This is a genomic window from Rhizobium sp. TRM96647, from assembly GCF_025780115.1.
Taxonomy (GTDB): Bacteria; Pseudomonadota; Alphaproteobacteria; order Rhizobiales; family Rhizobiaceae; genus Mycoplana.
The window spans coordinates 115,344-171,604 of the sequence record NZ_JAOXHF010000010.1; the positions used below are offsets into that span (position 1 = coordinate 115,344).

The window sequence follows — 56,261 nt, forward strand, 5'->3', positions numbered from 1 at the left end:
ATCCAGGCCCGCCACAGCGCCAAGTGGCTGACGATCGTCGTCGACGACGACGGCCCCGGCATCCCCGAGCGTTCGCGCGACGACGTGTTCAAGCCGTTCTTCCGCCTCGACGAGGCCCGCAACCTCGATTCCTCCGGCACGGGCCTCGGCCTTGCGATCGCCCGCGATATCGCCCGCAGCCACGGCGGCAACGTCACCCTCTCCGACAGCCCGCTCGGCGGCCTCAGGGCGACGGTGCGGATCCCGGCATAGAAATATCCTAGCGTATCGTTAAAACTCTACGAGTTCGACTTATATCTATATGAATATTAGGATAGAATCGCAATTCAGCGATCGAGAATGCATCAACAGTTCTACAGGAAATACATTTCATGGACGACACTTACTACCTAAATGGAGCATTCAAGCCAACCATGAAAAGGTTTGCCGACTTAAGCGGACCTGATTTCTTTCCAACACCAGCTTGGGCGACCGCCGCCCTTTTAGATAATGAAGTATTTGAAGGAAGCATCTGGGAATGCGCATGCGGCGACGGCGCCATGTCAAAGGTCTTGGAGACCCGATATTCAAATGTATACAGCTCAGACTTATATGATAGAGGTTACGGAGAAACTGGAATTGATTTCACTATCCAAGATAGAAATTTCGATAACATTATCACAAACCCACCGTACAATAGTGCAGAGAAGTTTATTCATAAAGGAACAAAGCTAGCCAAGAAGAAATTCGCTCTTTTGCTTAGATTGGCATTTCTGGAAGGCGTAAATCGGGCTAATACAATATTCTCATCAATCCCCCCTAGTCGTGTTTGGATTTTCAGCGAACGCATTACCTTTTACCCTGCGGGAGTTACCGTCAAGGGAAACGGCACCACCGCGTATGCGTGGTTTGTATGGGACGTTAACGCTCCCGCTCGCTCTGAAATTAAATGGCTTAGACCCGGATACAAGGCAGTACATTTCTAGTGTCGGCTTAGCACTCTACGACGACCTGCTTCAGTAATCTGAAGACCACCATTAACCTTGATCAGATATCCTTCAGATATAAAATTGCCTTCAGCACGCCGATGCGAAGAAATGTTTCGAACCCTCTGCTCCCAAATATACTCATTAGGTCGAGTCGGAGACAGAACCTGATCTGCATTGGTCAATCTCAGTTGGCCGGGAATTGCACGTATCAACTGACGAAAAGTTGCTCTTCCGCTGGGGAGACCTTCTAGAATTTTCAGGACAGCTTCAGAAATTTCAAGTTCAGTAGTTCGACCTTGCGCGTCAGGCATGCATGACTCCCGTACATCTCTCTAAATCAACGTATACGGGAATTAATCACGCTTCAACTACCACGTCACGTTCAGCAGAGCCTTGCCCCGTTCGGCACCGGGCGCTCGGCGGCGGCGAGCACGATGGCGCCGGCCTCGTCGGCAAAGCCCAGCGTCAGCACTTCCGAGCGGACCGGGCCGATCTGCCGCGGCGGGAAGTTGACGACACCCAGCACCTGCCGCCCGACCAGGCTCTCCGGCGCGTAGTGGACGGTGATCTGCGCCGAGGACTTCTTCAGCCCGATCTCCGGTCCGAAATCGATCGTCAGCTTGTAGGCCGGCTTGCGGGCCTCCGGAAACTCGGCGGCCTCGACGATCGTGCCGACGCGAATATCGACCCGTTCGAAATCGGCAAAGGAAATCGTCTCGGACATGGGATGCTCCGTGAATGCAAGAGGCAAGACGCCAAGGCTGTCCCGGCAGGGACAACCACGAGGTTGTCGTCAAGGGTTAGCGCATGTCGCGCAAAAGTGTGAAGCGGTTTTGCGACGACGACATGGGCAAAATGAAAGGGCTGAAGCGCGATCGGCCTTTGCGCATGGAAACCGGGCGGTAGCCCCGCCCGCCCGCGCAGTCGTCAGCCGGCGAGGTCCTCGGCGCGCTTGCGGGCGGCCGCGATCGCCCGGTCGAACAGCGGCTGCATGCCGTCCTTGTCCATCAGGACGGCGAGTGCGGCTGCCGTGGTGCCGCCCGGCGAGGTGACGTTCTGGCGCAGTTTCGAGGCGTCGTCGGGGGACTGGTGAAGAAGTTCGCCAGCCCCCGAGACGGTTTCCCGCGCAAGACGCATGGCGAGGTCCGCCTGCAGGCCGGCTTTGCGGCCTGCCTCCGCCATGCACTCCACGAGATAGAAGACATAGGCCGGGCCGCTTCCCGAAAGGGCGGTGACCGCATCGATGTCGGCTTCGCTGTCGACCCATTCGACCGGGCCGCTAACCTTGAGCAGGGCATGGACCTGCTCGCGCTGGTCCGCGCTGACGCGGCCGTTCGCAAAGGCGCCGGTAACGCCCCGGCCGATCATCGCCGGCGTGTTCGGCATCGCCCGGACCATGGCCGCCTGCCCGAGGTGGGCTTCGAGATTGCCGAGGGTCTTTCCGGCGGCGACCGAAACCACCACCGTTTCCGGCCCGACCAGCCCCTTCAGCGGCGGCAGCACGATATCCATGACCTGCGGCTTGACCGCGACGAAGAGGACTCCCGCCACCATGCCGACCGGTGCCGCCGTCACGTGGCGCACGCCGTTGTCGGCAATCAGCTTCTGCATGGCCGGCGCCGGACCGGGATCGATCACCAGCACCGAGGCGCCGGGCACGCCGCTCTTGAGCCAGCCCGCGAGCATGGCCCCGCCCATGTTGCCGGCACCGACAAGAACGACTGGACCCGCTGCCTGACCGCTCATTTCTTAAGCCACCCCGACCGTCTCGAACATCACCGCATCGACTGCGGCCTGCGCTTCCATTCCCGACCAGACGACGAACTGGAAGGCCTGGAAATAGGCCTCGCAGGTCTCCAGCGCGCTCGACAGCAGCACCTCGACCTGACGGTTCGTCGGCTCGGCCCCGCCGGCAAGCAGCAGCGACTGGCGGAAGATCACCACGTCCTCATGCCGCCACAGGTCGAAATGGCCCATCAGCACCTGGCCGTTGATGTGCGACAGCAGCCTGATGACCTCGTTAACACGGCTTTCGGGCACCTTGATGTCGAAGGCGCAGGCAAGGTGCAGCGCCTCGAACTCTTCCATCCAGGAAAAGGAAACGTGGTAATCGCTCCACTTGCCCTCGACCGTCATCGCGATCTCGTCTTCGCCGGAACGCTCGAACGACCAGTCGTTGTTTGCAGCGACGAATTCGATCATGTCGACCGGATTCTGCTCCCGTACGAATTCCAATTCCATCAGGCTCATGCGTCACCCTTTTGACCGGAAGGCATGCGCTATCGCGACCACGCACCACAAGAACGCGGATACCCACTCCGGAAGAAAACCGAATGATTTCGCTGCGCTGCCAGAGTCTGACTTACTAACCCTGCCCCAAGCTGGCGTTGCCGTCTCGAATCATCATTTAAAATCAGTGTATAACGGCAGAGTCCCGAGACCAGCCCCCACGCCCCTTTTTGTCGTCGCCGTTGTGGACAGTGGCTGCCAAAGAGATTCAGCCCGGCACCTCAAGTGACTCTGCGATAAGGATTTTTTAACGCTATCCACAGGGCCAAAATTTCTTCAAAAAGAAGAAGGCCGGCGCGGGGTTCCCGCGGCCGCCCTTCCCTAACGTGAGCCGGAGGCTCCGCCCGGCTATTTTTTCGCAGTCGCGATCTTCGCCTCGAGCGCTTCGATGCGCTGCTGCAGCGCGTCGTTTTCCTCGCGCGCCTTCGCCGCCATCTCCCGCACCGCCTCGAATTCTTCGCGCTTGACCAGGTCCATGCCGTTCAGGAAACGGTCGGCCTGCGCGCGGAAGACCGTTTCCATTTCCTTGCGCACACCCTGTGCCGCGCCGGCGGCGTCGGTCATCAGCTTGGCGAAGTCATCGAGAATTCGACTGGTTCCGGTGGTCATGGTCGGCCTCCTCGGCTTTAAACGTGTCGCGGCCCAGCGCCGCCTCCTTTCCTGAGGTAGGATGTGCCACCGGGCGATGCAAGCGGAATCGCTTGGGGACGAGCCGGCCGGAGGCCCCGTGCGACCGATGGACCCGGCAGTATCCGCTTGACCATCCCATGGCCGGACGCCATCTTCCGCCCGAACCAACCGGACCAGAGAGCCCTTGATCCCAGCAGCAGAACTTTTCGCCGTCATCGCCTTCCCGAACATCGACCCGGTGGCGTTCTCGATCGGCCCCGTCGCCGTCCACTGGTACGGGCTCGCCTATGTGGTCGGCATCATGCTCGGCTGGTTCTACGCCCGCAGGCTGATCTCCCGTGCCAATCTCTGGCCGAAGGACACGCCGCCGATGACGCTGGCGCAACTCGACGATTTCCTCGTCTGGGCGGCCCTCGGCGTCATCCTCGGCGGGCGGATCGGCTATATCCTGTTCTACGACTTCGCCGCGATCGTCGACGATCCGCTGCGCGCCTTCCAGATCTGGAACGGCGGCATGTCGTTCCATGGCGGCTTCACCGGTACCACCATCGCCATGATCCTCTTTGCCCGCCGGCACGGCATCCGCATCTGGAGCCTGTTCGATATCGTCGCCGCCGTCGTGCCGATCGGCCTGTTCTTCGGCCGCATCGCCAATTTCGTCAACGGCGAGCTGTGGGGCAAGCTCTCCGGCGCGCCCTGGGCCTTCGTCTTCCCCAATGCCGGCCCCTTCGCCCGCCATCCGAGCCAGCTCTACGAGGCGGCTCTGGAGGGCATCGTCCTGCTCTCTCTGCTGGCGATCGCGATCTACGCCTTCAAGGCGCTGAAGCGGCCGGGCCTCGTCACCGGCATGTTCGTGGCCGGCTATGCGCTCTGCCGCATCTTCGTGGAGTTCTTCCGCGAGCCCGACGCCCAGCTCGGCTATCTCTTCGGCGGATGGCTGACGATGGGCATGCTGCTGTCGCTGCCGATGCTGGCGCTCGGCATCTGGGCGATGCTGCGTGCCCGGCCTGCCGCCGTCTGAGAGACCGAGGCTGCCATGTCGACACCCCTTGCCAGCAAGATCGGTGCCCTGATCCGCACCAACGGCCCGATCAGCGTCACCGACTATTTCTCGCTCTGCCTCGCCGATCCCGAGCACGGCTACTACAAAACCCGCGAACCCTTCGGAACCGAAGGCGACTTCGTCACCGCCCCCGAGATCAGCCAGCTCTTCGGCGAGATGCTCGGAGTCTTCATGGTCAACGCCTGGCAAAAGCACGGCGCCCCGGCCACCGTCCGCTTCGTCGAGATCGGCCCGGGCCGCGGCACCATGATGGCCGACATGATGCGCGTCGTCGCCCGGCTGGCCCCGCAGCTCCATGACGGCGCGACCTTCCATCTCGTGGAAACGAGCCCGCGGCTGAAGGACGTGCAGCGGCAGACACTCGGTGCGCACGCTGCGCGGATCGCCTGGCACGACAGCTTCGACGAGGTGCCGGACGGCTTCACGCTGCTGGCCGCCAACGAGCTCTTCGACGCGATCCCGATCCGGCAGTTCGTCCGCACCCCGACCGGCTTTCGCGAGCGCATGGTCGGCCTTGATGCCGAGGGCGAACTGACCTTTGCCGCAGGCGTCGCCGGCATCGATCCCGACCTTCTGCCGGAGGGGCACAGGTCCCAGCCGAACGGCGCGATCTTCGAGATCGCCCCGGCCCGCGAGGCGGTGATGGCGGCGATCTGCGAGCGGCTGCGACGGAGCGGCGGGACGGCTCTCGTGATCGACTACGGCCATGTCGTCACCGGCTTCGGCGACACGCTGCAGGCGGTTCTGCGCCACGCCTTCGATCCGCCGCTCGCCCATCCGGGCGAGGCCGACCTTACAAGTCACGTCGATTTCGAACGGCTCGCGACCGTCGCCCGCGACAGTGGGCTGCGCACGCATGGCCCGCTGCACCAGGGCGACTTCCTGATGGGGCTCGGGCTCGCCGACCGGGCCGCAGCACTCGGCCGCGGCCGCGACGAGGACCTGCAGCGCCAGATCGTGGCCGACGTCGAACGGCTGGCCGGCTCCGGCGCCGGAAACATGGGCGACCTGTTCAAGGTGCTGGCCGTGTCCCGCGGCGAGGTGACGCTCGCGCCGTTCCGCCCCGCGGATTGACAGCCCGATCACCGGCGATCAACATCGCCCCCGTTTTGAATCGGACGCCGCATCGTCCGCATGCCCGCCACGGTTTCCGGTCTCCGGGCGCCGCAACGAAGCGACGAAGGATGATGCCCGTGCTTTCCCCCGTTCAGTCCCCGCTGGTTTCGCGCGCTGCCGGAAATGCCGTCCGCCACGGCTATTTCACCCGCGCTGGCGGCGTCTCGGAAGGCATCTATGCCGGCCTCAACGTCGGCCTCGGCTCGAACGACGAGCGCGCCCGGGTGGTGGAGAACCGCGCCCGCGTCTGCAACTGGTTCGCCGTCGACCCCGGGCGCCTGGCGACCGTCCACCAGATCCATTCCCCCGACGTCGCGGCCGTCGACGACGGCTATGACGGGCAGCGCCCGCAGGCCGATGCGCTCGTCACCGCCACGCCGGGCCTCGTGCTCGGCGTGCTGAGCGCCGATTGCGGGCCGATCCTGTTCGCCGATCCGAAGGCCGCCGTCGTCGGCGCCGCCCATGCCGGCTGGAAGGGCGCGCTGACGGGTGTGCTGGAAAACACCATTGCCGCCATGGAGACGCTCGGCGCCGCGCGGAAGGACATCGTCGCCTGCCTCGGCCCCTCGATCAGCCGGCGCAACTATGAGGTCGGCCCAGAATTCGTCGAGCGCTTCGTCGGAACAGACGCTTCTTACGGCGCGTTCTTCTCCCCATCAGAGCGGCCCGGCCACGCCATGTTCGACCTGCCGGCGCTGACCCTGAAGCGGCTGGCGGAGGCCGGCATCGAGGCGGAGAACCTCGACATCTGCACCTATCCGCAGGACACGAACTGCTTTTCCTACCGCCGTTCGGTCCATCGCAAGGAGCCGGATTACGGCCGCCAGATCTCGGCGATCATGATCAGCGGCTGACGAACAGACAAGAAACGATACCGACAAGAAACAACAAGGGAGCGAGGCATGGCCCTTCATTTCGAAACCGAGGAATATGCCAACCGGCTGCGACGGCTGACGTCGAAGATGCGCGAAGAGAAACTCGACGCCATGCTGCTCTTCGCCCAGGAGAGCATGTACTGGCTGACCGGCTACGACACCTTCGGCTACTGCTTCTTCCAGACGCTGGTGGTGCGGGCCGACGGCGAGATGGTGCTTCTGACGCGCTCCGCGGACTTGCGCCAGGCGCGCCGGACCTCGACGATCGAGAAGATCGAGATCTGGGTCGACCGGGCGAACGCCGATCCGGCGATGGACCTGAAGAACCTGCTGTCGGAGATGGACCTGCTCGGCTGCCGCATCGGCGTCGAATACGACACCCACGGCCTGACCGGCAAGAATGCCAAGCTGCTCGACAACCAGCTCCAGAGCTTCGGCGAACTCGTCGACGCCTCGCATCTCGTCGGCCGCCTGCGGCTGATCAAGAGCGCCGCCGAGATCACCCATGTCGAGCGGGCGGCCGCCCTTGCCGACGACGCGCTGGACGCGGCCCTGCCGCTGATCGGCCCCGGCGGCGACGAGGCGGCGATCCTCGCCGCCATGCAAGGGGCGGTCCTGGCCGGCGGCGGCGACTACCCGGCCAACGAGTTCATCATCGGCTCCGGCGAGGACGCGCTCCTCTGCCGCTACAAGTCCGGCCGGCGCCGCCTGGACGCGCAGGACCAGCTCACGCTCGAATGGGCGGGCGTCAGCGCGCACTATCACGCCGCGATGATGCGCACCGTCGTCATCGGCACCCCGACCGACCGCCACCGCGAACTCTACAGCGCCTGCCGCGAGACCATGCAGGCGATCGAGATGGTGCTGCGGCCGGGCAATACCTTCGGCACGGTGTTCGACACCCACGCGCGGATCATGGACGAGCGCGGCCTGGCGCGGCACCGGCTGAACGCCTGCGGCTATTCGCTCGGCGCGCGCTTTTCGCCCTCCTGGATGGAGCAGCAGATGTTCCACATCGGCAATCCACAGGAAATCCTGCCCGACATGTCGCTGTTCATCCACATGATCATCATGGACTCCGACACCGGAACCGCGATGACGCTGGGCCAGACCTACCTGACCACGACTGACGAACCGAAGGCATTGTCGCGCTACGGGCTGGATTTCATCGAGGCCTGATCCCGCCGATCGGCCCGCTGGAAAATCCGGGAATTGACACGCAGCGACGCGGCACCGCATAAATCCCCCGTGAATGGAGGGATGATGCGACTTTCCGGACAGCGGACGTGAGACGGATGCGCGAACTGAGGCAACGGCTGGCCCTGATCGGTCTTCTTTTCCTGGGAGGCTGCAACAGCACGGATGCGCTGACGCCCCCCATGGACGTGGGCGGCGCGGCCGCCCAGTCGCCGCCGGTGACCCAGCGCGACCTCGACCAGATGAGTGCCGACAGCCGCCCCGTCGGCAATGCGCAGGCGCGCGCGATGGGCGCGCCGCCTCAACAGGGCTCGTCCGGCAGCCTCGAATCACAGGCCGCAGCGCTTTCGAACGGCAATGCCAACCCGGTGGCGAGCGGCGAAGGCGGCACCGTCATCGACGACCCCTCGCCCGGCAACGCCGCGCCGGCGACCGGGCAGCCGCCCCGCCAGCCCGCAGAACCCCAGCCGCAGCAAGCCGCAACGCAAACACAGCAGCCCGCCGCGCCGCAGACCCAGACCGCGGCCGTAAACCCCGCCGCCGGCGAGAGCATCCGCTTCCTGCCGATCATCGGCGCGCCGGTGGAAGCGGTGACGCCGCTCTCGCGCCAGCTCGGCGCGCAAGCGCGGGCGCGCGGCCTGACGATCAAGAGCTCTTCCGACAACTCCAGCCGGCATATCCTCAAGGGCTATTTCTCGGCCATGGCCAACGGCAACGGCACCACCGTCACCTATGTCTGGGACGTGCTCGACAGCTCCGGCGCGCGCCTGCACCGCATCCAGGGCGCAGACAGCGTACAGGCGACGGCAAAGGATCCCTGGGCGGCCGTGCCCGCCGGCACGATGGAGGCGATCGCCAGCCGCACGATCCAGGAATACATGAGCTGGAAGCAGCAGAGCGGCGGCTGAGGCGACGCCGAGAGATCACGGCCGGCTGGCGCCGGCCGCAGAGCCCCCCGACGGATCAGGCGAACAGGAAGTCGTCGGCGGCCAGGTTCGCCACGCCGGCAACCGTGATGTCGTTGTCGGCGTCGAAGCGGATGACGCTGTCGTCGCCCACGAGATCGATGTCGAGATCGGCGAAGCCATGGATCCCGCTTCCCGCATACCCCTTCAGGTCGATCCTGTCGGCGCCCTTTTCGAACACGACCGTATCGTGGCCGTTCTGCGGGGCGAACACGAAGCGGTCGGCATCCGCGCCGCCGTCCATGTGATCGCTGCCGGCGCCGCTGGCCAGCGTGTCCCTGCCGACCCCTCCGTAGAGTTCGTTGTCCGTCCCATCGATCACGATGAGCCTGTCGTTGCCCGAGCCGCCCTTCAGGATGCTCGCCCCGACCGACCCGGCAGCGACGGTCGCAATGAGCGTGTCGTCACGCGCGCCGCCGTCGAGGCGGTTCTGCGCAAGCGAGCTGGCGTTCTCCGCCGCGTTGTCGAGAGAGACTTCGAGATAGGCCTCGAGGCGATCGTTGCCGTCTCCGCCCTTCAGCACGTTGGCGATGTCGAACAGGCCGGCACCTCCGCGCGCATGCACGCTCATCCGGGCCTCCAGCATGTCCCAGCCGTCGCCGCCGTCGAGATGCTGCAAGGCCGTAGCCGTGCTCCCGACCGAGGTCGAAATCATCTCCGCCTTCAGGTCGTCGCCTCCGCTCCCGCCATAGAGGCGGCTGGTGATATCGACGAACCAGTTGCCGTTGTCTTCGTGCCGGACGTCCAGCGTGTCGTTGCCGCTGCCGCCCCAGAGCTCGTTGAGGCCGACCGGCGACGACGAGTTCGAATTGGTGTAGCCGAAGGCGCGCAGGGTGTCGTTGCCCTCCTCGCCACTCAGCGAATTCCGCACCAACTCGGTTCCGTTCGCGCGGCCGATCGCCGAGGCGTCCAGGATATCGTCGCCGGAGCCCCCCTTGAGCACGTTGATCGCGGTTGCGACCATTGCGTGGTGCTCGGTCTCGGCCCGGGCGGTGATCTCGTCCTTGCCGCTGCCGCCATCGACGCAATTCTTGGCGAGATTGTCCCTTATCGCGCCGCGCGCATCAGCCAGAACGTCGATCGCGTCGTTGCCGCTTCCGCCGAGAACATGGTTCTTCAAGGTGACGTTGCCGAAAATCGTGGCGGCGACATTGGCCACGGCCTTGATCGTGTCGGCATCGCTGCCGCCGGAGAGAAGGTTCTCCGCACTGAATTGCTGGCTCGAATCCGGGGGGCCGTCACTCTGCAGCGTGACCGTCGAATCCAGCTTATCCCTGCCCTTGCCGCCGTACTGGATGGCGAGCCCCTCGACGGGATCACTGGACGATGCCAGGACCAGAATGTCCGTGGTGAGCCGGTCATGGCCCTTGCCGCCGACAAGCCCGGTGCGGTTGAAGCCGGTGCTGAGCGCGTCGTTGCCGTCCATCCCGAAGACGGCGTCCCGCTCGGCTGCCGCAGCGAGGACGTCGGCGTATCGCGTGCCGACGATCGTGCTGTTGATGGGGTTGATGCGTGCGAGCCACTTGAACGCGGCCAGATTTACATTCGCCATCTTCGCCTCCCGCCAATCGGCAAGTACTTCCAAGGAGATTTCATAGCCATGCACTGACGTTGCTTGGACCAGCAAAACAACTCAGGAATGTTCCAGGATGGACTATCGTGTTCTGCGATGTGCCGTTTGTCCACGTAGACAAATTCATGCAGGCGGCTTTCGAAACATTCCCCCGAAAGACTTACCCCTGGGCCTTGCGGATCATCGCGGGTACGGGCACCGCCTCTTCGACCTGCAATCGGACGTGACGCGGCAGGGGGGAATACACCCGGCATGCTTCGGATGCGGGAGAGAGCGCACATGGACGCTTCGTGCCGGCGACAGCCGTCACCCTGCGCAAAACCCGACACGAGCCGGTTCGGACGCCGCCGTCTGCCTGCACGTCTGGCGGGGCGCACGAGCCGCCAGGACCACCCTCGCGCGCATTCGGCGAGGGAAAGTGCGGAAATCCCATCGGCACGGGACTTGCATTCACGCCGGGGAACGCTAAAAGGCAGCCCATCAGCATTCTCCTAGGCCATCAGACAGGCGGACCATAGATGAAGGTTTTCGCGGGCAACTCGAACCGGCTGCTGGCCGAAGCGATCTGCAACTATCTCAATGTCCCCCTAGGCCGCGCCAGCGTGCGCCGCTTCGCAGACCAGGAGATCTTCGTCGAAATCCAGGAGAACGTGCGCGGTGAGGACGTCTTCGTCGTCCAGTCGACCTCGTTTCCGACGAACGACCACCTGATGGAACTCCTGATAATGATCGATGCGATGCGGCGCTCCTCCGCCCGCCGCATCACCGCAGTCCTTCCCTATTTCGGCTATGCCCGACAGGACCGCAAACCCGGCCCGCGCACGCCGATCTCCGCCAAGCTCGTCGCCAACCTGATCACCCATGCCGGCGCCGACCGCGTCCTGACGCTGGACCTGCATGCCGGCCAGATCCAGGGCTTCTTCGACATCCCGACCGACAACCTCTACGCCATCCCGATCCTGGCCCGCGACGTGAAGGAAAACTACGACCTGAAGAACGTCATGGTCGTCTCGCCCGACGTCGGCGGCGTGGTGCGCGCCCGCGCGCTCGCCAAGCGGCTGGACTGTCTGCTGGCGATCGTCGACAAGCGCCGCGACCGGCCAGGCGAATCCGAGGTCATGAACGTCATCGGCGAAGTGGCCGGCAAGGATTGCCTGCTGATCGACGACATCGTCGATTCCGGCGGAACGCTCTGCAACGCCGCCGAGGCGCTCTTGAAGAACGGCGCCACCAGCGTCACCGCCTACATCACCCACGGCGTTCTCTCCGGCGGCGCCGTGGCTCGCGTCACCTCGTCGAAGCTGAAGGAATTGGTGATCACCGACTCGATCCAGCCGACGACGGCCGTCCAGTCGGCGCACAACATCCGCGTGATCACGACCGCCGGCCTGCTGGGCGAAGCGATCAACCGCACCGCCGCCGAAGAATCCGTATCCAGCCTGTTCGATTGACGGCCGCCGGCACCCGAAGCCGGTCATCTCTGCAAATCCAGAAGCCCCCTGCTGGCGCGCGCCGAACACGACGCGGTCGGTGAACGACGGTTGCCGGTCCCGGTTGCGGATCAGCCGGGACAGCCATTTTGCAACTTGCAAGTATAAAAATTGCGCGCCCCGATTGCGCAACGTTGAATTGTGGCCTAGTTTGCCGACCGGGGACGAGAGTAGCAAGGCCATCAGTGAGGCGAACGGACCGACGCGCATGCCGACAGGCAGGCGCGAGGGATTTCACGTGGCTGCAACTCGCCCCAAACAGGGGATTGAGCCATGAGCCATGCAACCGGAACGATAATACACCTCGATCAATCTGTGCCGCCGAGGAGGGCGGCAACGGCCGGTGACGGCCATGGACGCTACATCATCGTCCATCCGGACGACGGCGCAACCATCGCAATCCACAGCTACACGGCCGACGGGCAAGCCCAGACCTTCACGCTCGACGCCGGCATCGGCGTCATGCAACTCTGGCTGGTGCCGCGCTCGGACGACCCTGACGCGGGTTTCATTCTGGTCTGGCACGGCTTGATGAACCCCACCCTCTACCGGCAGTTTCTCGACGCGAACGGCGCACCGATCGGCGACGAACCCGAGATCCTCGCCTGGGAAGAGTGGGCCAATGTCGAGACTGTGGCCGTCGGAACGCTCGCAGGCGGCGGGAGCGTCGTGGCGTGGATGGACTGGCGGGGCTTCAACGTGCAGGCCTACGACGCACAAGGTGCGCCGTCCGGCGAACGGACGATCTATCCCGACTATTTCTACGAGCCTTGCATCGTCCCGGACGCGGAAGGCGGCTTCAGCCTCATTGGAATCATGTATGGCGGCTACAGCAGCAATTCGATCCTCGGGCTGCGGCTCGACCCCGAACTCCGCTATCAGGAGTTGACGGAGATCACAGTTACGCCTGCGCCTCCGGCGATGGCGACGCTACCCGACGGCGGGATGATCGCCGGCTGGATCTCCAACGGCCGCCTCGGCATCGTCTTCATTGATGCACTGGCGCTGGAAGAGACCGGCACCGTGACGTTCGAAATGTCCTCGTCGGCGATCTACAGTTCGCTCGCGCTGGCGCAAATGTCAGATGGCGACTTCGTCGCGACATGGACGCAGCGGGGCGCAGACGGGGAACCGCCGGTGCTCGCGGGCCTGCGCATCAATGCCGATGGAACCCTCGATGGAGGGATATTCGAGATCGACAGCCGCCCCGGCATCGTCGAACACCAGCCCGCCACCATCACGGCGGTGGCAGGCGGGGATTTCTTCGTCACCGTCCATGCGAGCGAGGGTGGCATCACCACCGTCCACCACATCGAGGTGAACTATGCAAGTGACGCGCCGGAGGGCGTGGACCGGACCGTGGCCCTCACCGAGGATGGCACCTATCGGTTTGGCCGCGACGACTTCGCGCTTCTGGACGCCAACAACGATGATCTGACGGCCATCGAGATCACGAGCCTGCCGGATCGCGGAACGCTCGACCTTGAAGGAGTGGCGGTTACCGTCGGCATGCGCATCGAGGCGGCCGATCTCGTCCGCCTCGTCTATCGGCCCGCTCCCGACGGCAACGGAACCGCCTATGCCGCCCTGGGCTTCCGCGTGATCGACAGCGGTGCCAGTGGCGCCGGCGGATCGAGCAACGTCGCCGCCCTGCCGAACGTCATCACCTTCGACGTCGCCGCCACGGCCGATGCGCCCTCGGGCAAGAACCGGACGATCGCGATCCTCGAGGACGGCGCGCACAAATTCCAGGTCGCCGATTTCGGCTTCCACGATGCCGATGGCGACGCGTTCTCGATGCTCCAGGTAACGAGCCTTCCGGCCGGTACGCTTCTGCTCGACGGGAAGAAGGTCGTGGCCGGCCAGAAAATCGACGCCAGCCAGTTGTCCACCCTCGTCTACAGTCCCCCGGCGAACGCCACCGGTTCGGCCAGCTTCACGTTTCAGGTGATCGACGACAGCGGCGGGATCGATGCGGCACCGAAGACCGTGCGCTTCGACATCCTCGCAGTGAACGACGCGCCATCCGGCACGAACAGGACGATTTCCCTGCTCGAGGACGGCCGCCATCCCTTCAAAACCGCCGATTTCGGCTTCTCGGACAAGGCAGACGGCCATGCCCTGCAGGCGATACGGATCGCCGGTTCGCCCTCCTCCGGCACGCTGACCCTCGACGGCAAGGCAGTGAAGGCCGGACAGACGGTTGCAGCAGCGGACATTGCGAAACTCACCTACACACCGCTCGCCAACATGAACGGCACGGCTTCCTTCACCTTCCAGGTCATCGACAATGGCGGCACGGCCAACGGCGGCAGGAACATCGACCCGACGCCGAACCAGTTGAGCTTCCGGGTCACCCCCGTCAACGACGCGCCGTCCGGCACGAACAGGAGCATTGCCCTGCTGGAAGACGGTCGACACGTCTTCAAGGCAGCAGATTTCGGCTTCTCGGACAAGGCAGACGGCCATGCCCTGCAGGCGGTCAAGTTTGCCGGCCTGCCCTCATCCGGCGCGCTGACGCTCGCCGGCAAGGCAGTGAAGGCCGGACAGACGGTTGCAGCAGCGGACATTGCGAAACTCGCCTACACGCCGCTCGCCAACATGAGCGGCACCGCGTCCCTCACCTTCCAGGTCGTCGACAATGGCGGCACGGCCAACGGCGGAAGGAACATCGACCCGACGCCGAACAGGCTCCGCTTCGACATTGCCGAGGTCAACGATGCCCCTTCGGGTGCCAGCAGGACGATCAGGATCGTCGAGGACAAACGCTACGGCTTCAAGCTCGGCGATTTCGGCTTTTCCGACAAGGTCGACGGCGACGCATTCCACGCCGTCAAGATCGCATCCCTTGCCGCCGGCAAACTGACGCTCGCCGGCAAGGCGGTCAAGGCCGGCCAGGTGGTCGGTGTGGCGGATATCGGCAAGCTCGCATTCACGCCCCGGGCGGATGATTTCGGCAAGGGTTTCGCCGCGCTGAAGTTCCAGGTAATCGACGACGGCAAGACGGCAAACGGCGGCCGGAACATCGACCCCAGCCCGAACACCATCAAGTTCGATGCCGCCGACGTCACCGACGTCTTCCGGGGGACAGCCAAGGCCGACAAACTGAAGGGCACCAAGGGCCACGACATCCTCGACGGCCGCGCCGGCAAGGATATGCTGACGGGAGCAGCCGGTCCCGATACCTTCATCTTCAAGAGTGGCTACGGCCGGGACACGATCCGGGATTTCGACCCTTCCGGCAGCGACCGGGACAGGCTCGATCTCTCGGACCTTCGATCAGTCAAGGGCTTTTCCGACCTCAAGCAGAACCACATGCACGTCCATGGCAAGGACGTGTGGATCGACGGAGGCCATGGCGACGTGGTCATCCTCAAGGGTGTAAAGATCGCCGACCTGAGCAAGTCGGACTTCCTGTTCTGATGCAACCGGTCGGCCGCCTGCCCTCACGCTGTGCGGCCGGCCGGGTTCGTCACTCGGCCGGACGACGGCGCGGCGACGGTCGGCTGAATTTGGCCGACCAGGTATCGAGCCATTTCTGCGCAGCCGGAAAGCGGCCGCTGGCGGCAAGCGCCTCGACATCCCGGCGAACGCGCGCCCAGTAGGATCGCTCCTGCCCCTTGGTCAGGACGCGCCCGGCAGTCCGGCGCGAGTTATGGATCCGGACGTCCGCAGGATCCTCCAGTTCCAGGCCGACGAACGCCTGCACCCTGCGCGCCGTGCCCACGGGGTCCTGGCAGAGATCGTCGAAATCGAGCAACAGCAGCGAATCCGAAAACCCAGCGGCATCGAACCGCTGGATATGGCTCCAGTAGCGGGACGTGCACCGATGATGATAACCGTCTTGAAACCTTCTTGCCGCTGCCGCTAACATAGGGGCTTCCGCGTCGAGTATATTTTGGGACTTTGGGAGGTCGTGCATGCCGGATAGACGAGGTTTCATCGCCAGCCGCGCGCGTCGTCTCTGCATCTCCCTGAGCCTCCTTCCGCTCCTCGCCGCCTGCACGGTCGAGACGTCTCCCGGCCATGGAGGCGGACCGTCTCCTCGGCCACCTGTCGCCTGCACCATGGAGTATGCGCCCGTCTGCGGCGAGCGCGGCGTACGCCGCCAGACCTTCCCCAATGCCTGCGAGGCCCGCAGCCGCGGCTTCGACATCGCCCATCGCGGCCAATGCCGCAGCGAGCCTCCGGTCCGCGCCTGCACGCGCGAATACGCCCCGGTCTGCGCAGAGCGCGGCGGACGCCGGCAGACCTTCTCCAATGCCTGCCTGGCGCAGAGCGACGGCTTCCGCGTCGTCGCCCGCGGCGAATGCCGCCGGACGCCGCCACCCCCGCGGCCTGATCGTCCCGACAGGCCCGGCCGCCCCGACCGCGAACCCGAGCGCATGTGCACGATGGAATATGCCCCCGTCTGCGCCGAACGGGGCGGCAGGCTGCGCACGTTCCCGAACGCCTGCTCGGCCGGCAATGACGGCTACCGCGTCGTCCGGCCGGGAGAATGCCGCGGCTGACCGTCCCGCCCCCCGGGCATGACTGCGACGGGCGGTTCGCTAGCATCAGCCGTGCCGCAAATACGGAAATGCAATCATGGCTCGCATGTCGGCAGGCCATTCGCATCCTTCGCAAGCTGTGCTAACGAACCTCCATCCGCCAACCCTGGTCATAGTCCCGCATGCTCCGCGACTTTTCCCCACAAGCGCTCTTCATGGGCCTGCTGACCGCCTTTGTCGGTTTCGCCTCCTCCTTTGCCGTCGTGCTGCACGGACTGACCGGCGTGGGCGCCAGCGAGGCGCAGGCCGCCTCGGGGCTGATGGCCCTGTCGGTGTCCATGGGACTTTGCGCGATCGTGCTCAGCGCCTGGACCAGGCTCCCGGTCTCCATCGCCTGGTCGACCCCCGGTGCCGCGCTGCTCGCAAGTTCCGGCGCGGTAGAAGGCGGCTTCGGCGCGGCCGTGGGCGGCTTTCTGATCTGCGCCGCGCTGATCGTGCTCGCCGGGCTGTGGAAACCGCTCGGGCGCATGGTCGCCGCCATTCCTGCCACGCTCGCAAATGCCATGCTGGCCGGCGTGCTGATCGGCCTCTGCTTCGCACCGGTCAAGGCGATCGCCTTCGCCCCGGTGCTGGGCCTTGCGATCGTCGGTGCCTGGGGGCTCGTCGGCGCGGTCAACCGGCTCTTCGCCGTTCCGGCAGCGCTGTGCGCCTTTGCGCTGGTGCTCGCCTTCGGCATCGACATCCCGGAAGGCGCCTTCTCGGCCATCGCCGGCCAGTTCCTGCCGCGGCTGGAGATCATCGAGCCGGTCTTCAATCTCTCCGGCGTCGTCAGCATTGCGCTGCCACTGTTCATCGTCACGATGGCCTCGCAGAACATTCCCGGCATCGCGGTCCTCAAGGTAAACCACTACGAGCCGAACCCGGGACCGCTCTTTGCCGTCACCGGCCTGTTCTCGCTGCTCAGCGCGCCCTTCGGCGGCCATGCCGTCAACCTCGCCGCCATCACGGCTGCGATGTGCGCCGGCGAGGATGCCCATCCCGATCCGCGCCGCCGCTACTGGGCGGCGATCGTCGCGGGCGTCTTCTACGTGATCTTCGGCCTCCTGGCCGGCGCCGTCACCGCCTTCGTCACCCTTGCCCCGCCGATCCTGATCCAGGCGGTCGCGGGCCTTGCCTTGATCAGCGCCTTCGCCGGCTCCGCCATGAACGCCTTCAAGGAGACCGAGACGCGCGAGGCGGCGGCACTGACCTTCCTGACCACGGCTTCGGGCGTCAGTTTCGGCGGCATCTCCGGCGCCTTCTGGGGGCTCGTCGCCGGCGGCCTGATGATGGCCCTCGGCCGTCTTGCCGCCAACCGAAAGGCCAGGAAGGCGTAACATCCCCGAAGAAACGGGCCGCCCTTGCATTTTCCGGCGTTCTCGGCTATGCGACCGGCGTCCGCGCAGACACCCTTGGAGGCAAACGCGGATGAGGCTTTCACGAAATCCTCAAGTTTCGGACGGACGCGGCCATTGCCGCGCCCGGCGAAGCTCTCCAGTAACACTTGAAAGGTCCATGCTATGAGCCACTCATCCTACGAGCTCAAGGCCGAGACGCGCGAACGGGTTGGTAAGGGGTCCTCCCGCGAACTTCGCCGCAACGGTCTTATCCCGGCTGTCATCTATGGTGACAAGAAGGCCCCGCTTTCGATCGCCCTGTCGACCAAGGAAGTCACCCAGCGCATCCACGCCGGCGGCTTCATGACGACGGTTGCCACGATCGACGTCAACGGCGAGAAGATCTCGGTCCTGCCGAAGGACTACCAGCTCGATCCCGTCCGCGACTTCACCATGCACGTCGACTTCCTGCGCGTCTCGGCCTCCAGCCGCGTCACCGTCCAGGTTCCGGTCCACTTCGTCAACGAAGAGAAGTCCCCGGGCCTCAAGATGGGCGGCATGCTGAACATCGTCCGCCACGAAGTCGAGCTGCACTGCCCGGCAAACGACATTCCGGAAGCCATCACCTTCGACCTCGACGGCCTGAAGATCGGCGACAGCATCCACATCTCGCACACCAAGCTGCCGAAGAACGCGAGCCCGGTCATCACCGACCGCGACTTCACTGTTGCGACCATCGTCGGCACCGCTGCCGCGAAGGAAGAAGAAGCCGAGGCCGAGACGAGCGAAGAATAAGCTTCTTCAAGCCTGCTTCATTTCGATCGAACCCGCCTTCGGAAACGGAGGCGGGTTTTCTTATGCCCGAAGGTTTTGACTTCAATAACATTTAAGAAATTCACGAAATACTCACAGGCGGGTTTGAGACCAAACGAGAAAAAGACAGGCCGGCGGCTGGTGCCGGCACGAACAGGGGGATGGCATGAAAATCCATTCTGTCGAAAGCCGCTTCATCGCGATCGTCTTCGGCGCCTTCCTGCTTTTCGTCGCCCCGCTCTTTGCCCTCTTCCTCGCCCTCTCTTCCGAACGCGTCACCCGCGAGAGACTGAACGACGCGGAGATCCTCCTCCAGGCCAACGTGCAGGCGCTGGGCAAGCCGCTGTGGGACCTGGATGCGGACAGCACCGGGACGATCGCTACAGCTCTCGGGTCCGGCGCCAACGTCATCTATGTCCGCGTCCGCGACACCTCCGGCACGATCGACATCCGGATGCCCCCCTCCCCGCCGGATCCCGACGCCGTGCAGTCGACCGTCGTCTCCGACATCCTCTACGAGACGAGCGATGGTACGCGGAAGGTCGGAAGGGCGGAGATCTGGGTGGCCGAAGCCGGCCCGATCTCGCGGCTGACCAGGGACGAGGCCGCCGTCTTCCTCATCTTCCTCTTCGCCGTCGGCACGATCTTCGTCGCGGCGATCATCGGCAACCGCGTCACGATCATCCGGCCGCTGATGCGGCTGACGGCGGCGATCGAGGCGACCCGCCGACTCGGCTCGCGCCACCAGGTCGACTGGACCTCGAACGACGAGATGGGCTACCTCGCCCGCAACTTCAACGAGATGCAGAGCCGGCTCGAGCGCGAGGAAAACGAGCTGAAGCTGGCCCATGCCCGCACCACCGAGATCTACAACAGAACCCCCGCCATGCTGTTCACGATCGATGCGGACAATTGCATCGCAGCCGTCAGCGACTACTGGCTGGTCGCCACCGGCTACAGCCGCGACGCCGTGATCGGCAGGGGGTTCACCGAATTCGTCGACGCCGCCGACCACCTGATCTACCGCGACCGCCATGAAAAGGGCATCAACGGCGAAGGGATCTGCGAGGTCACCGTCCGCTTTCATCGGGCCGATGCATCGGTGATGGACGTGCTCGTCCACGAAGTGGCCATGGATTCAGACGGCGGGCAGCGCGGGCCGACGCTTTCGGTCATGACCGACGTCTCCGGCCTGAAGGAAGCGGAAAACCGCAACCACCGCCAGGCCATCACCGACCACCTGACCGGGCTCCTGAACCGCCAGGGCTTCGAATCGGTGCTGGGCGAACTCATCGCCAAGGCGGAGGAGGAAAAGCAGCAACTGGCCTGCCTGTTCCTGGACCTCGACCGCTTCAAGTGGATCAACGACAATCTCGGCCATGCCGTGGGCGACCAGGTCCTCTGCGAGGTCGCGGTCCGCCTGCGCAACCAGTTGCGCTTCAACGACATGGTCGCCCGGCTGGGCGGCGACGAGTTTGCGATCCTCTTGATCTCGCCGGATGCCGTGCAGGTGGCGATGGACATCGGCGACCGGCTGTGCCGGGCGCTGAAGGAACCGGTGATGATCAACGGCAGCCGGCTCAACGTCAGCGCCAGCATCGGCGTCGCCGTCTACCCGGATCATGCCGCAAGCGCCGGCGATCTCCTGCAGAAGTCCGACATGGCCATGTATGCCCGCAAGCGCAACGGCAAGAACGGCACGCGGCTGTTCGACGACGAGATCGTCGACATCGCCCGCAGGCGCCTCGAGATCGAGCAGTGCATCGAGCAGGCGCTGCGTGAGGACTGGTTCGAGGCCTATCTGCAGCCGATCGTCGAGCTCGGCACCGGCCGTGTTGCCGGCTTCGAGGCACTGATGCGCCTGCACCACCCGGAAAAGGGCGTTCTCGTCCCCGACGAGATCGTCGGCGTGGCGGAGGAGAACGGTGCGATCGGCAAGGTCGGCGACGTGATCTTCGAGAAGGCGATCCGCAGCCTTGCCGCGGTTTCGCAGATCAGCGGCTTGGGCGACTGCTACCTCGCGGTCAACTTCTCCCCGCTGCAATTCGACGCCGCCCTGCCGAGCCGGCTCGCCGCCATCCTGCTCGAACACGGCGTCACCGCCTCGCGCATCGTCGTGGAGATCACCGAGGCCGTGCTGATGCTCGACAGTCCCGCCGTGCGCCACGTGCTGGACGCGCTCGGCGAGCTCGGCTGCCGGATCGCGCTGGACGATTTCGGCACCGGCTATTCCTCGCTCAGCTATCTCAACCGCTTCCCGGTCGACATCGTCAAGGTGGACCAGTCCTTCGTCCGCTCCATCGACCCGCAGGAGGTGGAAATCAGCCGCAAGAGCCGTACGCTGATCGAAGGCATCACGATGATTTCGCACCAGATGGGATGCATCGTCGTCGCCGAAGGGATCGAGACGGAACATCAGTTGCAGGTCCTGACCGAGATCGGGCTGGATTTCGGACAGGGCTATCTCTTCAGCGAGCCGCTGCCCCTGTCCGGCCTGATGGCGAGGCTGCCGCACATCGCCGCCCGACCGCACGGCCATGACCGCACGGCCGCGGGCAGCCGGCTCTGAAAGGGAGGCAAATGCGAGCATGATGCCGACGAAGACCGTCCTTGGCGCCCTGGCCGTTCTGGCGCTCTGCACAAGCCCCGTCCGCCCTGCCCTTGCAGCCGACATCACCTTCGTGACGGAGGAGTATGCCCCCTTCAACTATTCCGAAGACGGCACCATCCGGGGCATCGCGGTGGAACAGGTCCGCAGGATTGCCGATACAGCCGGCGTCTCCTATCGCATGGAGATCATGCCCTGGGCACGCGCCCTGATGCTGGCCGAGCGGGAGGCGGACCACTGCGTCTTCACCACCGCCCACACCTCCGAGCGGCACGACAGGTTCAATTGGGTCGAGCCCCTGCTCCGCGACCAGATGGTCATGGTCAGGCGCAAGGGAAGCCCGGTCCACGCGGCCACGCTCGACGAAGCCCGCGCCTTCCGGATCGGCTCGCAGCGCGGCGACATCGGCTACGATGTCCTGACGCAAATGGGCTTTACCGGCATCGACCTCGCCACCGACATCGCGATCACGCTCGGCAAGCTCAGGAGCGGCCGGATCGACCTGATGCCGACCTCCGTGAAAACCTACGACGCGCTGATCGCCGAAGGCGAACCGATCGAGCGGGCCATGCTCATGGAGGGGCAGGTCTACGGCATCGCCTGCAACAGGAACGTGCCGAAGACGACGATCGATGCCCTGCAGAAGGCGCTCGACGCGCTTGTCACCGGCGGCGACCAGGACGCCATCTTCGCCCGCTACGGCCTGCCTCCGAACACCCGCACGGCGCAGCGATAGTTCGTTCTCCCCTCAGAAATCGGTTGACATCGCTCCCAATTGGCGGTGGGACAGCGGCAGAGAGACGGTCCTTTCGACACTAGGCGAGCGCGTTTCATGCTGATCATCGCAGGCCTCGGCAATCCCGGCCCCAAATATGCCGACAACCGGCACAATATCGGCTTCATGGCCGTGGACGCCATCCACCGCAAGAACCCGTTCTCGCCGTGGTCGAGGAAGTTCAAGGGTGAGATCGCCGAGGGCGAGCTTGCCGGCGAGAAAGTGCTGCTGATCAAGCCGCAGACCTTCATGAACCTGTCCGGCGAGGCCGTCGGCGAGGCGATGCGCTTCTACAAGCTCGCGCCGAAGGAAATCGTCGCGATCTATGACGAGCTCGACCTTGCGCCCGGCAAGGCGCGCATCAAGACCGGCGGCGGCCATGGCGGCCATAACGGCGTGAAATCGCTCGACGCCCATTGCGGCCGCGACTATCGCCGCCTGCGGCTCGGCATCGGCCACCCGGGCGTCAAGGAACTGGTGCACAACCACGTGCTCGGCGATTTCGCCAAGGCCGACCACGCCTGGCTCGATCCCCTGCTCGACGAACTGGCGATCAATGCCGACATGCTGGTGCGGGGCGAGGATTCGCAGCTGATGAACAAGCTCGCGCTTGCCATAGGCGCCACGCCGGAGGAGAAGCCGAAGCCTGCCGCCCAGCCGAAGCCCGCCGGCGGCCAGTCGCATATCCGCCAGGCGCGCAACCACAACCAGCCCAAGATTCTGCCGGCGACCGGCCCGATGGCGGAGATGCTGAAGAAGCTGCTCGGCAACAAGGGCGACTGAGCCCCGGCGCTGCAGGCGGTCGCGCGAGCGACCATGCCCGCTATTCTTCCGGCTCGGTCCGGAACATCAGCGGAAAGCCGGCCTCCTTGGCAAGGTCCGTCGCCTCGGTCGCCTTGGTCTCGGCGATGTCGCGGGCGCAGACCACGACCACGCAGGTCCCGAGCTTGTGCGCCGTCATCATCACCCGGTAGCCCGCATCCTCGCTCATGCGGAAGACGGCGCGCAGCACGAGGATGACGAACTCGCGCGGCGTGTAGTCGTCGTTGACGAGGATCACCTTGTAGAGTTTCGGACGCTCCAGCTTCGGCTTGGTGACGGTCTTCGGCCGGACCGCCGTATCCTTGCTGCTCATCGGAAGGACGTCTCCTGAGTGAGGATCGGGGCAGCCTTTGGCGGCTATGGCCTCGCCATTGTGCAACGCCATCCGCGGCGTCGCAAGGGCAAGGGCGGTTTCCGACCCGGAGAGAGCCTTCCGGCAGCGTCCGTCGCGTCACGGACCGGGGGCAGGCTGCGGCCGCACCGTCAGCCCTGCTGCGGGCTGCGGACGACCTTTCCTTCTTCGGCCTTGTAGAAATACTGGCTGGCGACCAGCCACCCCTTCAACGGCCTGAGCGGCGGGATGCAGGTGGCCAGCAGGAACGGCCCGGTGACGAAGAGCTGCGTCCAGAACGAGGCGCTGAAGGCGACCTCCAGCCAGACCGCCAGCAGGACGCTGGGCACGCAGGCGAAACAGATCACGAAGAAGGCCGGGCCATCGGCAGGATCGGCAAAGGAATAGTCGAGCCCGCAGGCCTCGCATTTCGGCTTCAGCGTCAGGAAACCGTCGAACAGATGTCCCTGGCCGCAGCGCGGACAGCGTCCCCGGATGCCCGTCTCCATCGGCGGCAGTGCTGGGTAGTCCTCGACCATGATGCGGATCCTTCCGAACAACCATTCAATATCGTCATTGAATGCAGTCATACAGATACAATCATCATCAATTCCTGTCGAGACGTCAGAGTGACGCAGCCTGATCTCCAGAGAATTGCAGGCGCTTCTGGCGTCTTTGAATGAAATTGACTGCATATTGTATTGATTCAGTTCCGCGACCACCCGCCTTGCCTTCGGCTGCCGCCGACAGGCTGTCCCCGCGGCCAGTCGGGCCACGTCCGCCCCGCGCAAGCCTGCCCTGCCCCGTATTCACGGCGCTGCGGACTTGACCTCCCCCGGCCCTTCCCCCATAGCGAGGGCAAGGATCCTTAAGACACGGACGGACCATTTCCATGGGTTTCAAATGCGGTATCGTCGGGCTGCCGAATGTCGGCAAGTCCACCCTCTTCAACGCGCTGACCAAGACGGCCGCCGCGCAGGCCGCCAACTATCCCTTCTGCACGATCGAGCCGAACACCGGCGAGGTCGCCGTTCCCGATCCGCGCATGCAGCAGCTCGCCGCGATCGCCGGATCGAAGGAGATCATCCCGACGCGCATCTCCTTCGTCGACATCGCCGGCCTCGTGCGCGGCGCCTCCAAGGGTGAAGGCCTCGGCAACAAGTTCCTCGCCAATATCCGCGAGGTCGACGCCGTCGTGCACGTGCTGCGCTGCTTCGAGGACGACGACATCACCCATGTCGAGGGCCGCATCAATCCGGTCGGCGATGCTGATACAATCGAGACCGAGCTGATGCTCGCCGACCTGGAAAGCCTGGAGCGCCGCGTCGAGCAGACGCGCAAGCGCGCCACCGGCAAGGACAAGGAAGCAACCGCGCAGCTGCCGGTTATGGAAGCGGTGATCAAGCTCCTGAACGAGGGCAAGCCGGCCCGCCTTCTGCTGAAGACGCTGGCGCCGGAGGAGATCGAGGTCCTCAGGGGCCTCAATCTTCTGACCTCGCATCCCGTGCTCTACGTCTGCAACGTCGCCGAGGCCGACGCCTCGACCGGCAACGAGCACACCGCAGCCGTCGCCGCCATGGCGAAGGAACAGGGCGCCGAATGCGTGATCATCTCGGCGGCGATCGAATCCGAGGTCGCCCAGTTGCCGGAAGAGGAAGCCAACGAGTTTCTGTCCGCCCTCGGCCTCGAGGAGGCCGGCCTCGACCGGCTGATCCGCGCCGGCTACCACCTGCTCGACCTGATCACCTATTTCACCGTCGGCCCCAAGGAGACGCGCGCCTGGACGATCGTGCGCGGCACCAAGGCGCCGGCCGCGGCCGGCGTGATCCATACGGACTTCGAACGCGGCTTCATCCGCGCCTTCACCATCTCCTATGACGACTACCTCGCCTACAAGGGCGAAGTCGGCGCCAAGGAAGCCGGCAAGGGCCGCGACGAAGGCAAGGAATACGTCGTCCAGGACGGCGACGTCATCCATTTCCGCTTCAACACCTGATTACGGCCATCGGCATGCCGGCGCGGGTATCGCGCGCCGGCTGCGCCCACGCTCAGTGAACCGCGTGCAGCCTCGAGGCGATGCCCTCGGGCATGAAGCCCATCACCAGGCGCCGCAGCGCCGGCCAGAAGATGCCCACGCCAAGCACGACGACACCCACCGCCAGGATCGCCACATAGACATAGCTCGACGCCTCGAAGGCGTTCTGGCGAAGCAGCGTCCAGATCGCGGCACCGAGCGACACCAGCCCCGAGGTCACGAAGGCGCGCCGGTCGATCACGAGCCCGACGAGCATGAAGCCCGAGACGATGGCGATGACGACCGCCGCCTGGGCAAGGGACGCCTGCCCGCCCGGCCACTGCCCCGAGAAACGATCAAGGAAGACGAAGGCGAGCAGCGCATAGAGCAGGAAGGGGGCAGCGCCGAGATGCAGCCAGAAGGCGATGTCGGAGCGGCGCGTCTGCCGTTGCGGATCGGACAGGTCGTAGCGCATGGCGATTGCAAACAGGCCGAGCGCGGCCAGCAGGAAGACCAATGCCGAAGCGAGGCTGTGCTCGGCGACGAACTGATCGGTGCCGGCAATCCGGCCGAGCAGGACGAGGACCAGGAGAACCGCCAGCGCAAAGGCCGAGATCAGCGTCAGCGCCAGCGACAGCGGCACCCGGTAGCGCCAGTAATAGAGGCCGAGCAGGACGGGAAAGCCCGCCAGGAACGCGCAGGCATAGGTGACGGTGTTCCATCCCTCCGCGACCGCCCCGATCGTCGCCCCGATCAGGTAGCTCGCCCCTTGCACGAAGGCGATCGTCAGCACCACGGCCGGCAGCGCCAGCCTCTGCCGGCGCACCAGCACTTCGCTCAGCAGGATGACGGCCGGAAGAAGCGCAAGCACGCTGGCAAGCCCGGACAGCCCGACGAGCGCCACGACGATGCCGATGGTGATCAGCACGTCATGGAACCCACGCACGAAGCGCGGCGCTTCCGTGTCGGCGATGTCGCGCGGCGGATCGGCGATCCCCTCAGCGGCGGCAGGGGCAGGCGCTGCCGGGATATAGCGGCCGTGTGCCGCGAGGAAGGCTGCAAGCCCCGCGACCTGACCGTCGCCGACGATCCCCTGCCTGGCCGCCTGCCTGAGCGTTTTCTCGAGTTCCCTCGTCACGTCTTTTCCGTCCTGTTTCCGGCGCGATGCGCTCATTGATTGCAAGACCGGTGGTATCGTTTTCTGCTATGCAATGCCAGCCGCATCTGTCCGGCCAAGGAGGTTTACACTTGCTCTGTTTCGAAGATTTTCCGGTCGGCCGGCGGTTCGATTTCCCGCACCGGGTGATGACGGCCGAAGAGATCGTGGCTTTTGCGACCGAGTTCGACCCGCAGCCGATGCATATCGACGAGGCGGCCGGCAAAGCCAGCGTGCTCGGCGGGCTCGCCGCCTCCGGCTGGCACACCTGCGCCGTCATGATGCGGATGCTGTGCGAGAGCTACATCGACAGGACCGCCGGCGAAGGCTCGCCCGGCGTGCAAAGCATGGAATGGAAGCGGCCGGTCCTTGCCGGCGACACGCTCTCCGGCCATTGCCGCGTGGTCGAGGCGCGCGTCTCGCGCTCCCGGCCCGAGATCGGCATCGTGCGCTTCGTCGCGGAAGTCACCAACCAGCGCGGCGAGACGGTCGCCGTCTGCGACTACGCCAACATGATCCGCGTCAAGGCAACGGAGACCGCCGATGCGCATGGCTGAACTCTACCCGGCCGGTGGCAAGATCGTCCTCGGCTCGCATCTCTTCACGGCAGACGACATCATCCGCTATGCGCGCCAGTTCGATCCGCAGCCCTTCCACGTCGATCCGGAAGCGGCCCGGCATTCACTGTTCGGCGGCCTCTGCGCCTCCGGCTGGCACACCTGCGCTGGCTGGATGAAGACCTTCATCGCCTTCTGGACCGCCGAATACGTCCGGCTGAAGAAGGAGGGCAAGGTTCCGCCCGAACTCGGCCCCGCGCACGGCTTCCGCGACCTGCGCTGGTTCAGGCCGGTCTTCGCCGGCGACACGATCACCTATTCCGTGACGCTGCTCGAGACGCGCGAGCAGGCTTCCCGCCCCGGCCGGCTGATCGACACGATCCTGTGCGAGGGCGTCAACCAGAACGGCGAACCGGTGATCCGCTTCGAAAGCACGGTGATGGAGTTCGCCTGATCGCCTGAAGGCGCCCCGGTCCCTGCGCCGGGCGCCTCCTCCGGCAACGCAGGCTCAGTGGCCCTCGTAGGCCACCAGCGTGCGCACCTCGACGTCCATCTCCTCCAGCTTCGCCCGTCCGCCGAGTTCCGGTAGGTCGATGACGAAGCAGGCGGCGACGATATCGGCTCCGAGCTGGCGCAGCAGCTTCACCGCCGCCACCGCCGTGCCCCCGGTGGCGATCAGATCGTCGACCAGGATCACCTTGTCACCGGGCTTCAGTGCATCCTTGTGCACCTCCATCTCGTCGACGCCGTATTCGAGGCTGTAGGCGATGCGAACGGTCTCGCGCGGCAGCTTCCCCTTCTTGCGGATCGGGATGAAGCCGCTCGACAACTGGTGCGCCATCGCGCCTCCGAGGATGAAGCCCCGCGCCTCGATCCCCACCACATGGGCGATCCCCAGGCCCGCATAGGGGTGGACCAGCTCATCGACCGCCCGCCGGAACGCCCGCGGATTGCCGAGCAGCGTGGTGATGTCGCGGAACATGATGCCGGGCTTCGGATAGTCCGGGATGTTACGGATGGAGGCGATCAGTTCGTCCTGGAGGGTGGTCATGAAATAGGTCCGTATAGCAGTCGGCAAAGAAAAGATGGGCAACGACCGGCAAATGCAAGGGCAGAATTCACGGCACAATCAAAAAAGGCGGCCGGTGGGGCCGCCTTTTTTCGTTTCTGCCGGAACCGTTCAGTGTTCCTTGTTCGCGTAGACCGATTTCTTGGTCAGGTAGATCAGGCCGGTGAAGATCACCAGGAAGACCATCACCATGAAGCCGGTGCGCTTGCGCGCCTCCAAGTGCGGCTCGGCGGCCCACATCAGGAAGGCGGACACGTCGTGGGCATACTGGTCGACCGTCTGCGGCGCGCCGTCGTCATAGGTGACCTGGTCGTCGGAGAGCGGCGGCGCCATCGCCAGCGCCGCGGCGTTGGCGAAGTAGGGGTTGTAGTGCGTGCCCTCGGCCACTTCGACGCCGGCCGGCGGATCCTGATAGCCGGTCAGGAGCGAGTAGATATAGTCCGGCCCGCCTTCCTGATACTGCGTGAAAATGTCGAACACGAACTGCGGGAAGCCCCGGGTGATGCCGCGGGCTTTCGCGATCAGCGAGAAGTCCGGCGGCGCCGCACCGTTGTTGGCCGCAGCTGCCGCCTCGTGGTTCGGGAACGGCGACGGGAAGCGGTCGGACGGGATCGCCGGGCGGGTGAACATCTCGCCATCGGCGTTCGGGCCGTCCTCCACCTCGTAGTTCGCCGCGAACGTCTTCACCTGCGCATCCGAATAGCCGAGGTCACCGAGCGTGCGGAAGGCGACGAGGTCCATCGAGTGACAGGCGGCGCAGACCTCGGTGTAGACCTTCAGGCCGCGCTGCAGCTGGCCCCGGTCGTACGTGCCGAACGGGCCGGCGAACGACCACTCCTGCTGGTGCGGGTGGTTGATCGGGAAGTGCTGGGTCGCGTGTTCGGCTTCCGCACCGCCGGCGGCATGGTCCTCCTGGGCGGTCGCGATCGAGACACCAAGGCCGGCTGCGACTGCGAGCGACAGGATGCTTGCAACAAGCTTTTTCATTTTTTCGGTTCCTTTCGTCGCGTCGCGATCAGGCCTTGGCCAGCGTTGCGGTGGCGTTCTTCTTTTCCAGAACCGCTTCCGTGATGGAGTTCGGAATGCGCTTCGGGGTCTCGATCAGGCCGAGGACCGGCATGATGACGAGGAAGAAACCGAAGTAGTAGAGCGTGCCGAGCTGCGAAAGGATGACGTAGATGCCTTCTGCGGGCATGGCGCCGAGCCAGCCGAGCATGATGGCGTTGGCGACGAACAGCCAGAAGAACAGCTTGTACCAGGGACGGTACACGGCCGAACGGACCTTCGAGGTGTCGAGCCAGGGCAGGAAGAACAGCACGATGATCGAGCCGAACATCACCAGGACGCCGCCGAGCTTGCTGTCGATCGGGCCGACGTTGAAGGTGATGGCGCGCAGCATCGCGTAGAACGGCAGGTAGTACCATTCCGGAACGATGTGGGCGGGCGTCTTCAGCGGATCGGCCGGAATGTAGTTGTCCGGATGGCCGAGATAGTTCGGCATGTAGAAGATGAACCAAGCGAACACGATCAGGAAGATCGAGACGCCGAGCGCGTCCTTCAGCGTCGCATAGGGCGTGAACGCGACGGTGTCGGTCTTGGACTTCACCTCGACGCCGGTCGGGTTGGTCTGGCCGACCACATGCAGCGCCCAGATATGCAGGACGACGACGCCGGCGATCATGAACGGCAGCAGGTAGTGCAGCGAGAAGAAGCGGTTCAGCGTCGGCTGGTCGACGGCGAAGCCGCCGAGCAGGAACTGCTGGATCCACTCGCCGACCAGCGGGAAGGCCGAGAAGAAGCCGGTGATGACGGTCGCGCCCCAGAAGGACATCTGGCCCCAGGGCAGCACGTAGCCCATGAAGCCGGTCGCCATCATCAGCAGGTAGATGACGACGCCGAGGATCCACAGGATCTCGCGCGGCGCCTTGTAGGAGCCGTAATAGAGGCCGCGGGCGATGTGGAGATAGACCGCGATGAAGAAGAAGGATGCGCCGTTGGCGTGCATGTAGCGCAGCAGCCAGCCGTGGTTGACGTCGCGCATGATCTTTTCGACCGAGTTGAACGCCTCGCCGGTGCTGGCGACATAGTGCATGGCCAGCACGATGCCGGTCAGGATCTGGGCGATCAGCATGACCGAAAGCATGGCGCCGAACGTGTAGGCGTAGTTCAGGTTGCGCGGAACGGGGTAGGAGACGAAGCTGTCATGGATCATGCGCGGCAAAGGCAGGCGCGAATCGACCCATTTCTCGATGCCGGTGGTCGGCTGGTACGTGGAATGCTCAGCACTCATATTCGGTGTTCCCCTCAACCGATCCGGATAACGGTGTCTGACACGAATGAATAGGTCGGCACGTGGAGGTTCTCCGGCGCCGGACCTTTTCGGATACGGCCCGCAGTGTCGTAGTGCGAGCCATGGCAGGGACAGAACCACCCGCCGAAATCCCCGGCCTGGCCGAGCGGCACGCAGCCCAGATGGGTGCACGAGCCGATCATGACGATCCAGTTTTCCTTGCCCTCGCCGGCGGAACGATCGAGGTCGGTCGCCTCGGCATCGGCGGGAACGTTCGCGTTGCGCGCGACCGGATCCTTCAGCTCGGCCATCGGAACGGACTTCGCTTCGTCGACTTCCGCGTCGGTACGGTTGCGGATGAAGATCGGCTTGCCGCGCCATTTCGCCGTCAGCGACATGCCGGGCGTCAGGCTCGAGACGTCGACTTCGATCGAGGCGAGCGCCAGCGTCGAGGCGTCCGGGCGCATCTGGTCGATGAACGGCCAGGCAACGGCCGCAGCGCCGACGACGCCGGCCATTCCGGTCGTAAGGTAAAGAAAATCGCGACGCGAGGGCTCGCCCGCTGTACCGCCTGTAGTTTCGTGTTCGCTCACGACCTGACCATCCTCTCCAGCAACTCCGCGGCGAACCGCAACTGCCTCTCTGCACCCGGAAATCCGGACACAATGCGGCCATAGATTCCCCGCCAATCGGGCGGGTTCTATGCTTGATCGGCAAATATGTCCAGCCTTGGCAGGGCTTGGTGGGCACAATGTCGCGGGAAAAGCCATACGTGTGTTTTCATTGACGCATTGGGCGCGGTGCAGCCGGCGCACGATTACCGACGTCCAGAAAGGGTCACGCCATTCTTTCGGCCGCAGAGGCCGAGACCCGGGGGCTCTTCAACAAGGCGCTGAGCGGATCGCCGCGGGGCGATATGGCCTGCCCCGGCCATCGATCTACTCCGCCGCGGCATCCTGAGCGAGGAATCCGCCGGACTGGCGTGCCCACAGCTCGGCATAGATGCCGCCTTTGGCAACGAGTTCGGCATGCGATCCCTGCTCGACGATCTGGCCGCGGTCCATCACCACCAGGCGGTCGAGGGCGGCAATGGTGGAGAGCCTGTGGGCGATCGCGAGCACGGTCTTGCCGTGCATCAGCCGGGAGAGATTGGACTGGATCGCCGCTTCGACTTCCGAATCGAGCGCCGACGTCGCCTCGTCGAGGACGAGGATCGGCGCGTCCTTCAGCATGACGCGGGCGATCGCGATCCGCTGGCGCTGGCCGCCGGAGAGCTTCACCCCGCGCTCGCCGACATGGGCGTCGTAGCCGCGGCGCCCGCGCTGGTCCTCCAGCCGCAGGATGAACTCGTTCGCCTCCGCCTCGGCGGCAGCCTCGATCATTTCCGCCTCGCTGGCATCGGCCTTGCCGAACAGGATGTTGTCGCGGATCGAGCGGTGCAGCAGCGCGGTATCCTGGCTCACCATGCCGATATTCGCGCGCAGGCTCTCCTGCGTCACCGCCGCGATGTCCTGGCCGGCGACGAGGATGCGCCCGCCCTCCAGCTCGTAGAAGCGCAGGAGCAGGTTGACCAGCGTCGACTTTCCGGCGCCCGAGCGGCCGACGATGCCCACCTTCTCGCCCGGCTTGATGGTCAGCGACAGGTTCTCGATCACGCCCGATTCGCGACCGTAGTGAAAGCGGATGTTCTCGAAGCGGATCTCAGGCCGGCTCACCGCCAGCGGCCGGGCATCCGGCCGGTCGACGAGGCCGATCGGCTGCGAGATCAGCTCGGCCGAATTCTGGATCGTGCCGATGTTGCGCATGATGTTGTTCAATTGCGTCATCAGCCGGTTGAGCAGGAAGTTGAGCCGCAGCACCAGCGCCATGGTGAAGGCGACGGCACCCGAGGTGATCGAGGAGGCGAGCCAGAGGTGGATGCAGAGCACGCCCATCGAAACGATCATGATGCCCGACAGCAGCGCCATCGAGGCGCGCACGCCGGTGAGGAACCGGGCGAAGCGCCGGATCGTCTCCTGGTAGGTCTCGAAGCCCTGCAGCATATAGCGGTCGTTGACGTCGTCGCGACCGAACAGCTTGAGCGTCTGGATGTTGGAATAGGCATCGACCATGCGGCCGTTCAGCATCGAGGCAGCCTCGGCCGATTCCTTCGAATGGTAGCGGATGCGCGGCACGAAGAAGCGTGCCAGCAGCGAAAAGACGCCGATCCACACGCAGATGATCAAAGCCAGCCGCAGGTCCAGCCCGCCGATCAGCACCAGCGTCGAGGCCGCGTAGATCGTCACGAACCAGACGCTTTCCATGAACGAGGTGATGACGTCGCCCGTCGCCTGCCCGGCCGACCAGACCTTGGTGACGATCCGTCCGGAAAAGTCGTTCTGGAAGAAGGAGAGCGACTGGCGGGCGACATGCGCATAGGACTGCCAGCGAACCATGTTGTAGAAGCCCTGGGTGATGACCTGCTGGTCGAACAGCGCCGTCAGGAAGGTGACGGCGAAGCGGACAATGCCGATCAACGCCAGCATCGCCAGCAGTTCGTAGCCGTGCCCGGCGATCAGGCCGCCCCAGCCGTCCTCCGGCTTCACGCTCGCCAGGATGTCGACGACCCGCCCGACGAACCAGAAGGTCGCCGCCTCGATCGCCGCCGTCAGCCCGCCGAGGATCAGCATCGCCACGAACGGCCCCGGCGCCTGGCGCACATAGAACGCGGTGAAGCCGATCAGGCCTGAGGGCGGGCGCAGATCCTCGGTCCGCGCGAACGGCCTGATCCAGTTTTCGAAGTAGGAGAAGAGCGCGCGCAGGACCATGGCCGAAGATATAGGCCGATTCCGCGACGCGGCAAATTAAACTTCGGCAAGCAAGGGCGGCTCGAAGGGGACGACTTCTGTGCGGCGGCGGGCACGACAAAGGTATCGGGATGCGCGGTTTGCGTATGGGAATAATGCCGTCACACCCTCTCACCGTCACACCGGACCCGATCCGGTGTCCAGCGGCGACGCGTCCGCTGCGCGGGAGAAGCACCTTTGCGCGCAAGGACTTGCGCGGACTGGATGCCGGCTCGGGGGCCGGCATGACGGCGGGTTTGGGCAGGCAAACGGGAAGCCCCGGCAGGCGGCGTACACACCCAGGCAGGCCAGAAGAGGCCGGCGGGGTGCGGCCGGCGCTCGCGTTCGCCGCCGCCAACGACAGAGACGCTACTCCGCCGCGGCCTCGCTCTTTTCGTCGTCGGCGATGAAGCCGCCGGACTGGCGGGTCCACAGGTCGGCATAGATGCCGCCCTTCGCGACGAGCTCGGCGTGGGTGCCCATCTCGTGGATGTGGCCCTTGTCCAGCACGACGAGTCGGTCCATTTCCGTCAGCGTCGACAGGCGGTGGGCGATCGCGATCACCGTCTTGCCTTCCATCAGCGCGAACAGGTTCTCCTGGATCGCCGCCTCGACTTCGGAATCGAGCGCCGAGGTCGCCTCGTCGAGGATCAGGATCGGCGCGTCCTTGAGGAACACGCGGGCGATCGCGATGCGCTGGCGCTGGCCGCCGGAGAGCTTGACCCCGCGCTCGCCGACCTGGGCGTCCAGGCCCTTGCGGCCGTGCAGGTCGACCAGGTCCTCAATGAAGTTCCAGGCATTGGCGCGCCGGGCCGCCTCGATGATCTCGGCATCGGTCGCATCCGGCCGGCCGTAGGCGATGTTGTCGCGGATCGTGCGGTGCAACAGCGATGTGTCCTGCGTCACGACGCCGATCTTGCTGCGCAGGCTGTCCTGCGTGACCCTGGCGATGTCCTGCCCGTCGATGGTGATACGCCCCTTCTCCAGGTCGTAGAACCGCAGGAGCAGGTTCATCATCGTCGTCTTGCCGGCACCCGAACGGCCGACCAGGCCGATCTTCTCGCCGGCTGCGATGGCAAGCGACAGGTTGCCGATCACGCCCTTGCTGCGCCCGTAGTGGAAGCCGACGCCCTCGAAGTCGATCGCACCCTTCTTCGCAGACAGGATCTCCGCCTGCGGATGGTCGGTGATGTCGTGCGCCTTCGTCATCATGCCCATGCCGTCATAGACGGTGCCGATGTTCTCGAACAGCGCCGAGACTTCCCACATGATCCACTGCGACATGCCGTTGATGCGCATGGCAAGGCCGATCGCGATCGCGATCGCGCCGACCGAGATCGCCCCGTTCAGCCAGAAGCCGATCGACAGCGAGCCGATGGCGAACAGGGCCACGCAATTGTTCACGTAGACGAGGATGTGGAACATCGTCACCTTGCGCATCTGCCGGTGCACGGTCTGCAGGAACTCGTCCATGCCGTTGCGGGCATAGTCCTCCTCGCGGCCGGCATGCGAGAACAGCTTCACCGTCGCGATGTTGGTGTAGCTGTCGACGATCCGCCCGGTCATCATCGAGCGGGCGTCGGCCTGCTCGGACGAGATCTTGCGCAGCTTCGGCACGTAATACCAGACGATCGCCACATAGATGGTCAGCCAGACGATCAGCGGCGCCACCAGCCGGACGTCGGCATTCGCCACCACCGCGATCATGGTGACGAAATAGGTGACGACATAGACGAAGACGTCGAGGATCTTCATCACCGTCTCGCGCACGGCGAGCGAGGTCTGCATCACCTTGGTGGCGACGCGCCCGGCGAACTCGTTGGCAAAGAACGTCATGCTCTGGCGCAGGAGGTAGCGGTGCATCTGCCAGCGCGCGATCATCGGATAGTTGCCGAGCAGCACCTGGTGCATGATCAGCGAATCGAGCGCCACCACCAGCGGCAGGCCGACCAGCACGATCGCCCCCATCCAGAAGAGCCGCGTCCCCTCCGTCTGAAGGAAGCTCGCGCGGTCGGCATTCGACAGCCAGTCGACGATATTGCCGAGGAACTGGAACAGCATCACCTCGCCGACGGCGATCAGCGCCGTCAGGATCGCCATGATGAAGAGCCACGGCGCCGCGGGTCTGGTGTAGTGCCAGCAAAAGTCAAAAAGACCCTGCGGCGGAAGCGTCGGCTCCTCGGCAGGATAGGGATTCAGTCTGCTTTCAAACCAGCCGAACATGGTGGTTCACTCTCCGAAAATTGACCCGGACCCTCTCGAAAGCGGCCTGCGCCATGGGCGGGCGGGCACTTCGGGCCGGGAAGGCCGCATGGCGGCGAACGGGGCCGGATGCGGTCGATTGAAAAGGCGAAGTTGGAAAAGAGCGTCGAGCGCCTAGGCGAGGCGGCGGAACAGGCCGTCAAGGAGGCGTGGTCGATAAGCTATGTCCATCCGGCTGCCTCCCTGTTCTCGCGTTGAGGATGACGCTTGTTACCCTGAATTGCGTCGTTTTGCCAGCGCATTCCGCCAATTTCGGCGTCATCCGCCCCCGGCCTGTTGCCCGATCGGCACAAACTGCCGCCCGGACTGACGAAGAGGGCCTTTGGCAGGGCTCCGCTTTGCGCTATGGCAGGGCATGTCCGACCTGCGCATCGCCCTCTACCAGCCCGACATCGCCGGCAACACCGGAACGATCCTGCGCCTTGCCGCCTGCCTCGGGCTCGGCGTCGACGTGATCGAGCCGGCCGGCTTCGACATCTCCGACCGCAGCCTGAAACGCGCCGGCATGGATTATCTCGCCGCCGTCGCGCTGACCCGCCACGTCACCTGGGAGCGTTTCGAGGAATGGCGGGAGGCCTCTGGCCGCAGGCTCGTCCTCGCCTCGACGAAGGCGGCGACGCCCTATGTCGACGTCGCCTACCGGCCGGACGACGTGCTCCTCTTCGGCCGCGAAAGCGCCGGCGTTCCCGATCACGTCCACGCGCGGGCGGACGCCCGCATCCTCATCCCGATGGTCGAGGGGCAGCGCTCGATCAACGTCGCCATGTCGGCCGCGATGATCGCCGGCGAGGCGCTGCGGCAGACGGGCTTCGCCTGAGCCAGACGCTCCGTCACCGCCCTCGCCTGCGCCTCAGGCGGCCGCGCTGTCATAGACGCTCTCCTCGCGGGCGTTCCTGAGCGCCCGCGCCCACCAGAACAGCCGCCGCATCATGACGATCAGCGGCCCCCGCATCTGCGCCGGGCGGAAGGGATGGCCCTGGGAATCGAAATGCGACCAGGCGTGCGCCAGGCTCACCGTGTCGCGGATGGCGACGGCGTGCAGTTCGGCAAACACCTGCCTGAGTTGCTCGACGGCGCGCAGGCCGCCGGAAACGCCGCCATAGGAGACGAAGGCGACGGGCTTGGCGTGCCAGGGCCGGTAGGCGCTGTCGATCAACGCCTTCAATACGGCCGGATAGCCGTGATTGTATTCCGGCACGACGATCAGGAAGGCATCCGCCTCCTCCAGCTTGGTCTCGATGATCGCCGCCGAAAGCTCGTCCGGCCCGCTGGCGGAAAAGGTCAGCTCGGCGGGATCGAGGACGGTCAGCGCGCAGCCGCCGACCTCGCGCAGTTCCGCCTTGAGCCAGTCGGCCACCGTATCGCAGAAGCGCCCCTCGCGGGCGCTGCCATAGATCATCGTGACGCGGATATGCTCTTTCATGCTGTGACTCCGGTTTCAAAGGCTACGGAGACGATGCTATAAAACCTCAACCATAGTCGAGGTCAACAGCGCCCATGCCAAATCCGGAACAAAAGATCCCGTTCGAACTGAGCGTCGGCGAAGTCGCCGCCCGCAGCGGCATCGCCGTGTCGACGCTGCATTTCTACGAGACCAAGGGGCTGATCCGCAGCAACCGCAACCGCGGCAACCAGCGCCGCTACCCGCGCTCGATCCTGCGCCGGGTGGCGGTGATCAAGATCGCCCAGAAGACCGGGATTCCGCTTTCAGAGATCGCCGACGCGCTGTCGGCCCTGCCGCACGACCGGCCGCTGTCGAAGGCCGACTGGCACGCGTTGTCGCAGCGCTGGCGCAAGACGCTCGACGAGCGCATCGCGAAGTTGACCGCCCTTCGCGACCATCTCGAGGGCTGCATCGGCTGCGGCTGCCTGTCGATGCAGGAATGCCCTCTGCGCAACCCTTATGACGCGCTTGGCCGCGACGGCAGCGGCGCAAGGCTCATCGAGCCCTGACCACCACCCGTACCGTCCCGGTACGGGTAACCGTCATTCCGGGGAGGGGAACTGCCCGATTCGTCAGGGAAGCTTGCTGGCCAGCAGCTTGTCGATCCGGCGGCCGTCCATGTCGACGATCTCGAACTGCCAGCCCTGTGTCTGGGCGATCTCGCCGGTGACCGGCAGGTGCTGCAGCACGTCGATGATCAGGCCGGCGACCGTCTGGTAGTTGCGGCTCTCCGGCAGGGAGAGGCCGAAGCGGTCCGCCAGTTCGTCGATCGGCATGGAGCCGGAGATCAGCCACGAACCGTCGGCCCGCTCGACCGCATAGTCGTCCTCCTCGCCCTCGCCGATGTCGGAGCGGAACACGCCGGCGATCGCCTCGAGCACGTCGGCCGGCGTCAGCACGCCCTCGAAGTGACCGTATTCGTCGTGGACCAGCAGCATCGGCACGTCGGACGAGCGCAGCGCCTCCAGCACCCGCATCGCGTCCATGCCGTCCGGGATGACCGGCGCCTGGCGGATGTAGCTGCGGATATCGAACGGCGCGCCGGAGGCGATGGCCGGCAGGAGCTCGCGCGTCTGCAGGATGCCCATGATCGATTCGATGCCGTCCTCGCTGACCGGAAGGCGAGAGTGCTGGCTGGTGAATATCTGCTGGCGGAGCTCGGCGGGATCGTCGGAAAGGTCGATCCAGTCCACGTCCTTGCGCGGCGTCATCAGCCCGCGCGCCTCGCGATCGGAGAAGCGCATCACGCCGGCGATCATGCTCTGCTCGCCGCTCTCGATGACGCCGGCGGCCTCGGCCTCGGCCATCACCGCCTTGATCTCCTCGTCGGTGACGACGCTTTCGGGCGCCTCGTGCAGGCCGAAGATGCGGAAGATGACCTTGGTGGAACCGTCCAGCAGCCAGACGAACGGGCCGCCGACCTTGGACAGGAGCGACATGCCGGGCGCCACCATGCAGGCAAAGCGCTCCGGATTGCGCAGCGCGATCTGCTTGGGCACGAGTTCGCCGACCACGACCGAGAGATAGGTGATCAGCGTGATGACGATGCCGTAGCCGAGCGGGCCTGCAAGCCAGGCCGGGACCTCGGCGTCGAGCAGGATCTGGCCGAGCCGCCCGCCGAGTGCGGCACCCGAGACCGCGCCGGCGAGGATACCGACCAGCGTGATGCCGATCTGGACCGTGGAGAGGAACCTGCCGGGATTGTCGGCCAGCCGGATGGCGGCCTCGGCACCGCGCCGCCCCTGGGCGGCCATTGTTTTCAGCCGGACCCTGCGCGACGAGACGATAGAGAGTTCGGAAAGGGCAAAGAGACCGTTGATGACGATAAGAAGAAATGCAATCGCGAGCTCGAACAAGCGGTGTTCGCCGGACGCATTGATCGAACCGGCACCTTTCAGCTGTTTCAGATGGCCGCAATTTAAGGGGCGCGTGGTTCCCGGTCAATGCACTCCCTGTCGGCCTTCGGGCGAATTGCGTTCAGCGCCGCAAGGCAGGCGAGCGTACCGAGCGAAAGGGCCAGCGCGACCAGCAGCGCCGCCCGGCTGCCGAAGCCGTCGATCATGAAGCTGAACAGGGGCGGCGCTGCGGCAAAGGCGAGGTTGAGCGGCAGGCCGACGCGGGCGATCGCGGTGGCATAGTCGGCGCCCTCGAAGAAGACGAGCGGCATCGTCGCCCGGCTGACCGCCATGGCGCCGCTGGAAAGCCCGTAGAGAACGAGAAAGGCGACGATCGTCCACTGGGCGCCGGAGCCCGCGATCAGGACCGCCAGCGACACCGGCATCAGGCCGGCCGCCACGAGCCCGGTCGTCAGCCCGTCCCAGCGGTTTCCGCCGAGGAAATCGATCAGCCGCGCCGACATCTGCACCACGCCGATCGCGGACGCGAAACCGACGGCGAGCGCCGTCGGGACGGAGAGATCGCGAAACAGCGCGATGACGACGAGCTGGAAGCCCCAGGTGACGAAGCCGTTCAGCGCAATCGCCCCGACGATCAGGCCCATGACCAGCCAGTACCGGCCGCCGGTCGCGCTCCGGCGGCCGGTATCGACATCCCGCTCCGAAATCGCCGGCCGCACCGGCCGCAGCCCGAAGAGGGTCAGCGGCACGACGACGAGCAGCATGGCGCCCGCGAAGAGGACGAAGGTCACCCGCCAGCCGAAGGCCTGCTGCAGAAAGGCGGCCGCCGGCCAGGAGACGGTCGGCGCCAGGGCCATGGCGAGCATCTGCGCTCCGATCGCCCGCCGGGCGGCGACAGAAAACGCCTGTGACAGGTAGACATGCGCCGCATTCGTCAGCGCGCCCGCGCCTGCGATCCCGAGCACCACCCAGCCGGCATAGTAGACCGCAGGGCTCTGCGCGGTGGCGAGGAGGGCGAAGCCCGGAAGGGCGGCAAGGCTCCCCGCGACCAGCACCATGCGCGGATCGACGCGCCGGTAGAGAAAGGCCGTCGCCGGCGACGCGAACGCCATGGCGACCAGCATCGCGGACGGGCCGAGGAACACCTCCGCCGCCGTCAGGCCGAGATCCGTGGCGATCGCATCGCCCAGCACCGACACCGCCATGAACATGGTGGCCCAGGCAATGATCTGGGTAACGGAAAGGATCGCGACGGCGCGGAACATGCGGGAAAAATCCGGTGGAGCGCCCTCCTACCGCATGCGCGCAACAACCGATGTGTCTGCCGCGCTACAACCGACGACAAATCGACGCGGCCCCTGCGAAGTCACGGGATAGGAACCGTCAGTCCGCGCTGGACAGCCTGCGCATGGTGAATTCGATCCGGTCGCCTTCCAGGGGCCGCCAGCTTTCGACCTCGGTCCAGTAGGCGGCCTTCGGCCAGGTTTCGAACCATTCCCGCGCCTTCTGGCGCGCGGCATCGCGCTCGAGCTGGTAGGTCTCGCGGACAAAATGGCCCTTTTGCTGCGCGGTGCGCGCCTGCCTGCTCTGTTCGATCCGCCGCTTCAGGCCGTCGAGCGGCGGGGGACCTGGAATACGCGCCATTCAGAAAGCCTCCGGCAGCACATTCATGTTTCCAAGATAGGATGCCGGCGCGACTTTGGCGAGTCCCGCCCTGTTCAGGTGAATCGCGGCCGACGGTTGCCAAAGGACGGCGAAAAATGGGAAATGGGCCACGGATGCAGAATCGGCCGCGCGATGCGGCCCCGCTGGGGAACAGACGATGGAACGACCGGACCTGCCAAGGGGCCTGCCGGACGACATAGCCGAGCGCAAGGCGCGCGCCCGGGCGTGGTTCGAGAGCTTGCGCGACCAGCTCTGCGCGGCATTCGAAGCCCTCGAGGACGAACTCCAGGGTCCGCTCGGCGATCGCGAGCCGGGGCGGTTCGTCGGCCGTGACTGGCAGCGCGAGGACGGTGACGGCGGCGGCGGCCGCATGTCGATGATGTCGGGCCGCGTTTTCGAGAAGGTCGGCATCCACACCTCCACCGTGCACGGCGAGTTCTCGCCCGAGTTCCGCGGCCAGATCCCCGGTGCTGCCGATGATCCGCGCTTCTGGGCCTCCGGCATCTCGCTGATCGCGCATCCCGTCAATCCCAACGTGCCCACCGTGCACATGAACACCCGCATGGTCGTCACCACCAGCCACTGGTTCGGCGGCGGTGCCGACCTGACCCCGATGCTCGGCCGCAGGCGCTCCCAGGCCGACCCCGACACGGTGCTGTTCCACCGCGCCATGGAGATCACCTGCAAGCGCCACCCGGTCGCCGACTATCCGAAGTTCAAGGCCTGGTGCGACGAATATTTCTTCCTCAAGCACCGCGGCGAACCGCGCGGCGTCGGCGGCATCTTCTACGACTGGCTGCATTCGCCGAAGGAAGCCGGCGGCTGGGAGGCCGATTTCGCCTTCACGCAGGACGTCGGCCGCGCCTTTGGCCTCGTCTATCCGAAGATCGTCCGTTCGAACTTCAACAACGGCTGGACCGAGGAGGACCGCGACGAGCAGCTCGTACGCCGCGGCCGCTACGTGGAGTTCAACCTGCTCTACGACCGCGGCACGATCTTCGGCCTGAAGACCGGCGGCAACGTCGAATCCATCCTCTCCTCCATGCCTCCGGTGGTTCGCTGGCCCTGACCGGGTGCCGACCGGCCGAGCCTCGGCCGGAAACGGGAACCGCCCGGACACAATCCGTTCACGCGTATTTGCGCTGGGTCAACCGTCCCCGGCGCATACCGGACTAGTGTTTCCTATGCTACGATTGTCCTGCATGGTTCCATCGGAGGAGGGTTATCATGACGAATACGGCTGCCGGCATGCCGAGAAGCGAGGAGAATGTTCTCGGGAGTGCCGAACTCATCAACCGCATCGCTGAAAACATCCGCATCGCAAGCGGCACCAGCCTGCCGCGGGAGTACTATCTGCAACAGGCCCGCCAGCAACTGGCCGGGCAACAGCCGGCGGGAAAATCATCCCCCGGAGCCGTCAAGGGCCAGGACCAGAAGACGTCGGCCTGCTTCGACGCATGGGCGAGGCGCTGATCTTCGCCTGCGGAGCGGAACCACGCCGTCCGTTCCGCGTTGCCCCCTTGTCACGCCCCGGTCCGGCCGCACGACCGGCGGGGACCAAGAAAGTGCCCGGCACGAACACAGCACAAACACAGGGAGATATGCCATGAGACTGTTTGAATGTGGAACGCTCGTCCCCGGATGCGAGTGGCATACGCGCGCCGACAATGATGCGGAAGTCGTCCGCCGCACAGTCGAGCACCTGCGCACCGCCCATGGCGAAACCGTCATTCGCGAGAACATGGTCGAGAATATCAAGACACGGATCGTCGACGAGAAAGTGAGCGCCTGACCGGCCATCGCCTTTTCCGACGACCCCACCGGACCGGCGCCGCGCAACCGACTTGCGCGGCGTTTCCATGCCGGGGCTCACGGTCCGGCACCGCCCGGCCGCCCTGCCCCGGCCCGTTCGCGCCGGCGAAACCTGACGTCAGGCCCCCTTCGCCAGCGTTTGCAGGCGCGTCATCAGCGCCGTGCGGTCGAGGTTGAAGTTCCCCTCCACCCATTCCGTCTCCAGCGCCTCCAGCATCTTGCCGACAGCCGGACCGGCGGCGATGCCGGCGGCGAGCACATCGGCGCCGGACAGCGGGAATGCGGGGCGCGTCCAGCGGGTGGCACGGTCCAGCAGGCGCTGGACGCGGGCGCTCTCCGCCATCGCCGCGGGGTCGCCCCCCTCCGCCTTCGACCGTGCCGCGGCGAGTGAAAGCTTCAGGCGCGTCGTCAGGCCCTCGCGGCCGTTCCGGTACAGCATCCGATCGAAGGCCGTATCGGCGAGCGTCTTCGGGATTTCCGGCGCCGCGGCCCAGCTGCCGAGAGCGGCGGCTTCGGCGCGCGACAGCCGCAGCCGCTCCGAGAGGGCGGCGAGCCGCTCGCCGTCCGGCGGCACCATCGCCGAAAGCCGCAGCAGCGGATCCGGATCCCAATTCAGCGCCCGTTCGGTCGCAATCAGCGCCGGGATGGCGTCGATGCCCCATTTTTCGGTCTCGGGCAGGATGGCCGAAAGCACGCCGGACTGCCGCATCCAGAGCAGCGCGCGGAACGGATCGGGCGCGGCAAGGAGCTTCTTGGTCTCCGACCAGACGCGCTCGGCCGAGAGCGATGCGAGCTTGTCCTTTGCCCGCGCGCAGGCCCGAAGCCCGTCCGCATCCGGGCGGCCGCCGCCGTAATAGGCGAAGAAGCGGAAGAAGCGCAGGATCCGCAGGTGATCCTCGGCGATCCGCTGCGCCGCATCGCCAATGAAACGCACGGTCCTCGTCTCGATGTCGGGCAATCCGCCCACGAGGTCGATGACCTCCCCCTCCGCGGTCGCATAGAGCGCGTTGATCGTGAGGTCGCGCCGTTCGGCGTCCTCCTGCCAGTCCGTTCCGAACGCCACCTGCGCCCGCCGGCCGTCCGTCTCGACGTCCCGGCGCAGCGTCGTCACCTCGAACGGCGTACCGCTTGCGACCAGCGTCACGGTTCCGTGGTCGATGCCGGTCGGCACCGCCTTGATCCCGGCCGCTTTAGCCCGCGCGACCACCTCCTGCGGCACGAGCGTCGTTGCGATATCGACGTCCCCGGCCGGCACGCCCATCAGCGCGTTCCGGACCGCACCCCCGGCGATGCGGGCCTCGCCGCCGTCGGCGTTCAGAAGATCGAGCACGCGCCGCAGCGCCGGTTGCCTGAACCAGGCCTGATCCGAAAGCGACGTCATGCATAGAGCCTTTCATAGATCACCCGGACGATGCCCGCGGTGATGCCCCAGATGTTCCGCCCCTCATAGGGCATGCGGTAGTAGTGACGCTCGCCGCCTAGCCAGACGCCGCTTCCCGTCTCGTGGTTGGCGGGATCCATCAGAAACGACAGCGGCACCTCGAACACGTCATCGACCTCGACCGGGTTGAGCGTCAGCGAGAAACCCGGCTGCACCACCGCCAGCACCGGCGTGATGCGGAAGCCGGAGAGCGCCATGTAGTCCGGCAGGCGTCCGACCGTCTCTATCAGCCGGCGATCGAGCCCGATCTCCTCTTCCGCCTCGCGCGCGGCGGCCGCCTCGACGTCGTGGTCGTCCTCGTCGACAGCCCCGCCCGGAAAGGCGATCTGGCCGGAGTGCTTGCGCAGCGTCGCGGTGCGCTGCGTGAAGATCAGGCGCGCATCGTCGCCCTCGTCCACGGCGGCAACCAGCACGGCCGCGTCCTTCAGCGTCATCTCCTGCACATGGGCGACCGTCGCCGGGTTCATCCTGGCGTCGCCGCTCTCGCGCCAGCTGTCGGTGGTGATCGTCCGCGACTGTTCGATGGCGCGGCGGCGGAATTCTGTCGCGCTGTAGAGGGGAAAACTCATCGGATCAGCGCTTCCAGCTCTGCCGCCGGCATGACCGGAAACACGACGCCGCCCGAGCGCACCGCGAACATCTCCGTCCCCTCGACCGCGATCGTCTCGCCGAGCGCCACGATGTCGTACATGACCGGCCGCGAAACGAGCGCCTCCAGCCGACCGCGGACATGCAGGTAGGGCTTCAATTCTTTGTTATCGCCGTGGACGACAAACCGCAGCGGATGGTCGGGGCCGGCCTCCACGACGTCGCCGACATTGGTGCGAAACGTCAGCACCTGAGTCTCTCCTTCACCCACCGCTTCCATCTCGACGGCGACGAACGGCGCGTCGACGACGCGGATGCCGACCTTTTCCACAGGTGTTACGAGACAGGTCCTGCCGTCCTCTTCCCGCCGCAACACCGTGGAAAACAGCCGCACCAGCGGCACCCTGCCGATCGGCGTGCCCATGTAGAACCACGTGCCGTCGGCCCTGATCTCCATGTCGATGTCGCCGCAATCGGGAGGATTCCACTTCTCCACGGGCGGCAGGCCTCGGTTTTGGTCGCCTTTGTCGGCGTCAGCGCGCGCAATCAGCGCCGCCAGTCCGGCCGCATCGCCTAAGGCCTGAATATCGCCCTTCGCCATTGTTCCGTCCCGGTTGGCTCCTATTTCAAGCACTTGTGACGAGATAGTCATTTCGACATGGCTTGTCAGCAGCAGGTGAGCCGATAAGCTCAACAATCGACCGTTGGAGCGACAGGAGCTTCGGCCCGACGGAAGGCGTAACCCGGTATTCTGGAGACGACCATGGGCGTTATGACATCCTCCGAGGCAGCTCTCGACGAAAAGGCCGTGGTCGCAGCCGCCGAGCGCGCCCTGGCCGACATCGCAAGGGTACGCCAGGAGGTCGGCAAGGTCATCTTCGGACAGGAAAGCGTCGTCGAGCAGACGATGCTGGCCGTCCTTTCCGGCGGCCATGCGCTGCTGGTCGGCGTGCCGGGCCTTGCCAAGACCAAGCTGGTCTCCACCCTCGGCACCGTGCTCGGCCTGAATTCCAGCCGCATCCAGTTCACCCCCGACCTGATGCCGTCCGACATCCTCGGCTCGGAAGTGATGGACCAGGACGAAAACGGCAAGCGCTCCTTCCGCTTCGTCCCCGGCCCGATCTTCACCCAGCTCCTGATGGCCGACGAGATCAACCGCGCCTCGCCGCGCACCCAGTCGGCGCTGCTGCAGGCGATGCAGGAATACCACGTGACCGTCGCCGGCCGCGCCAACGACCTGCCCCGCCCCTTCCATGTGCTCGCGACCCAGAACCCGCTGGAGCAGGAGGGCACCTATCCCCTGCCCGAAGCGCAGCTCGACCGCTTCCTGCTGCAGGTCGACGTGCACTATCCCGACCTCGTCGCCGAGCGCCGGATCCTTCTGGAGACGACCGGCCTGGCCGAGGCCGAGGCGGGCCAGGCGCTGACCGCCGACCGCCTGCAGGAGATCCAGACGCTGATCCGCCAGATGCCGGTCGGCGAGACGGTGCTCGACGCGATCCTCGCGCTCGTCCGTTCCGCCCGCCCGGGCCACGGCAACGCCGAGACCGACAAGCAGGTCGCCTGGGGTCCCGGCCCGCGCGCCGGCCAGGCGCTGATGCTCTGCGCCCGCGCCCGCGCCCTCTACGAGGGCCGTCTCGCGCCCTCGGTCGACGACGTTCTGGCGCTCGCCGAGCCGGTGCTGCAGCACCGCATGGCGCTGACCTTCGCCGCCCGCGCCGAGGGCATATCGGTGCGCGACGTGATCGCCTCGCTCGTCCGGCAGGCCCGCGGCTGACGGGAGGCGCTGAATGGCCGCCATCGGAACCATCGTCGAGCGTACACCGTCGGCCGAAGTGCTTTCCCGGGCGCAGGCGCGCGCAGCGCTGATCCCCGATTGCCTGGTCGAGGCCCGTCGCCTCGCCAACACCGTGATCGCCGGCTGGCACGGCCGCCGCAAGCGCGGCATCGGCGAGAATTTCTGGCAGTTCCGCCCCTACGTCGACGGCGAGAGCCTGTCGCGCATCGACTGGCGCCGTTCAGCCCGCGACGACCACACCTATGTGCGCGACCGCGAATGGGAGGCCGCCCACACGATCTGGCTCTGGGCCGACCTGTCGCCATCTATGATGTTCAAGTCGCAGCTCGGCGCCGTCTCGAAGGAAAGCCGCGCGCTCGTCGTCATGCTGGCGCTGGCGGAGATCCTGGCCCGCTCCGGCGAACGCATCGGCTGCCCCGGCGTGATGGAGCCGATCGCCGCGCGCAATGCCGCAGAAAGGCTCGCGACCGCCATCGCCCATAGCCCGCTCACCGACGGCCTGCCGCGAACCGACATGATCCGCGGCTCCAGCGACATCGTCCTGATCGGCGACTTCCTCGACGCGCCGGATACGATCATGGAGCGCCTCGCTCCGCTCGCCCGGCGCGGCCTGCGCGGCCATGTGGTCGAGGTCGCCGATCCCGCCGAGGACACCTTTCCCTATGCCGGGCGCACCGAATTCACCGATCCCGAGACCGGCCAGAAGCTGACGGCCGGCCGCGCCGAGACGCTGCGGGAGGACTATACCCGCGCCTACCAGGCCCGCCGGGCCGCACTTGCCGACAGCCTGCGTCATCTCGGCTGGAGCTTCGTCGCCCACCGCACCGACCATCTCGCCTCGGAAGCCCTGATCTCCGTCCACATGTACCTCTCCGGCATGCCGGCACCGAAGATGGCCGGAGATCGCCGATGAGCGGCCTTGCCTTCGCCTATCCCGCCGTGCTCGCAGCCCTGGTCGTGCTGCCGGCGATCTGGTGGCTCTTGCGGCTGACGCCGCCGAAGCCCGTCGTCGAGGCCTTTCCGCCCTTCCGCATCCTCGCCTCGATCCTCAAGCGCGAGGAGACGCCGGCGCGCAGCCCCTGGTGGCTGACGCTGCTGCGCATGCTGATGGCGGCCGCCGTGATCCTCGCGATCGCCGACCCCGTGCTCAATCCGCGCGAGAACACGCTCGTGGCCTCCGGCCCGCTGGTGCTGGTGATCGACAACAGCTGGGCCGCGGCCGGCGACTGGCAGCGCCGCGTCGACACGGCAAATGCCATGATCGACGACGCCGAGGCGCGCGACCTGCCGATCTCCGTGGTCTTTACCGTCGACCGCCAGCACGATGCCGTGCCCACCGATGCGGCGACCGCCCGCACGCGGCTTGCCGCCGCCCAGCCGCGCCCCCTGCCCGCCCATCGCGAGCAGGCGGTCGCCGCGCTGCGGACGGCGCTGGCCGGCACCCCGCCCGGCACGCTCGCCTTCCTCTCCGACGGCATCGCCGGCAGCGACGACGACGGCACGGTCCCCGCGCTGCAGGACCTGCAGCCGGCGCAGTTGCGCCTCGTCGAGGGCGACGGCCGCAGCACGGTCGCGCTGACCGACGCCAACAACGACGCCGAGACGATGGACGTGACCGCGAGCCGCCTTGCCGCCGGCGAGGCGCGCACGCTGGCGCTGACCGCGCACGACACCCGCGGCCGGGCAATCGCCAACGGCACCCTGACCTTCGCCGCCGGCGAAGCAACCGGCACCGGCAGCATCGCCGCCCCCTTCGAGCTGCGCAACGACTTCGCCCAGGTGACGATCGACGGCCTTGCGACCGCCGGCGGCACCTACATGCTGGATGACGGCTTCCGCCGCCGCCGCGTGGCCCTGCTCACCGGCGAGACGCATGACGCCAGCCAGCCGCTGCTGTCCTCGCTGCACTATATCGAGCAGGCATTGGCGCCCTTCTCCGATCTCGTCCGGCCCAACGTCGCCGATCTCGCCGCCGGCATTCCCGAACTGCTGGAGCAGCGCCCCTCGGTGATGATCATGGCCGATGTCGGCCGCCTGCCGGAGGAGACCTATGCGCCGCTGCAGCGCTGGCTCGAGGCCGGCGGCATGCTGATCCGCTTCGCCGGACCGCGCCTGGCCGCCGCCCCCGCCGACGACCCGCTGGTGCCGGTGGTGCTGCGCAAGGGCGAGCGCGCGCTCGACGGGGCCCTGTCCTGGTCCGAGCCGCAGCCGCTCGCCGACTATCCGCCGACCAGCCCCTTTGCCGGCATGCCACGCGCGGGCGACGTCCTCGTCAAGCGGCAGGTCTTGGCCGAACCGACCCCCGACCTGCCGGAGCGTACCTGGGCGAGCCTCGCCGACGGCACGCCGCTCGTGACCACCGGCAAGGTCGGCGCGGGCCGCATCGTGCTCTTCCACGTCAGCGCCGAGACCGGCTGGTCCAACCTGCCGCTATCAGGCGATTTCGTCGAGATGCTCCGCCGCAGCGTGCAGCTGTCGCGCGGCGGCGGCGTCGCCGCCAACGGCGAGACGCAGGGCCAGCACCTGCCGCCCTTCCGGCTGCTCACCGCCACGGGCACGCTCTCGACCGATACCGGCGAAGCCAAGCCACTCGACCCGGCCGCCGCCGGCACGGTCCCCGCCACCGCCGACAATCCTCCGGGCCTCTACGGCTCGCAGGACGGCTTTCTGGCCCACAACCTGTTTCCGGCGGGAACGAGCCTCGCGCCGCTGCCCTCGACCGACGCCCCCGCCGTCGCCCGCGAAAGCCTGATCGGCCAGGTCGCGCAGTCGCTGAAGCCGGCGCTGTTCCTGATCGCGGCGCTCCTGCTGCTCGCCGATTGCCTGATCGTGCTCATCATGGGCGGCGCCTTTGCGCGCCGCTTCCGGCCTGCCGTCACGCGCGGCGCCGCCGCCCTTGCGCTCGCCCTCGGTCTCGGCCTGGCACTCGCCACGCTGGCGCCGGCCCCGGCACTTGCCGACGACACGCGGCCGGACGACGCCGCACTGCTCGACCGGATGGACACCACCCACCTCGCCTATGTCGTCACCGGCGAGGCGGAGGTGGACCGTGTCTCCGAGCGCGGGCTGGCGGGGCTGACCGAGTTCCTGACCTACCGCACCACGCTCGAGCCCGGCGCGCCGGTCCCCGTCGACATTTCCAAGGACGAACTCGCCGTCTTTCCGTTGCTCTACTGGCCGGTAAGCGCATCCGCCGAGATGCCGAGCCCGGCCACGATCAGCCGCATCGATGCCTATATGCGCAACGGCGGCACCGTCCTGTTCGACACGCGCGATCAGTTCTCCTCGCTGGACAGCGGCGATACCAGCCCCAACACCCAGCGCCTGCGCGATATCCTGGCCAATCTCGACATTCCGCCGCTGGAACCCGTTCCGCCGGAACACGTCCTGACCAAGTCGTTCTATCTTCTGACGAATTTCCCCGGCCGCTTCAACGGAAGCCCGCTCTGGGTCGAGGCCGAACTCGACCAGCAGCAGGATCCGAACCGCCCCGCCCGTTCCGGCGACGGCGTGACGCCGATCATGATCACCGGCAACGACTTCGCCGGGGCCTGGGCGATCGACGCCAACGGCATGGCGCTGCTGCCGACCGTTCCGCCGGACGAAGTCCAGCGCGAGCATGCGTTCCGCTCGGGCGTCAACATCATGATGTACATGCTGACCGGCAACTACAAGGCGGACCAGGTCCATGTTCCCGCGCTTCTCGAAAGGCTCGGCCAGTAGATGAACATCGCCTTTTCCCCGCTCCTCCCCTGGCCTGTGATCGGCGCTCTTGCGGCAATCGCCGTCGTTCTTGCGGTCTTCGCCCTGTGGCGGCGCGTGCGCGGCGCGCCCCTGCGCGCGCTTGCCTTCGCGCTCCTGCTTCTGGCCCTTGCCAATCCCGTCGTCATGAACGAACAGCGCGATGCGCTGTCCACCGTCGTCGCCGTGATCGTTGACCGCAGCCAGAGCCAGGACAATCCCGAGCGCACCGCGATGACCGACGAGGCGCTCACCGCGCTCAAGGAGCGGTTGGCCCGCTATCCGCGCATCGAGCCGCGCATCGTCGAGGCCGGCGACGATCCGGATTCCGACACGCCCTCCACCCGCCTGTTCGACGCGCTGACCTCGGCCCTTGCCGACGTCCCGCCCTCGCGTGTCGGCGGCGCCATCCTCGTCACCGACGGGCAGGTGCACGATATCCCCGATCCCGCCGCGTTCTCGAGCTTCGATGCGCCCGTGCACGCACTGATCACCGGGCGGAAAGATGAATTCGACCGGCGCATCGAGGTCCTCAACGCGCCCCGCTTCGGCATCGTCGGCGAACCGCAGGAACTGAAGTTCCGCGTCACCGACGACGGCGTGAGCCCCGGCACGGCAGCGCGCGTGACGATCCGCCTCAACGGCAACGAGATCGCCTCGGAGACCGCAATCCCGGGCACCGAGACGCCCTTCCGCTTTACCGTGCCGCGCGGCGGCAACAACGTGCTGGAGTTCCTGGTCGATCCGGTCGAGGGCGAGATCACCACCGCCAACAACCGCGCCGTCCACATCATCGACGGCATCCGCGAGAACCTGCGCGTGCTGCTCGTCTCCGGCGAGCCCCACGCCGGCGAACGCGCCTGGCGCAATCTTTTGAAGTCGGACACGGCGATCGACCTCGTCCACTTCACCATTCTGCGTCCGCCGGAGAAACAGGACGGCACGCCGATCAACGAGCTGTCGCTGATCGCCTTTCCGACGCGCGAACTCTTCGTCGACAAGATCAACGAATTCGACCTCATCATCTTCGACCGCTACCAGCACCGCGGCGTGCTGCCGATCCTCTACTACGACAACATCGCCCAGTATGTCGAAAACGGCGGCGCGCTCCTGATCGCCGCCGGCCCCGAGCATGCCGGCAACGATTCGATCGCCTACACGCCGTTGTCCGTGGTCCTGCCGGCGACGCCGACCGGCGTGATGAACGAGAAGGCCTTCTTCCCGCGGCTGTCCGAGCAGGGCCGCAAGCACCCGGTCACCCGCGGCCTGGAAGGCGCGCTCGACGAGCCACCGCACTGGGGCCGCTGGTTCCGCACCGTCGACGTCGCGCCCCCGCAGGGCAACACCGTCATGGAGGGTGCCGACGGCAATCCGCTGCTGGTGCTCAACCGCTACGGCAAGGGCCGCGTCGCCATGCTGCTCTCCGACCAGGGCTGGCTCTGGGCACGCGGCTTCGAGGGCGGCGGCCCGCATGTCTCGCTCTACCGCCGCACCGCCCACTGGCTGATGCAGGAGCCGGCGCTGGAGGAAGAGGCGCTGACGGCGCGCGCCTTCGGCCGCACGCTGGAGATCACCCGCCAGACGATCAAGGACGCGCCCGGGCCGGCGATGATGAAGCTCCCCTCCGGCGAGACGCGCCCCGTCGACCTGCGCGAGGACGGCCCCGGCCTCTACAAGGCCGAGGTGAGGACGACCGAAACCGGATTGTACGAAATCGAGAACGAGGGCCTGACTGCACTCGTCCATGTCGGCGCCGTCGATGCGCCGGAGTTCAAGGCGACGATCTCCACCACCGAGACGCTGGCGCCGCTTGCAGAGAGCACGAAGGGCATCGTCCACCGGCTGGCCGACGACGAGGGCAGCCTCAGCGTTCCCCCGCTGCTGCCGGTCTCGGGCGCCGTGCGCGCACCCGATCCGCAGCGGCTGTCGCTGCGCATGACCAACGAGACGGTGCTGAAGGGCATCGACAGCCTGCCGCTGTTCGCCGGCTTCGCCGGCGTCGGCCTGCTGCTGCTGGCGCTGTCGGCCACATGGTATCGCGAGGGGCGCTAGAGTTTGTCGGGGAAAAGTGGAATCCGGTTTTCCCGAAAAGACAAACGATAACAAAGAAAGCGGGAGTCTGACTGCTTCAGTATGAAGCTGACAGACTCCGGGCGCGACAGGCCGCGTCAGCTCGCCTGTGCGAACGCGACCGGACCGGCCCCAGCCGCATCGTAGGGCCGCCAGCCGATCTCCCCCTTCAGCCGCGCGTGCGTATCGGCGGCGATGGGGACGACCAGCACCCGGTTCGGGTCCACCGGGCCGGGGAAGGCCAGCGCGTTGTAGGCGACCTTCTCGAAGCCGAGCGGGCCATAATAGGGCGGGTCGCCGACGAGGATGACGGCCTCGGAGCCCTTCCGCCTGGCCGCCTCCACCGCGATCCGCACCAGCTCGCGGCCGATGCCCCGGTTCTTGTGCGAGGGCCGGACAGCGAGCGGGCCGAGCAGGTGGCCCTTCACCGAACCCGCCGTCACCGGCGTCATCCGCACCGAAGCGATCGTCTCGCCGTCGTCCGTGCAGATGAAGGAGAGCGACAGGTCGTGCGGCCCCTGCTCGCGGATCCGCGCTGCGGCGCGCACGTGCCGGCCGGGGCCGAAGGCTTCTTCGTTGATGAGTTCGATGGCTGCGTCGTGGGACGCGTCTTCGGTCAGGTAGACGAGGTCGTGCTTGGGCATGGGAACAGGAACCGTGTGCGAGACAATAGGAGATGGCTTCGCCTCTTAGGGAGGCGTCACATGCATCAGCGTCGTCGCGGGGTTCCTGCAAAGAACATCGTTCTGTCCGGTCGTTCCGATCATGCCACGGCGGCATGAAAATCCTGACCAGCGCGGATAGCAGAAAATCGCCGCCCGTCAAAGCCCAAAACGCACTGTTCAGAAAATAGTGTCTAGTCCCCCTCGACCGTTCAACTATCTAGACATCATGAAAACACGGCGATGGCGCCGAAGGAGACAGGCATGGGAAAGCTGGTAGACGGCGTCTGGCATGACGTCTGGTACGATACGAAGTCCACCCGCGGTCATTTCGAGCGCGCGGCCTCGCAGTTCCGCAACTGGATCACGCCGGACGGCGCGCCCGGCCCCACCGGCGAAGGCGGCTTTGCGGCGGAGGCCGGGCGCTACCACCTCTATGTCTCGCTCGCCTGCCCCTGGGCGCACCGCACCCTGATCTTCCGCAAGCTGAAGAAGCTCGAGGACCTGATCCCGGTCTCGGTCGTCGATCCGGTGATGCTGTCGAACGGCTGGGAATTCAAAGGCCCGGGCGAAGGGGTGGACGGCGGCACCGTCGACCCGCTGTTCGGCGCCGAGACCTTGTGGCAGGTCTACCTGAAGGCCGATACGCACTATAGCGGCCGGGTCACCGTGCCCGTTCTCTGGGACAGGAAGGAGAACCGGATGGTGTCCAACGAATCCGCCGAGATCATCCGGATGTTCAATTCCGCCTTCGACGGGATCACCGGCTCACGCGACGACTACTACCCCGTCTCCCTGCGCGCCGAGATCGACGCCCTGAACGAGACGATCTACGACACGGTGAACAACGGCGTCTACAAGGCCGGCTTCGCCACCACCCAGGAGGCCTACGAGAAAAACGTCTGGACGCTGTTTGAAACGCTCGACGCGCTGGAAGAGCGGCTGGCCGGCCGGCGCTACCTGACGGGCGACAGCATCACCGAGGCCGACTGGCGCCTGTTCACCACGCTGGTGCGCTTCGACGCGGTCTATGTCGGCCACTTCAAGTGCAACATCCGGCGGATCGCCGACTATCCCAACCTGTCGGGCTACCTGCGCGACCTCTACCAGGTCCCCGGCGTGGCGGAGACGGTGAACCTGAACCACATCAAGATCCACTACTACCGCAGCCACCTGACCATCAATCCGACCGGCATCGTGCCGGCCGGGCCTGAGCTGGATTTTGCCGCCCCGCACGACCGCGAGCGGCTGCTGGCCGCCTGATCCCGGCCAGCGCCGGAAAAAGCCCTACCAGAGGTCGGCCGGCGTCGCGCGGCCGGCCACCTCCTCCAGCCGGCGCCGCGTCGCCGGCGTCGTTCCCGGCGGCAGGGCGTCCGGTGCGAAGAACTGCGCCTCCACGATCTCGCGGTCCGCCATCTTCGGCGCGCTCTGGCGCACGTTCCGGCAGACGTAGAAGATCACATGGTCGCGCTTGCTGGTGCCGCGGTTGAAATAGACGTGGAACAGCTGCGGCGGATCGCCGGCGACAAGGTTGCCCTCCTCCCGCATCTCCTTCGCAAGCGCCTGCAGCGCCGTCTCGCGCCGCTCCACCCCGCCGCCGGGCAGATGCCAGCCGGGCACGTAGCTGTGGCGCACGAGGAAGACGCGGCCCTCGGCGTCGAAGCAGGCCGCCCGCACCCCGAGCGTCATGCCGCGGGCATAGGCGAAATAGCCGTGCACCACGCGCGTCACCAGTCGCGCCCACAGGTTCCGCTTCTCCGGCGGCCGTTCGCTCTGCATGCCGATCCTCTCTGCCCGGTCCATTACACAGGCATCGTCGCCGACCATGCCGGAATCAAGGCGCGCGGGCGGACCGCCCTCCCTGTCCACGCGCAAGGCGCGGCCCCGGCTCCCGCCGGACAACGAATCCGCGCACCCGGCATTTCCCTCATGATCCAACTTGGTCTATTGAAGGCCATGTTCCGTCTCGCGCACGCTTCCGACATTCATCTGGGCCCCCTGCCCGCCCTCACTCTTCTGGAACTGGCATCGAAGAGAATCACCGGTTTCGTCAACTGGCATCGCAACCGGCGCCGCCATCTCTTCACCAATACCCTCGACATCGTGATGAACGACATCGAGCGCCGCGATCCGGACCATCTCGCCATCACCGGCGACCTCGTCAACCTTGCCGCCAGGATCGAGATCGACACGGTCGCGAAATGGCTGGAGACGATCGGCAAGCCGGAGAACGTCTCCGTCGTTCCGGGAAACCACGATGCCTATGTTCCCGGCGCCTACGAACGCTCGACGAAGAGCTGGTATGCCTATATGCGCGGCGACAACCACCCGGCCGACTGGGACGAGGACTTCCATGTTTTTCCCTATCTGCGCGTGCGCGACAACGTCGCCATCATCGGCTGTTCGACGGCCGTGGCCACGCCCCCTTTCGCGGCCAGCGGATATTTCGGCCGCCGCCAGGCGCGCGAGACCGTCAACCTTTTGCGCGCAGCCGGCGAGGCCGGCCTGTTCCGCGTCGTCATGATCCACCATCCCCCGATCGAAGGCGCCACCTCGTTCCACAAGCGGATGATCGGCATCCGCCGCTTCGCCGCCACGATCTCGTCCGGCGGCGCGGAACTGGTGCTGCACGGTCACACCCACCTCAACACGGTCCATTGGCTCAGGGCCGCGAACGGGCCCGTCCCGGTGGTCGGGATCGCCTCGGCCTCGCAGGGACCGGGCGGCCACAAGCCGCCCGGGGGCTACAACATGTTCTCCATCTCCGGCGGCCCCGGCCACTGGAACCTCCTGCGCGAGCGCTACGAACTGGACCAGTACGGCGACGACCTGCTGCTGGCCGAGACCACCCGCTTCCAGCCCGGGGAATAAGGGGGAATAAAGGGCTCGCCCGCGGCGTCTAAGCTGCAGGATGCGCGTTGGCCCTCGTGGTCCGCGCAAGGCCTGGCGCATCCGTCCCCAGCGACAATCCATGGAAGGATGGCAGATGTCCGCTCGACCGTTCCCCCGTCCCGCTTTCGCCGCAACGCTCACCCTCGCGCTTGCGATCTCAACAACGGCGCTGGCGGCAGACAGCGGATCCGGCTCGCCGCCGAGCCCGACGCCGACCACCACCACCTGCACCAACGGCAAGATCTGGAGCCCGGCCCGCAAGATGTGCCTGACGCCGCAGCAGATCAAGTCGAACTCCAAGTCCAAGAACGGCGCGCAGAAGAAGAGCGGGCTCATGCCCGACGACATGCTCTACGAAGCCGCCCGCGAATTCGCCTATGCCGGCCAGTATGGCTATGCGCTGGAGGCGCTGAAGGCGGCGGAGAACCAGCGCGACCCGCGCATCCTGAACTATTACGGCTTCACCTATCGCAAGCTCGGCCAGGTGGACCGTGCCATGACCTACTATCGCCAGGCTCTGCAGGCGGACGAAAACTACGTGCTCGCCCGCTCCTACATGGGCCAGGCCCTGCTCGAACAGGGCGACGTGCAGGGCGCCCGGGTACAACTCGTCGAGATCCGCGACCGCGGCGGCGAGGACAGCTGGGCCTACCGGTCGCTGCTGCAGTCGCTGGGCGGCGAGCGCGGCCACTACTGAGACATCGGTTCCCCGGGGCGAGGTTCCGGGCACGTCCCCCT

The 56,261-nt window shown here is 66.0% G+C and carries 53 protein-coding genes and 1 pseudogene (1 of these 54 only partly in view); 30 read left to right on the plus strand and 24 right to left on the minus strand.

Annotated features, from left to right (window positions below; all coding sequences use genetic code 11):
• Positions 1–252, plus strand: partial view of an ATP-binding protein gene (locus OCK02_RS17630; RefSeq protein WP_263814163.1) — the 3' portion only. The gene continues 1,134 nt to the left of window position 1, outside the view; only the last 252 of its 1,386 coding nucleotides appear in the window; the start codon falls outside the window, past its left edge; the stop codon is at positions 250–252.
• Between the two features lie 119 nt (positions 253–371).
• On the plus strand, positions 372–965 hold the full coding sequence (locus tag OCK02_RS17635; protein ID WP_263814164.1) for a hypothetical protein: 594 nt from the start codon (positions 372–374) through the stop codon (positions 963–965).
• 385 nt (positions 966–1,350) lie between these two features.
• On the opposite strand, the gene OCK02_RS17640 is transcribed toward OCK02_RS17635, so the two are convergent.
• The 4 genes from OCK02_RS17640 to OCK02_RS17655 form a co-directional block, all read right to left on the minus strand.
• Complete coding sequence (locus OCK02_RS17640; RefSeq protein ID WP_230808156.1) at positions 1,351–1,692, minus strand: tRNA-binding protein; 342 nt, start codon at positions 1,690–1,692, stop codon at positions 1,351–1,353.
• A gap of 203 nt (positions 1,693–1,895) precedes the next feature.
• A complete protein-coding gene (gene proC, locus OCK02_RS17645) occupies positions 1,896–2,714 on the minus strand; it encodes a pyrroline-5-carboxylate reductase (RefSeq protein ID WP_263814165.1) in 819 nt (272 codons plus the stop codon).
• 3 nt (positions 2,715–2,717) lie between these two features.
• Positions 2,718–3,218, minus strand: coding sequence for a YbjN domain-containing protein (locus OCK02_RS17650; protein ID WP_230808154.1), 501 nt, complete (start codon positions 3,216–3,218; stop codon positions 2,718–2,720).
• Between the two features lie 387 nt (positions 3,219–3,605).
• Positions 3,606–3,866, minus strand: a complete 261-nt coding sequence (locus tag OCK02_RS17655; RefSeq protein ID WP_230808153.1) for an accessory factor UbiK family protein — start codon at positions 3,864–3,866, stop codon at positions 3,606–3,608.
• Between the two features lie 205 nt (positions 3,867–4,071).
• Between OCK02_RS17655 and lgt the strand changes: the two genes are divergently transcribed.
• The 5 genes from lgt to OCK02_RS17680 all read left to right on the plus strand — a co-directional run bounded on the left by lgt (position 4,072) and on the right by OCK02_RS17680 (position 9,046).
• The gene (gene lgt / locus OCK02_RS17660) at positions 4,072–4,908 is read left to right on the plus strand and encodes a prolipoprotein diacylglyceryl transferase (protein WP_263814166.1); all 837 of its coding nucleotides are present in this window, start codon (positions 4,072–4,074) and stop codon (positions 4,906–4,908) included.
• A 15-nt stretch (positions 4,909–4,923) separates the two neighbouring features.
• Complete coding sequence (locus OCK02_RS17665; protein ID WP_263814167.1) at positions 4,924–6,024, plus strand: class I SAM-dependent methyltransferase; 1,101 nt, start codon at positions 4,924–4,926, stop codon at positions 6,022–6,024.
• A gap of 110 nt (positions 6,025–6,134) precedes the next feature.
• On the plus strand, positions 6,135–6,920 hold the full coding sequence (gene pgeF / locus OCK02_RS17670) for a peptidoglycan editing factor PgeF (RefSeq protein WP_412178857.1): 786 nt from the start codon (positions 6,135–6,137) through the stop codon (positions 6,918–6,920).
• A gap of 48 nt (positions 6,921–6,968) precedes the next feature.
• Entirely contained in the window at positions 6,969–8,120 is a 1,152-nt protein-coding gene (locus tag OCK02_RS17675; protein WP_263814169.1) for a M24 family metallopeptidase, read from the plus strand.
• Positions 8,121–8,236: 116 nt separating this feature from the next.
• Positions 8,237–9,046 carry a hypothetical protein gene (locus tag OCK02_RS17680; protein WP_263814281.1) on the plus strand — a complete coding sequence of 270 codons (810 nt, stop codon included), beginning with the start codon at positions 8,237–8,239 and terminating at the stop codon, positions 9,044–9,046.
• Positions 9,047–9,101: 55 nt separating this feature from the next.
• Here OCK02_RS17680 and OCK02_RS17685 read toward each other — a convergent pair whose 3' ends face one another.
• The gene (locus OCK02_RS17685) at positions 9,102–10,655 is read right to left on the minus strand and encodes a calcium-binding protein (RefSeq protein ID WP_263814170.1); all 1,554 of its coding nucleotides are present in this window, start codon (positions 10,653–10,655) and stop codon (positions 9,102–9,104) included.
• Positions 10,656–11,194: 539 nt separating this feature from the next.
• Between OCK02_RS17685 and OCK02_RS17690 the strand changes: the two genes are divergently transcribed.
• Together OCK02_RS17690 and OCK02_RS17695 are read left to right on the plus strand one after the other, a co-directional pair.
• Positions 11,195–12,127 (plus strand): ribose-phosphate pyrophosphokinase, encoded by a 933-nt coding sequence (locus OCK02_RS17690; RefSeq protein WP_230808146.1) that lies wholly within the window; start codon positions 11,195–11,197, stop codon positions 12,125–12,127.
• A gap of 312 nt (positions 12,128–12,439) precedes the next feature.
• Entirely contained in the window at positions 12,440–15,589 is a 3,150-nt protein-coding gene (locus OCK02_RS17695) for an Ig-like domain-containing protein (RefSeq protein ID WP_263814171.1), read from the plus strand.
• Positions 15,590–15,638: 49 nt separating this feature from the next.
• On the opposite strand, the gene OCK02_RS17700 is transcribed toward OCK02_RS17695, so the two are convergent.
• Positions 15,639–16,136: a sulfotransferase domain-containing protein gene (locus tag OCK02_RS17700; RefSeq protein ID WP_318530141.1), complete on the minus strand. Its 498-nt coding sequence runs from the start codon at positions 16,134–16,136 to the stop codon at positions 15,639–15,641.
• Between OCK02_RS17700 and OCK02_RS17705 the strand changes: the two genes are divergently transcribed.
• The 6 genes from OCK02_RS17705 to pth all read left to right on the plus strand — a co-directional run bounded on the left by OCK02_RS17705 (position 16,087) and on the right by pth (position 23,011).
• Positions 16,087–16,677 carry a Kazal-type serine protease inhibitor domain-containing protein gene (locus OCK02_RS17705; RefSeq protein ID WP_263814173.1) on the plus strand — a complete coding sequence of 197 codons (591 nt, stop codon included), beginning with the start codon at positions 16,087–16,089 and terminating at the stop codon, positions 16,675–16,677. The two genes, OCK02_RS17700 and OCK02_RS17705, sit on opposite strands and share 50 nt — an antisense overlap.
• A 161-nt stretch (positions 16,678–16,838) precedes the next feature.
• Positions 16,839–18,032: a benzoate/H(+) symporter BenE family transporter gene (locus OCK02_RS17710; RefSeq protein ID WP_263814174.1), complete on the plus strand. Its 1,194-nt coding sequence runs from the start codon at positions 16,839–16,841 to the stop codon at positions 18,030–18,032.
• A gap of 183 nt (positions 18,033–18,215) precedes the next feature.
• Positions 18,216–18,827: a 50S ribosomal protein L25/general stress protein Ctc gene (locus tag OCK02_RS17715; RefSeq protein ID WP_230808141.1), complete on the plus strand. Its 612-nt coding sequence runs from the start codon at positions 18,216–18,218 to the stop codon at positions 18,825–18,827.
• Between the two features lie 184 nt (positions 18,828–19,011).
• Complete coding sequence (locus tag OCK02_RS17720) at positions 19,012–21,414, plus strand: putative bifunctional diguanylate cyclase/phosphodiesterase (protein WP_263814175.1); 2,403 nt, start codon at positions 19,012–19,014, stop codon at positions 21,412–21,414.
• Between the two features lie 19 nt (positions 21,415–21,433).
• Positions 21,434–22,189: a substrate-binding periplasmic protein gene (locus OCK02_RS17725; RefSeq protein WP_263814176.1), complete on the plus strand. Its 756-nt coding sequence runs from the start codon at positions 21,434–21,436 to the stop codon at positions 22,187–22,189.
• Positions 22,190–22,285: 96 nt separating this feature from the next.
• Positions 22,286–23,011: an aminoacyl-tRNA hydrolase gene (pth, locus tag OCK02_RS17730; protein WP_263814177.1), complete on the plus strand. Its 726-nt coding sequence runs from the start codon at positions 22,286–22,288 to the stop codon at positions 23,009–23,011.
• A gap of 40 nt (positions 23,012–23,051) precedes the next feature.
• On the opposite strand, the gene clpS is transcribed toward pth, so the two are convergent.
• Together clpS and OCK02_RS17740 are read right to left on the minus strand one after the other, a co-directional pair.
• Entirely contained in the window at positions 23,052–23,363 is a 312-nt protein-coding gene (clpS, locus tag OCK02_RS17735) for an ATP-dependent Clp protease adapter ClpS (RefSeq protein WP_263814178.1), read from the minus strand.
• A 170-nt stretch (positions 23,364–23,533) separates the two neighbouring features.
• Positions 23,534–23,920, minus strand: a complete 387-nt coding sequence (locus OCK02_RS17740) for a DUF983 domain-containing protein (RefSeq protein WP_263814179.1) — start codon at positions 23,918–23,920, stop codon at positions 23,534–23,536.
• Between the two features lie 353 nt (positions 23,921–24,273).
• Between OCK02_RS17740 and ychF the strand changes: the two genes are divergently transcribed.
• On the plus strand, positions 24,274–25,377 hold the full coding sequence (ychF, locus tag OCK02_RS17745; RefSeq protein ID WP_263814180.1) for a redox-regulated ATPase YchF: 1,104 nt from the start codon (positions 24,274–24,276) through the stop codon (positions 25,375–25,377).
• Positions 25,378–25,429: 52 nt separating this feature from the next.
• Here ychF and OCK02_RS17750 read toward each other — a convergent pair whose 3' ends face one another.
• Complete coding sequence (locus OCK02_RS17750; RefSeq protein WP_263814181.1) at positions 25,430–26,533, minus strand: hypothetical protein; 1,104 nt, start codon at positions 26,531–26,533, stop codon at positions 25,430–25,432.
• 110 nt (positions 26,534–26,643) lie between these two features.
• Here OCK02_RS17750 and OCK02_RS17755 point away from each other — a divergent pair, with 110 nt between their 5' ends.
• Both OCK02_RS17755 and OCK02_RS17760 read left to right on the plus strand, forming a co-directional pair.
• Positions 26,644–27,108, plus strand: coding sequence for a MaoC family dehydratase (locus OCK02_RS17755; protein ID WP_412178858.1), 465 nt, complete (start codon positions 26,644–26,646; stop codon positions 27,106–27,108).
• On the plus strand, positions 27,095–27,562 hold the full coding sequence (locus OCK02_RS17760; RefSeq protein ID WP_263814183.1) for a MaoC family dehydratase: 468 nt from the start codon (positions 27,095–27,097) through the stop codon (positions 27,560–27,562). Before OCK02_RS17755 ends, OCK02_RS17760 begins: the two co-directional genes overlap by 14 nt.
• A gap of 54 nt (positions 27,563–27,616) precedes the next feature.
• Here the strand turns inward: OCK02_RS17760 and OCK02_RS17765 are convergent, their stop codons facing one another.
• From OCK02_RS17765 to OCK02_RS17790, 6 genes and pseudogenes are all read right to left on the minus strand, one after another.
• Complete coding sequence (locus tag OCK02_RS17765; RefSeq protein ID WP_263814184.1) at positions 27,617–28,159, minus strand: adenine phosphoribosyltransferase; 543 nt, start codon at positions 28,157–28,159, stop codon at positions 27,617–27,619.
• A 129-nt stretch (positions 28,160–28,288) separates the two neighbouring features.
• Positions 28,289–29,164, minus strand: coding sequence for a cytochrome c1 (locus tag OCK02_RS17770; protein WP_263814185.1), 876 nt, complete (start codon positions 29,162–29,164; stop codon positions 28,289–28,291).
• Positions 29,165–29,192: 28 nt separating this feature from the next.
• Positions 29,193–30,467: a cytochrome b gene (locus OCK02_RS17775; protein ID WP_263814186.1), complete on the minus strand. Its 1,275-nt coding sequence runs from the start codon at positions 30,465–30,467 to the stop codon at positions 29,193–29,195.
• Between the two features lie 14 nt (positions 30,468–30,481).
• The gene (gene petA, locus OCK02_RS17780; protein ID WP_230808127.1) at positions 30,482–31,060 is read right to left on the minus strand and encodes a ubiquinol-cytochrome c reductase iron-sulfur subunit; all 579 of its coding nucleotides are present in this window, start codon (positions 31,058–31,060) and stop codon (positions 30,482–30,484) included.
• A 345-nt stretch (positions 31,061–31,405) separates the two neighbouring features.
• Positions 31,406–33,309: pseudogene (locus tag OCK02_RS17785) on the minus strand (ABC transporter ATP-binding protein).
• Positions 33,310–33,661: 352 nt separating this feature from the next.
• On the minus strand, positions 33,662–35,515 hold the full coding sequence (locus OCK02_RS17790; RefSeq protein ID WP_263814188.1) for an ABC transporter ATP-binding protein: 1,854 nt from the start codon (positions 35,513–35,515) through the stop codon (positions 33,662–33,664).
• Positions 35,516–35,909: 394 nt separating this feature from the next.
• On the opposite strand from OCK02_RS17790, the gene OCK02_RS17795 reads away from it, so the two are divergent.
• A complete protein-coding gene (locus tag OCK02_RS17795; protein WP_230808221.1) occupies positions 35,910–36,371 on the plus strand; it encodes a tRNA (cytidine(34)-2'-O)-methyltransferase in 462 nt (153 codons plus the stop codon).
• 33 nt (positions 36,372–36,404) lie between these two features.
• Here the strand turns inward: OCK02_RS17795 and OCK02_RS17800 are convergent, their stop codons facing one another.
• Positions 36,405–36,977: an NADPH-dependent FMN reductase gene (locus OCK02_RS17800; protein WP_263814189.1), complete on the minus strand. Its 573-nt coding sequence runs from the start codon at positions 36,975–36,977 to the stop codon at positions 36,405–36,407.
• A 74-nt stretch (positions 36,978–37,051) separates the two neighbouring features.
• Here OCK02_RS17800 and soxR point away from each other — a divergent pair, with 74 nt between their 5' ends.
• Positions 37,052–37,507 carry a redox-sensitive transcriptional activator SoxR gene (gene soxR / locus OCK02_RS17805; RefSeq protein WP_263814190.1) on the plus strand — a complete coding sequence of 152 codons (456 nt, stop codon included), beginning with the start codon at positions 37,052–37,054 and terminating at the stop codon, positions 37,505–37,507.
• A gap of 63 nt (positions 37,508–37,570) precedes the next feature.
• Here the strand turns inward: soxR and OCK02_RS17810 are convergent, their stop codons facing one another.
• The 3 genes from OCK02_RS17810 to OCK02_RS17820 form a co-directional block, all read right to left on the minus strand.
• On the minus strand, positions 37,571–38,854 hold the full coding sequence (locus OCK02_RS17810) for a hemolysin family protein (RefSeq protein WP_263814191.1): 1,284 nt from the start codon (positions 38,852–38,854) through the stop codon (positions 37,571–37,573).
• Between the two features lie 62 nt (positions 38,855–38,916).
• On the minus strand, positions 38,917–40,119 hold the full coding sequence (locus OCK02_RS17815; protein ID WP_263814192.1) for an MFS transporter: 1,203 nt from the start codon (positions 40,117–40,119) through the stop codon (positions 38,917–38,919).
• A gap of 118 nt (positions 40,120–40,237) precedes the next feature.
• A complete protein-coding gene (locus tag OCK02_RS17820) occupies positions 40,238–40,498 on the minus strand; it encodes a hypothetical protein (protein ID WP_263814193.1) in 261 nt (86 codons plus the stop codon).
• A gap of 178 nt (positions 40,499–40,676) precedes the next feature.
• On the opposite strand from OCK02_RS17820, the gene hemF reads away from it, so the two are divergent.
• The 3 genes from hemF (at position 40,677) to OCK02_RS17835 (ending at position 42,311) form a co-directional block, all read left to right on the plus strand.
• On the plus strand, positions 40,677–41,588 hold the full coding sequence (hemF, locus tag OCK02_RS17825) for an oxygen-dependent coproporphyrinogen oxidase (RefSeq protein WP_263814194.1): 912 nt from the start codon (positions 40,677–40,679) through the stop codon (positions 41,586–41,588).
• Between the two features lie 158 nt (positions 41,589–41,746).
• A complete protein-coding gene (locus tag OCK02_RS17830) occupies positions 41,747–41,992 on the plus strand; it encodes a hypothetical protein (protein WP_263814195.1) in 246 nt (81 codons plus the stop codon).
• A gap of 133 nt (positions 41,993–42,125) precedes the next feature.
• A complete protein-coding gene (locus tag OCK02_RS17835; protein ID WP_263814196.1) occupies positions 42,126–42,311 on the plus strand; it encodes a DUF1059 domain-containing protein in 186 nt (61 codons plus the stop codon).
• A gap of 138 nt (positions 42,312–42,449) precedes the next feature.
• Here the strand turns inward: OCK02_RS17835 and OCK02_RS17840 are convergent, their stop codons facing one another.
• From OCK02_RS17840 to OCK02_RS17850, 3 genes are read right to left on the minus strand one after another with little or no spacing between them, the layout of a single operon-like run.
• Positions 42,450–43,712, minus strand: coding sequence for a CCA tRNA nucleotidyltransferase (locus OCK02_RS17840; protein ID WP_263814197.1), 1,263 nt, complete (start codon positions 43,710–43,712; stop codon positions 42,450–42,452).
• Positions 43,709–44,341 carry an NUDIX hydrolase gene (locus tag OCK02_RS17845; protein WP_263814198.1) on the minus strand — a complete coding sequence of 211 codons (633 nt, stop codon included), beginning with the start codon at positions 44,339–44,341 and terminating at the stop codon, positions 43,709–43,711. The genes OCK02_RS17840 and OCK02_RS17845 overlap by 4 nt, the downstream gene beginning before the upstream one ends.
• The gene (locus OCK02_RS17850; RefSeq protein WP_263814199.1) at positions 44,338–44,961 is read right to left on the minus strand and encodes a DUF1285 domain-containing protein; all 624 of its coding nucleotides are present in this window, start codon (positions 44,959–44,961) and stop codon (positions 44,338–44,340) included. Before OCK02_RS17850 ends, OCK02_RS17845 begins: the two co-directional genes overlap by 4 nt.
• Before the next feature lie 162 nt (positions 44,962–45,123).
• Here OCK02_RS17850 and OCK02_RS17855 point away from each other — a divergent pair, with 162 nt between their 5' ends.
• Genes OCK02_RS17855 through OCK02_RS17870 form a run of 4 tightly spaced genes read left to right on the plus strand, consistent with a single transcriptional unit; the run spans position 45,124 to position 51,951 of the window.
• On the plus strand, positions 45,124–46,137 hold the full coding sequence (locus tag OCK02_RS17855; RefSeq protein WP_230808112.1) for an AAA family ATPase: 1,014 nt from the start codon (positions 45,124–45,126) through the stop codon (positions 46,135–46,137).
• A gap of 13 nt (positions 46,138–46,150) precedes the next feature.
• The gene (locus OCK02_RS17860) at positions 46,151–47,071 is read left to right on the plus strand and encodes a DUF58 domain-containing protein (RefSeq protein ID WP_263814200.1); all 921 of its coding nucleotides are present in this window, start codon (positions 46,151–46,153) and stop codon (positions 47,069–47,071) included.
• Positions 47,068–49,881 (plus strand): DUF4159 domain-containing protein, encoded by a 2,814-nt coding sequence (locus tag OCK02_RS17865; protein WP_263814201.1) that lies wholly within the window; start codon positions 47,068–47,070, stop codon positions 49,879–49,881. The genes OCK02_RS17860 and OCK02_RS17865 overlap by 4 nt, the downstream gene beginning before the upstream one ends.
• Positions 49,882–51,951, plus strand: coding sequence for a hypothetical protein (locus OCK02_RS17870; protein ID WP_230808109.1), 2,070 nt, complete (start codon positions 49,882–49,884; stop codon positions 51,949–51,951). It begins immediately after the preceding gene.
• A 116-nt stretch (positions 51,952–52,067) separates the two neighbouring features.
• Here OCK02_RS17870 and OCK02_RS17875 read toward each other — a convergent pair whose 3' ends face one another.
• Positions 52,068–52,613 carry a GNAT family N-acetyltransferase gene (locus tag OCK02_RS17875; RefSeq protein WP_263814202.1) on the minus strand — a complete coding sequence of 182 codons (546 nt, stop codon included), beginning with the start codon at positions 52,611–52,613 and terminating at the stop codon, positions 52,068–52,070.
• A gap of 282 nt (positions 52,614–52,895) precedes the next feature.
• Between OCK02_RS17875 and OCK02_RS17880 the strand changes: the two genes are divergently transcribed.
• Positions 52,896–53,894 carry a glutathione S-transferase family protein gene (locus tag OCK02_RS17880; RefSeq protein ID WP_263814203.1) on the plus strand — a complete coding sequence of 333 codons (999 nt, stop codon included), beginning with the start codon at positions 52,896–52,898 and terminating at the stop codon, positions 53,892–53,894.
• Between the two features lie 24 nt (positions 53,895–53,918).
• Here OCK02_RS17880 and OCK02_RS17885 read toward each other — a convergent pair whose 3' ends face one another.
• Complete coding sequence (locus tag OCK02_RS17885) at positions 53,919–54,410, minus strand: NUDIX domain-containing protein (protein WP_263814282.1); 492 nt, start codon at positions 54,408–54,410, stop codon at positions 53,919–53,921.
• A gap of 177 nt (positions 54,411–54,587) precedes the next feature.
• Here OCK02_RS17885 and OCK02_RS17890 point away from each other — a divergent pair, with 177 nt between their 5' ends.
• On the plus strand, positions 54,588–55,502 hold the full coding sequence (locus OCK02_RS17890) for a metallophosphoesterase family protein (protein WP_263814283.1): 915 nt from the start codon (positions 54,588–54,590) through the stop codon (positions 55,500–55,502).
• Positions 55,503–55,617: 115 nt separating this feature from the next.
• Positions 55,618–56,220 (plus strand): tetratricopeptide repeat protein, encoded by a 603-nt coding sequence (locus tag OCK02_RS17895; RefSeq protein WP_263814204.1) that lies wholly within the window; start codon positions 55,618–55,620, stop codon positions 56,218–56,220.
• The last annotated feature ends 41 nt before the right edge of the window (positions 56,221–56,261 follow it).

Coding starts and splice junctions, on each gene's coding strand:
- soxR (WP_263814190.1), top strand. CDS start 37,052: ATGCCAAATCCGGAACAAAAGATCCCGTTCGAACTGAGCGTCGGCGAA.
- OCK02_RS17635 (WP_263814164.1), top strand. CDS start 372: ATGGACGACACTTACTACCTAAATGGAGCATTCAAGCCAACCATGAAA.
- OCK02_RS17720 (WP_263814175.1), top strand. CDS start 19,012: ATGAAAATCCATTCTGTCGAAAGCCGCTTCATCGCGATCGTCTTCGGC.
- ychF (WP_263814180.1), top strand. CDS start 24,274: ATGGGTTTCAAATGCGGTATCGTCGGGCTGCCGAATGTCGGCAAGTCC.
- OCK02_RS17680 (WP_263814281.1), top strand. CDS start 8,237: ATGCGCGAACTGAGGCAACGGCTGGCCCTGATCGGTCTTCTTTTCCTG.
- OCK02_RS17695 (WP_263814171.1), top strand. CDS start 12,440: ATGAGCCATGCAACCGGAACGATAATACACCTCGATCAATCTGTGCCG.
- OCK02_RS17850 (WP_263814199.1), bottom strand. CDS start 44,961: ATGGCGAAGGGCGATATTCAGGCCTTAGGCGATGCGGCCGGACTGGCG.
- OCK02_RS17800 (WP_263814189.1), bottom strand. CDS start 36,977: ATGAAAGAGCATATCCGCGTCACGATGATCTATGGCAGCGCCCGCGAG.
- OCK02_RS17860 (WP_263814200.1), top strand. CDS start 46,151: ATGGCCGCCATCGGAACCATCGTCGAGCGTACACCGTCGGCCGAAGTG.
- OCK02_RS17830 (WP_263814195.1), top strand. CDS start 41,747: ATGACGAATACGGCTGCCGGCATGCCGAGAAGCGAGGAGAATGTTCTC.
- OCK02_RS17665 (WP_263814167.1), top strand. CDS start 4,924: ATGTCGACACCCCTTGCCAGCAAGATCGGTGCCCTGATCCGCACCAAC.
- OCK02_RS17895 (WP_263814204.1), top strand. CDS start 55,618: ATGTCCGCTCGACCGTTCCCCCGTCCCGCTTTCGCCGCAACGCTCACC.
- OCK02_RS17815 (WP_263814192.1), bottom strand. CDS start 40,119: ATGTTCCGCGCCGTCGCGATCCTTTCCGTTACCCAGATCATTGCCTGG.
- OCK02_RS17640 (WP_230808156.1), bottom strand. CDS start 1,692: ATGTCCGAGACGATTTCCTTTGCCGATTTCGAACGGGTCGATATTCGC.
- OCK02_RS17835 (WP_263814196.1), top strand. CDS start 42,126: ATGAGACTGTTTGAATGTGGAACGCTCGTCCCCGGATGCGAGTGGCAT.
- OCK02_RS17790 (WP_263814188.1), bottom strand. CDS start 35,515: ATGTTCGGCTGGTTTGAAAGCAGACTGAATCCCTATCCTGCCGAGGAG.
- OCK02_RS17885 (WP_263814282.1), bottom strand. CDS start 54,410: ATGCAGAGCGAACGGCCGCCGGAGAAGCGGAACCTGTGGGCGCGACTG.
- OCK02_RS17690 (WP_230808146.1), top strand. CDS start 11,195: ATGAAGGTTTTCGCGGGCAACTCGAACCGGCTGCTGGCCGAAGCGATC.
- OCK02_RS17675 (WP_263814169.1), top strand. CDS start 6,969: ATGGCCCTTCATTTCGAAACCGAGGAATATGCCAACCGGCTGCGACGG.
- OCK02_RS17870 (WP_230808109.1), top strand. CDS start 49,882: ATGAACATCGCCTTTTCCCCGCTCCTCCCCTGGCCTGTGATCGGCGCT.
- OCK02_RS17725 (WP_263814176.1), top strand. CDS start 21,434: ATGATGCCGACGAAGACCGTCCTTGGCGCCCTGGCCGTTCTGGCGCTC.
- pgeF (WP_412178857.1), top strand. CDS start 6,135: ATGATGCCCGTGCTTTCCCCCGTTCAGTCCCCGCTGGTTTCGCGCGCT.
- OCK02_RS17650 (WP_230808154.1), bottom strand. CDS start 3,218: ATGAGCCTGATGGAATTGGAATTCGTACGGGAGCAGAATCCGGTCGAC.
- pth (WP_263814177.1), top strand. CDS start 22,286: ATGCTGATCATCGCAGGCCTCGGCAATCCCGGCCCCAAATATGCCGAC.
- OCK02_RS17865 (WP_263814201.1), top strand. CDS start 47,068: ATGAGCGGCCTTGCCTTCGCCTATCCCGCCGTGCTCGCAGCCCTGGTC.
- OCK02_RS17770 (WP_263814185.1), bottom strand. CDS start 29,164: ATGAAAAAGCTTGTTGCAAGCATCCTGTCGCTCGCAGTCGCAGCCGGC.
- OCK02_RS17875 (WP_263814202.1), bottom strand. CDS start 52,613: ATGCCCAAGCACGACCTCGTCTACCTGACCGAAGACGCGTCCCACGAC.
- OCK02_RS17855 (WP_230808112.1), top strand. CDS start 45,124: ATGGGCGTTATGACATCCTCCGAGGCAGCTCTCGACGAAAAGGCCGTG.
- clpS (WP_263814178.1), bottom strand. CDS start 23,363: ATGAGCAGCAAGGATACGGCGGTCCGGCCGAAGACCGTCACCAAGCCG.
- OCK02_RS17890 (WP_263814283.1), top strand. CDS start 54,588: ATGTTCCGTCTCGCGCACGCTTCCGACATTCATCTGGGCCCCCTGCCC.
- OCK02_RS17795 (WP_230808221.1), top strand. CDS start 35,910: ATGTCCGACCTGCGCATCGCCCTCTACCAGCCCGACATCGCCGGCAAC.
- OCK02_RS17845 (WP_263814198.1), bottom strand. CDS start 44,341: ATGAGTTTTCCCCTCTACAGCGCGACAGAATTCCGCCGCCGCGCCATC.
- hemF (WP_263814194.1), top strand. CDS start 40,677: ATGGAACGACCGGACCTGCCAAGGGGCCTGCCGGACGACATAGCCGAG.
- OCK02_RS17715 (WP_230808141.1), top strand. CDS start 18,216: ATGAGCCACTCATCCTACGAGCTCAAGGCCGAGACGCGCGAACGGGTT.
- proC (WP_263814165.1), bottom strand. CDS start 2,714: ATGAGCGGTCAGGCAGCGGGTCCAGTCGTTCTTGTCGGTGCCGGCAAC.
- OCK02_RS17655 (WP_230808153.1), bottom strand. CDS start 3,866: ATGACCACCGGAACCAGTCGAATTCTCGATGACTTCGCCAAGCTGATG.
- OCK02_RS17840 (WP_263814197.1), bottom strand. CDS start 43,712: ATGACGTCGCTTTCGGATCAGGCCTGGTTCAGGCAACCGGCGCTGCGG.
- OCK02_RS17765 (WP_263814184.1), bottom strand. CDS start 28,159: ATGACCACCCTCCAGGACGAACTGATCGCCTCCATCCGTAACATCCCG.
- OCK02_RS17710 (WP_263814174.1), top strand. CDS start 16,839: ATGCTCCGCGACTTTTCCCCACAAGCGCTCTTCATGGGCCTGCTGACC.
- OCK02_RS17820 (WP_263814193.1), bottom strand. CDS start 40,498: ATGGCGCGTATTCCAGGTCCCCCGCCGCTCGACGGCCTGAAGCGGCGG.
- OCK02_RS17685 (WP_263814170.1), bottom strand. CDS start 10,655: ATGGCGAATGTAAATCTGGCCGCGTTCAAGTGGCTCGCACGCATCAAC.
- OCK02_RS17705 (WP_263814173.1), top strand. CDS start 16,087: ATGCCGGATAGACGAGGTTTCATCGCCAGCCGCGCGCGTCGTCTCTGC.
- OCK02_RS17880 (WP_263814203.1), top strand. CDS start 52,896: ATGGGAAAGCTGGTAGACGGCGTCTGGCATGACGTCTGGTACGATACG.
- OCK02_RS17740 (WP_263814179.1), bottom strand. CDS start 23,920: ATGGTCGAGGACTACCCAGCACTGCCGCCGATGGAGACGGGCATCCGG.
- OCK02_RS17775 (WP_263814186.1), bottom strand. CDS start 30,467: ATGAGTGCTGAGCATTCCACGTACCAGCCGACCACCGGCATCGAGAAA.
- OCK02_RS17760 (WP_263814183.1), top strand. CDS start 27,095: ATGCGCATGGCTGAACTCTACCCGGCCGGTGGCAAGATCGTCCTCGGC.
- OCK02_RS17700 (WP_318530141.1), bottom strand. CDS start 16,136: ATGCAGAGACGACGCGCGCGGCTGGCGATGAAACCTCGTCTATCCGGC.